Origin of the sequence: Microbacterium sp. MYb72 (genome assembly GCF_002979415.1) — a bacterium.
GTDB classification, from domain to species: domain Bacteria; phylum Actinomycetota; class Actinomycetes; order Actinomycetales; family Microbacteriaceae; genus Microbacterium; species Microbacterium natoriense.
The window spans coordinates 1-43,808 of record NZ_PCOT01000034.1; the positions used below are offsets into that span (position 1 = coordinate 1).

Here is a 43,808-nt window from a genome sequence, read left to right on the forward strand (position 1 = left end):
CCGATTCGTCCGCCGGTGACGCCATGACCTCTCCCACCCCCACCCCGCTCGCACTGTGCGCCGCCGTCCTCGTGGCCGCGTTCGGCGTGCTCGGAGTCCCCTCGGTCGCCCAGGCCGAGGAGGCGCCGAGCGACGCGGTCTCGTGGTCGGTGTCACCGGCGGACGAATCGGGTCCTGACGGCCGCACCTCGGTCGAGCACGAGCTCGACCCCGGCGAGAGCATCGACGACCACATCGTCGTGCGCAACCTCGGCTCGGCCGACGTCGTCTTCCACCTCGCCGCGGCAGACGGCTACTACACGCCCGCCGGCCGGTTCGACATGCTGCCCTCCGACCAGGAGTCCGTGGCCGCCGGCACCTGGATCACGCTCCCCGACGAGGTCTCCGTCCCCGCGGGCGGCGCCGTCGTGGTGCCGTTCACGGTCGCGGTGCCCGACAACGCCGAACCCGGCGACCACGCGGCGGGAGTCGCGGCATCCGTGCTGTCGATCCAGAAGGACGACGCCGGCGGCACCGGGGTCGGCGTCGAGAGCCGCGTCGGCATCAAGGTGATGACCCGTGTCACCGGCGAGATCGCCCCGGCGTTCGCGGTCCGCAACCTCAGCGCGGACTACGAGATGACCTGGAATCCGTTCAGAGCGGGGTCGGCCACCGTGTCGTTCGACGTGGCCAACACCGGCAACACCCGACTGGATGCCGCGGGCGAGCTCAGCATCGCCGGACAGACCATCGCGTTCCCCGCCGAGGGGGAGCGCCGCCAGGAGATCCTTCCCGGCGAGAGCCGTACCTTCACGATCACGGTGCCGGACGTGTGGCCGCTCGTCGCCGTCGGCGGAGACCTGCGGATCACCCCGTCGTCGTCGACGCTCGACGGCGACCCCCTCGCGGTCGACGCCTCGAGCACGTCCGTCACGGTCTGGGCGATGCCGTGGCCGCAGCTCGGCCTCGTGGCCGGTGCGGCCCTGCTGGTCCTCGCGCTCCTCTGGAACCGCATCCGCTCCCGGCGCCGCATGGAGGTGCTCCTCAGCACCGCGCGGGAGCGCGGACGCGAAGAGGCGCTCGACGAGGCCCGCCGAGAGGAGGCCGTGCGGTGATCGCATCGATCCTCGCCGGGGTCGCGGGCGCCGCAGCGGCCGTCGATGCCGAGGGCGACTCCGCAGCCGACGGCGTGCGCGGCGTGCAGATCCACGTCGACATCTCTCCGCTCGACTGCGTCGGCGTCTGCGTCGGCGGTCAGCTCCCCGGCACCGGCGCCGACGTGCCTGTCACGATCCTGCTCGTCGGCGCGCTGCTCGTCGGGATCGGCATCGCCCTCCTCGTCACTCGACTCCTCATCCGCCGTCGCCGTCACGGCGATTGACCTCACAGGGGGCGGCCGACGCCGACCGCTCCGCAGACCATGGCCGACGACGGCCGCACAGAAGGAGATGCAATGACGCAACGCTTCGCCGCCAGGGCCGTCGCAGGCCTGGCGACCCTCGTTCTCGGCATCGGCGGCGCCGTGGTCGCCGCCTCGCCGGCATCCGCGGCCGACACCCTCGTCGCCTACTACCCGCTCAGCGAGACGACGGGAACCGTCGCGGTCGACGCCTCCGGCTCCGGACGGAACGCGACCTACGTCGGCGCGCCGACGCTCGCGGGGGGAGAGGGCGTCCGCCTCGACGGGGTCGACGACCATGTGAAGCTCCCCGACAACCTCCTCGCCGGACTCACCTCGATCACGGTGAGCGCGGAGGTCCTGGTGCGGCAGGCCCAGGCGACCCCCTACTTCATCTACGGCTTCGGCAACACCGACGCCTCCGGGGTCGGCAACGGCTACCTCTACTCCACGGGCAACCCGTACAAGGCCTCCATCGCGAGCGGCAACTGGTCGACGGAGCAGACGGTCGGCGGCTCCGGAGCGAACCTGCAGCGCGACGTCTGGAAGACCCTGACCTACACGCTCGACGACGCCACCGACACCGCCCGCATCTACCTCGACGGGGTGCAGGTGGCGCAGAACACCGCGGTGACGCTGACCCCCGCGGCGATCGGGGGCGGCGTGACGACCGCGAACTACCTCGGTCGATCGGTGTACAACGCCGACAGGACCCTCGCGGGCAGCCTCCGCGACGTGCGCATCTACAGCAGCGCGCTGAGCGCAGGCGATGTCGCCGCTCTCGTCCCCGCCGACGCGATCAGGATGCAGCGGGATGCCGCGGGGCTCTCCCTCGGCGACCTCTCGCAGGTCGCAGCCGACCTGGCTCTTCCGACCACGGGGGCGAACGGGTCGACGATCTCGTGGGCGTCGAGCGACACCGCGCGCATCAGCGCGAGCGGCGTCGTCACCCGCCCCGCGGCCGGCAGCGCGTCGGCGCACGTCGTCCTCACCGCGACGGTGGTCCGCGGGGCCTCCACCACGACGCGCACGTTCGACGCCACGGTGCTCCCCCTGCCCGGCGGCGACGCCCTCGCTCAGGCGGACCTCGACGGCATCACGATCCCGAACGCCGACGACATCCGCGGCAACATCACCCTCCCGTCGACGGGCGCGGTCAACGGCAGCAGCATCGTGTGGTCCGCGTCGCCTCAGGGCGTCATCTCCACGACCGCGCAGGACGGCAGGGCGCCGGGCGTCGTGACGAGGGGGAGCGCCGACGTCACGGTCACCCTCACCGCGACGGTGCCGGGGACGACGGCGCAGCGCTCGCTCGCGGTGACCGTCACCGCGGCCCCCGCAGGGCTCGATCGGGACTACACGGCGGGCTATCTGTGGACGCACTTCGCGACGGAGGGCGGCTACGAGAAGATCTTCTTCGGTCACAGCGACGACGGCCTGCACTGGTCGAAGCTGAACGACGACAAGTCCATCCTCGCGAACCTCGCGGGTGACCTCGGCGTGCGCGATCCGCACCTGGTGCGGGCCCCCGAGGGCGACAAGTACTGGATCATCGGCACCGATCTGCACGCCGAGGGCGGCGGTGCGGGCGGCTCGGGCTGGAACCAGCTCACCGCGAGCCAGAACATCGTCGTCTGGGAGTCGACCGACCTCGTCACCTGGAGCGATCAGCGCATCGTCTTCGCCGGCTTCGACAAGGCCGGGTGCGTCTGGGCGCCCGAGGCGATCTACAACGAGGCCACGGGCGAGTACTACGTGTACTGGTCTGCCCGCGATCAGCGCGACGACGGCACGAACGACTGGGCCCTGCGCGTCTACCTCACCAAGACCCGGGACTTCGTGACCTTCACCGAGCCCGAGATCTGGGCCTCCCTGAACGACCGCGGCGACGGCGCGACAGGACCGAACATCATCGACTCCACGATCGCCAAGGAGGGCGACACCTACTACCGGTTCTCCACCTCGGACTGGAACACCGTGGTCGACACGGCCACGAGCCTCGACGGCCCGTGGACCACCGTGATCGCCTCGGGGCAGGCGGCGTCCCACGGCCTGCGGGCGTCGATGGAGGGGCTCACGGTCTATCAGCTGCCCGACGGGCGCTGGTCGGTCATGGGCGATCAGAACGCGTACTACGGACACGCCGCCGACACGCTCGCGAGCCTGCAGTTCACCCAGCTGAGCAGCGGCGCCGGCGCGAACCAGTACTCCTTCGACCAGAAGTTCCGTCACGGCTCCGTCATCCGCCTCTCACAGGCCGAGGAGGAGAGGCTGCTCGCGGCCTACGGCCCCGATCGTGTCGAGCCGGAGGAGCCGCAGGAGCTGCCCATCGCGGAGTACACCTTCGACGACGGCACCCTGAAGGACTCCGCCGGGACGGCGGACCTCACCGCCTTCGGCACCGCGGCGGTGGCGACGGATGCCGTCAAGGGCAAGGCGCTCCGCCTGGACGGCAGCTCCGGCGGATACGCCGCCTTCCCCACGGGCTTCTTCGACGGCCGCAGCACCATGACGGTGTCGATGGACGTGAAGTCGGAGAAGACCAGCGGCAACTTCTTCACCTTCGCGATGGGGGCGGACACCACCAGGTACCACTTCCTCCGCGTCCGCGGGGGAGACGTCCGCAGCGCCATCACCCAGAGCTCCTGGCAGAACGAGTCGGCCGTCACCGGGACGGTCTCGGCCGGGCAGTGGCACCGGATCGACGTGGTCTTCGACGGAACGACGATGAAGGTGTACTCCGACGGGGTCAAGCTGGGCGAGAACTCGACGCTCGGGGCGACCGTGCAGCAGCTCGGCTCGAACCTCTCCGGCTACCTCGGCAGGTCCTTCTACGGGGCCGACGAGTACTTCAAGGGATGGTTCGACGACGTGCGCATCTACAACCGCGCGCTGAGCGACACCGAGATCCTCGGGAACGCGGGGGTCACGGATCAGCTCATCAACGTGTCCCTCGCCGACCCCGCCGCCCTCAAGGTCGCGCCGCTGGTGGACGGAACCGCGCACACCGCCACCCTTCCTGTGGTCAAGGGGACGGACCTCGCCGCCCTCGCTCCGACGTTCGGCACGGCGGCCGGGGTGACGGTGTCTCCGGCATCCGGCACGGTCGTCGACCTGCGCACGCCGAAGACGTACACGCTCACCGCACCGGGGGGAGCGACCACGACGTGGACGATCACGGCGACCGTCGTGAACAGCCCGGTGCTGCCGGGGCTGTACGCCGACCCGAACATCGCGGTGTTCGGCGACACGTACTTCATCTACGCGACCTCCGACGGCTACGCCGGCTGGGGTGGCAAGGAGTTCTACGTCTGGAGCTCGAAGAACCTGGTCGACTGGACGCGCTCCGACGAGCCGTTCCTCACTCTCGACGGGGCGAACGGCGACGTGCCGTGGGCCACGGGCAACGCGTGGGCTCCGACGATCATCGAGCGGGAGGGGAAGTACTACTTCTACTTCAGCGGCCACAACGCGGCTCTGAACCGCAAGACGATCGGCGTCGCCGTCGCCGACAGCCCGTACGGTCCGTTCGTCGCGCAGCCGCAGGCGATGATCCTCAACAACGAGGCCGTCACCTCGGGGCAGGCCATCGACCCCGCGGCGTTCCACGACCCCGTGACGGGCAAGTGGTACCTCGGATGGGGCAACGGCTCCCCGGTGCTCGCCGAGCTGAACGACGACATGATCTCCATCAGGGCCGGCACCTATCAGCGGATCAGCGGACTGACGGACTTCCGCGAGGGCGTCTTCTTCAACTACCGCAACGGTCTGTACCACCTGACGTACGCGATCGACGACACCGGCTCGGAGAACTACCGCGTCGGCTACGCCACGGCGACGAGCATGACCGGACCGTGGACGTACCGCGGGGTGATCCTGCAGAAGGACCTCTCCCTCGGCATCAAGGGCCCAGGCCACAGCTCGATCATCAACGTGCCGGGGACAGATGACTGGTACATCGCGTATCACCGCTTCGCCATCCCCGGCGGCAACGGCAACAACCGCGAGACCACGATCGACAGGGTGGAGTTCGGAGCCGACGGCCTGATCAAGGCGGTGGTGCCGACTCTGGAGAGCGTCGCTCCGCAGCTGATCGAACCGCAGGCGCCGATGCCGGAGGTGTCGGTGGTGGCGACCACGCGGTGCACCGCAGGCAAGGTGACGCTCGTCGTGCAGGTGAAGAACACGGGGGAGACCCCCGTCGCACTCGAACTCGCCACGGCCTACGGCACACGGGCGGTCGAATCCGTGGCCGTCGACGGGTCGACCTCGCAGACGCTGTCGACCCGTCTCGCCGGCATCCCCGCCGGGACGGTGTCGGTGACCGCGACCGTCGACGGGCGCTCGGTCGTGGCGACCGCCGGGTACGTCGCGCGCAGCTGCGGCTGACACCGGCAGGACCGACGGAGTCTCCGCCCGCGGGGTGACCCGCGGGCGGAAACTCCGTGTTTCTGTGCCCCGCGCAGTAATGTCGTGTTTGTTGCCGGTCACATGGTCAGGGGGAAAGCGTGAGCACAGACGGAGGCGGGCCGCGCAAGCCGAGCATCTACGATGTGGCGGATCGTGCCGGAGTGTCGCACATGACCGTCTCGCGCGTGCTCAACGGGCACCCGAACATCCGCGCGTCCACGCGGGAGAAGGTGATGAACGCGATCGCCGAGATGAGCTACACGCGCAGCTCGATCGCCAGGGCCCTCGCCACCAACCGCACGATGCGCATCGGCGCTCTGATCGACAACCCCGGCTACTTCGGACCCAGCAGCACCCTGCGCGCGATCGAGGTCGCCGCGCGCGAGTACGGCTACGCCGTGAGCTCGTTCTCCGTGGGCGACGGGGAGGACCGCCGTGTCGACGCCGGGGTCATGGAGCTCATCACCCAGGGCGTCGACGCCCTGTGCGTCATCGCCCCCCGCGCCTCGTCCCTCGACCTGCTGCGACGTCAGTCGATCGGCGTGCCGACGCTGGTCGTCAAGGAGGAGCCCGACGAGGAGATGCACACGGCATCCGTCGATCAGCGCGCGGGCGCGACGGCGGCGGTGCGCCACCTGATCGATCTCGGACACCGCTCGATCCTGCACGTCGCCGGTCCGCCGGACTGGTTCGACGCCAAGGCGCGGACCGAGGCCTGGCGCGCGGTGCTCGAGGAGGCCGGTCTTCCCGTGGCCGAGCCGATGATCGGCGACTGGTCGTCGGATTCGGGGTACGCGTTCGGCACGAGCGTCGAGCTCGGCGACGCCACGGCCGTCTTCGTCGCGAACGACCAGATGGCCCTCGGGCTCATGCACGGCCTCGCCGAGCGTGGCATCCGGGTGCCAGACGACGTGAGCGTCGTCGGCTTCGACGACGTGCCGGATGCTCGGCACTACCTGCCCCCGCTCACGACGGTCCGTCAGGACTTCACGCTGCTCGGCAGGCTCGTCATCGGGGAGCTGCTCTCGGCGATCGAGGGTGGCGAGACGGAGGAGCGCGAGCTGATCCAGCCCGAGCTCAAGCTGCGCGCGTCGACCGCCGCTCCGCGGAGCTGAGCCGACTCCTCTCGCGCTCATCGAGGCGCCGGATCGCGGCGCGCCCATTCGGCGATGGCCCGGGGCGTCCCCTGAGGCGACGCGCCTGTTGACGTGGGAGCGGGGTGTCCCTATGCTCACTGTTACCGCTCACTGTTGACGTCAACACATACTCTGAGGACAGACGATGAAGTCGAAGAGAACCATTGCCGCGCTCGGGATCTGCGCCCTCGGCGCCGGCGCGCTCGTGACCGGCGCCCCCGCGGCGCAGGCGGCTGCGATCCCGCTCACCATCACCCCCAACCCCGGTTACGCGTCATCCCCGTTCGAGGGATGGGGGACCAGCCTCGTCTGGTTCGCGAACGCGACGGGTGGCTACCCTGATGACGTCCGGCAGGATCTGCTCGACAAGGTCTTCGGCGAGGACGGGCTCAACCTCAACATCGCCCGGTACAACATCGGCGGAGGCAACGCGACGGACGTGCCGGGGTACCTGCGCCCCGGCGGCGCCGTGGAGGGCTGGTGGAACCCTGATCTCGCGAGCTCGACGTACGCCGACCGCGCGGAGTACCGTGCGGCCTGGGACGGCGACGACCCGGCGAGCTACGACTTCGACGCCGATGGGACCCAGCGCTGGTGGATCGACGCCCTGAAGGACCGCATCACGCACTGGGAGGCGTTCAGCAACTCGCCGCCTTACTTCCTCACCCAGAGCGGCTACGTCTCGGGCGGCATCGGCAACGGCAACGCGGAGCAGCTGTCCGCCGCCGACATGGACGCGTATGCGGACTACCTCGTGACGGTCGTCGAGCGCCTCGAGCAGGAGCACGGCATCGACTTCGCCAGCCTCGATCCGTTCAACGAGCCCAACACGAACTACTGGTCCACCACTCTCGGACCCGACGGCTGGCCCACCTCGGCGAGCAGGCAGGAGGGCGCGCACATCGGACCGGCCGCCCAGGACGCGATGATCAAGGTCCTCGCCGACCGCCTGGCGGAGCCCGGAACCGCCACAGACGTGCCGATCTCGGCGATGGACGAGACGAACCCGTCGATCTTCGCGACCAACTGGAACGCGTGGAGCGACGAGTCCAAGGCCGAGGTCGACCAGTTGAACGTGCACACCTACGGCACCTCAGGGCGGCTCGTGGTGAGGGACATCGCGAAGAGCGCCGACAAGCCGCTGTGGATGAGCGAGGTCGAGGGCGACTGGGACGGCACCGGCTACAACCTCACCAACATCGAGAACGGCCTCGGGATGGCCGGTCGCATCGTCGACGATCTGCGCGAGCTGGAGCCGAGCGCCTGGGTGTTCTGGCAGCCGGTCGAAGACACCTACAACATGCAGAAGGTCGAGAACAAGAACTGGGGATCGGTGTTCGTCGACTTCGACTGCAACGCCGACGGCGACTCCGTGCGGCGCATCGCCGACGGCGAGGCCGACCCGAGCTGCCGCGTCCAGACCAACGCGAAGTTCAACACCGTGCGCAACTTCACGCACTACATCCGTCCGGGGGATGCCCTCATCCCGTCGGGCGACGCGCAGACCACCGCGGCCGTCTCGGCCTCCGGCGACGCCGCGACCCTCGTGCACGTGAACACGGAGTCCTCGGCGCGTGAGCTCACGCTCGACCTCTCGCGCTTCGGCGCCGTGGCGGCAGGGGCGACCGTGACGCCGATCGTGACCACGCAGTCGACGGCCGCGAACCCCACGAGCAATGCGCTCGTGGCGGGAGCGCCCGTCGCGGTCGACGCGGCCACCCGCACCGCGAAGATCACCGTCCCCGCGAAGTCGGTGACGACGCTCCTGATCTCCGGAGTCTCCGGCGTCGCCGATGAGGCCGCCTCGCTGCGCGACGGCCACAGCTACCAGCTGTTCGGCGTGCAGAGCGGCAAGGCGCTCGCCGCGAACGGCACGGCGGCGGTCATCCGCACCCCCGCCACCACCGCGGAGGCCGCGACCGCCCAGACCTGGACCGTGCGGACCCTGTCGGGGGAGGGCACCGATCGGCACCGCTTCGCCCTGCAGTCGGGCGACGGCAGGTTCCTCGCCGAGTCCGGCGGAGGGGTGACCGTGGTCTCCGCCACGCCGGAGCAGGCGGCATCCGATCCCGCCCTGCAGTGGATCTCGTCCACCGCCGACGGCTCGACGTTCTCGCTGCTCAGCGTCTCGGGCGAGCGCGTGCTCGACGTGAACGGGCAGAGCTCCGCCGATGGTGCGAGCGTGGGGCTGTGGACCTCGAACGACGGGGCGAACCAGCGCTGGACGCTCACCGACACCGAACTGGTCGAGGTGCAGAAGGTCACGACGGGTGCGGTGCAGGGCACGGCCCCGGCGCTCCCGCCCACGGTGGCGCTGACCTATCGGGGTGGTGTCGAGCGCACCGCCGCCGTCACGTGGAACACGGCGGGGGCCGACTGGTCGACGCCCGGCACCAGGACGATCGACGGGACGGGCGTCGACCTCTTCGGCGCGGCCTTCGCGGCCACGGCGATCGTCGAGGTCGGGGTCGTGTCGATCACGGATCCGGTGTCCGTCACGACGTACGCGGGTGCACCGCTGTCCTCGGTGCGAGCCGCGGCGCCGGCGACGGCGCCCGCCGTGATCGGAGCCACCGACCAGCGGCTGCCCGTCGACGTCGCCTGGGACTGGAGCGGCGTCGCCGACTCCTCGTTCGCCACTCCCGGCGTCGTCACCGTGCCGGGGTCGGCACGCGCGCCGGGCGGGGGAGTGCTCACGGCGACCCTGTCGGTGATCGTGACCGTTCCGTCGACACGGAACGTCGCCCCGGCGAGCGCGGCATCCGCGACCTTCACCGAGAGCTCCAGCTACGGCGCCGACCGCACGAAGAACGGCCTCACCACGGACAAGGGATGGTCGAACTGGAGGTCGGGCACGAAGAACACGCAGGACACGCTGACCTACGCGCTGACCCGCGCCGAGACGATGCAGAGCGCCAGGATCTTCTTCTACAAGGACGGCTCGTCGAACAGCTGGCCGCAGTCGCTCTCCGTGCAGTACCGCCTCGGCGCCGGCGCCTGGACGACGGTCGGATCCCTCGTCGACGTCCCCGTCCCGGCGGACGGATCCGCTCCTGTGGTCGACGTGCCGCTGGGCTCCGTGCAGGCCGATGCCGTGAGGGTGGTCATGAACGCCCGCGCCGCCACCCACATGATCGTGTCGGAGGTCGAGCTGCAGGCATCCGCCCCCGGCGTCTCCTCGGTGGACACGCTCTCCGCGATCACCCTGGACGGCGTGCCGCTGCAGGGCTTCGCGTCGGCGACGACCGCGTACGAGGTGCCGTGGCCCGCGGGCGAGCAGCGTCCGGTGCTGCGCGCGGTCGCGACCGACCGCGCGGCTGCCGTCGCGGTCAGGCAGGCCGGTGACTCCGGGGTCGCCTCGGTGCTCGTCACGGCGCCCTCCGGCACGTCCAGGACCTACGACATCGCCTTCGTCGACAGGGCCGGCCCGACGCTCGATGCGACGCTGGTCGGCAGCGTGCGCTGCGTGGCGGGCAAGGCGCAGCTCGTCCTCACGGTGACCAACAGCGGAGACGTCGCGACCGACGTGACCGTCGCGACGCCGTACGGCTCGAGGGCGTTCTCGGGGCTCTCCCCGCAGGCGAGCGCGTCCGCAGCGCAGTCGACGAGGCTCGCCGTCGTCCCGGCGGGGAGCGCGCAGATCGTGCTGAGGGCTGATGTCGACGGGGTGCACCATGAGCGCACCCTGCAGACCGCCCTCCCGGCTGGCGGGTGCGGCGCGGCGCGCTGACCCATCGCCGACGGAGGGGCGTCGAGGCCGGGAGACCGTCCTCGGCGCCCCTCTCGTCACGACGGCGTAACGACGGGGAATCCGGACTTGCGCAAAGTTTTGTTACCGCGCACAATTGGGTGAGCACAGCACCACACACGTCGTCCACGGCGGACGCGTTACCCGACGGCGAACCGCCGGAGGCACTCAAGGAGGAGACAACAATGGCTACATCCAAGCGACTGCTCGGAATGATCGGACTCGGCGTCGCCGGCGCTCTCGCGCTCGGCCTGACGGGCTGCAGCGGCGGCGGAGACGACAAGGGCGGATCCGACGCGGGCTCCGGCTCCGGCGACCTCATCACGGTCGGCTTCGTCGCCGTCGGCCCCGAGGGCGGCTGGCGTCAGGCCAACGAGAAGAACATCCAGGACACCTTCACCGAGGATGCCGGCTACGACCTGAAGTACGCGCCGGCCGCGAACCTCGACCAGAAGTCGCAGATCGACAACTTCACGTCGTTCGTCGACGAGGGCGTCGACGTCATCCTGCTCTCGGCCACCGAGGCCACCGGCTGGGAGGACTCGCTCAAGCGCGCACAGGAGGCGGAGATCCCCGTCATCCTCCTCGACCGCGGCATCGAGCCCGACGACACCAGCCTCTACGTCACCCGCATCGCGCCCGACAACGTCGAGGTCGCGAAGGAGGTCGGCACCTGGGCTGCAGCCGAGTTCCCCGACGGTGGCAACTACATCGTCCTCGAGGGCCCGGCCGGCGTCGGCGTCGTGAACGAGCGCAACAAGGGCTTCGAAGAGGGCCTCGGCGACTCCTCGCTGGTCAAGGTCGCGGCGCAGACCGCGAACTGGTCCACCGAAGAGGGCAAGAGCGTCACGGAGACCCTGCTCAAGTCGAACAACAACGACATCCAGTTCATCTTCGCCCAGAACGACGAGATGGGCCTCGGCGCATCCCAGGCGGTCGAAGAGGCCGGTCTGACCGTCGGCACCGACGTCAAGATCGCGACGATCGACGGCACCAAGAACGCCATCCAGGCGCTCGCCGACGGCAAGCTCAGCTACGTCCACGAGTACAACCCGCTCTTCGGCGAGACCGCTCTCGACGTCGTCAAGAAGGCGCTCGACGGCGACAAGGTCGACTCGTACATCGTCGTCCCGAGCAAGGCGTTCGACTCCGCCGAGGCCGCCAAGGCCGCTCTGCCCGACCGCAAGTACTGAACCACCCGCCCGGGCGGCGCGCCGAGCGCCGCCCGGGCACCCTCCGCCGAGAGACACAGAGACCGGAAGTCAGAGCAATGAACGAAGAACTGCCCATCGTCCAGATGCGGGGGATCTCGATCGAGTTCCCCGGCGTGAAGGCGCTCGACGGCGTGGACTTCCGGCTCTTCCAGGGCGAGGTGCACGCGCTGATGGGCGAGAACGGCGCCGGCAAGTCGACCCTCATCAAGGCCCTCACCGGCGTCTACGGCATCGACTCCGGCTCGATCGTCGTCGCCGGCCAGGAGCGCAGCTTCCGCGGGACGAGCGACGCGCAGGCCGCGGGCATCTCGACCGTGTACCAGGAGGTCAACCTGGTCACGAACCTCTCCATCGGCGAGAACGTCATGCTGGGGCACGAGGTGCGCGGCCCCTTCGGCATCAACTGGCGCGCCACCCACCGTGCGGCCACCGAGGCCCTCACCCGTCTCGGCCTGGAGGACCTCGACACCCATCAGCCGCTGTCGAGCCTGTCGATCGCGATGCAGCAGCTCGTCGCGATCAGCCGGGCGATGGCCATCAAGGCCAAGGTGCTCATCCTCGACGAGCCCACCTCGAGCCTCGACGCCGCCGAGGTCGACGGCCTCTTCCGCGTCATGCGGACCCTTCGCGACCAGGGCGTCGCGATCCTCTTCGTCTCGCACTTCCTCGACCAGATCTACGCGATCAGCGACCGTCTCACGGTGCTGCGCAACGGGCAGTACGTCGGTGAGTACCTCACACGCGAGCTCGACCGCCATGCCCTCATCTCGAAGATGATCGGCAAGGACCTCGACGCGCTCTCGGCGCTCGGCGGCAACCGCCGCACCGACGCCCGCACCGCCGACGAGGCCCCCGTCGTGTCCGCCCGCGGACTCGGACGCCGCGGATCCGTGCAGCCCACCGACCTCGACATCCGCCGCGGAGAGGTCGTCGGCTTCGCCGGCCTCCTGGGCTCAGGGCGCACCGAGCTCGCCCGCCTGCTCTACGGCGCCGATCGCGCCGACGAGGGCACGGTCGAGCTGAACGGCGTCGTCGGCGACATCAAGTCCCCGGCCGACGCCCTCGCGAAGCGCATCGCGTTCTCGACCGAGAACCGCCGCGACGAGGGCATCATCGCCGACCTCACGGTGCGCGAGAACATGATCCTCGCCCTCCAGGCGGAGCGCGGCTGGGCGCGGCCGATCCCCAAGAAGGAGCAGGACGAGATCGTCGACAGGTACATCGCCGAGCTCAACGTCCGCCCCGCCGACCCGAACCGCCCGATCAAGAACCTCTCCGGAGGCAACCAGCAGAAGGTCCTCCTCGGCCGCTGGCTCGCCACCGAGCCCGAGCTGCTGATCCTCGACGAGCCCACCCGCGGTATCGACGTCGGAGCCAAGGCCGACATCCAGGAGGCCGTGGCGCAGCTCGCCGAAGAGGGGATGTCGGTGGTGTTCATCTCCTCCGAGCTGGAGGAGGTCGTCCGCCTGTCCGAGCGCATCGTCGTGCTCAAGGACCACCAGAAGATCGGCGAGATCCAGAACGGCCCCGACGTCACCGCCCAGTCGGTCGTCGACGTGATCGCCGCCCACGGCGTGGAGAGCGCCGCGGACAGCCTCGACGAGGCGCCGGGCGGAGAAGCCCAGCCCGTCGACGCAGACGCAGAAGAGGAGACGCGATGAGCGCCGCAGCATCCCGCCCCACCGCCTGGCTGAGGGAGGTGATCCGCAAGCCGTGGTTCTGGGGGATCGTCGCCCTCGTGGCACTGCTCGCGCTCAACGTGCTGAAGGACCCCACGTACCTCGCCATCTCGGTCAACCCGAACAACGGCAACCTCGTCGGCAACCTGATCGACATCCTCAAGGCCGCGGCCCCCGTCATGATGATCGCGCTCGGCATGTCTCTCGTCATCGCCACCGCGGGCATCGACCTCTCCGTCGGATCGCTCATGGCGGTCGGCGGCGCCGTGTCGATGGAGTTCCTGAAGGCGGCGGGAGATTCCACCTCCGTCGGCGTCGCACTGGCCGCGATCGGGCTCACGCTGCTGATCACCGGCGTCCTGGGCGCCGTCAACGGCATCCTCGTCGCCTACGTCGGACTCCAGCCGTTCATCGCCACCCTCGTGCTCATGCTCGCGGGCCGAGGCATCGCGAAGGTCATCACGGGCGGCCAGAACACCGCCGCGTCCAGCGACCCGTACCGCTGGATCGCGAACGGGTATGTCGTCGGCATTCCCGTGGTCTTCCTGTTCGCCGTGCTGATCGTGCTGGTCGTCGCCGCCGTCGTGCGGCGCAGCGCGCTCGGGCTCATGATCGAGGCGATCGGCATCAACCCCAAGGCCAGCCGGATGGCCGGCATCAAGCCGCGCGGCCTCCTGCTGACCACCTACATCCTCAGTGGTCTGCTCGCCGGGGTCGCCGGCATCATGTCCGTCGGCACCGTCATGACGGTCGACATCTCGCGCACCGGGTACCAGCTGGAGCTCGACGCGATCCTCGCGGTCGTGATCGGCGGGGCCTCGCTCGCCGGCGGCAAGTTCTCGCTCAGCGGCGCCTTCGTCGGCGCCCTGCTCATCGCGACGCTCGACAAGACCGTCGTGTTCCTCGGCATCTCCTCGTCGGCCACCCCCGCCTTCAAGGCGATCGTGATCGTCGTGCTGTGCCTGCTGCAGTCCGACCGCGTGCGCGGCTGGTTCACCCGCCGCCCGAAGGCCGTGTTCCCGACCGCGCCGAGAGTCGAAGCCCGCAAAGAGGAGGTGACGGCATGACCGTCCTGACCGAGGCTCCGGCCCGCACGGATGCCGCGACCGGCGTCATGACCCGCATCCGCCGGCTCGTGTCGACCAACCCGTCGACCCTGCCCACCGTCGCCGCCGTCGCCATCCTGATCGCGATGGTCGTCTACGGGGAGATCGCGTACGGCCGCATCGTGCAGGCCAACACGCTGTCGAACCTGCTCATCAACAACACGCACCTCATCGTGCTCGCGGTGGCGCTGACCTTCGTCATCCTCACCGGCGGGATCGACCTGTCGGTGGGGTCGATCATCGCGTTCTCCTCGGTCGCCGGCGTGATGCTGTCGAACGCGGGGTGGCATCCGCTCGCCGTGCTCGTGGTGATGATCGGCTCCGGCTCCCTGTTCGGCCTGGTCTCCGGCATCCTGATCCGGTACTTCAACGTGCAGCCGTTCATCGCGACGCTGGCGATGATGTTCCTGGGTCGCGGTCTCGCGTCACTGCTCAGCACGGTCCCCGAGCGGCTCGGCGAGGACTCCCCGCTGCGCTGGATCGGCACGCAGATCAAGGTCGTCGACGGGCCGAAGGTCAACGACCTCGTCATCACCCCGGCCGTGATCGTGGCTCTGCTCGTCGTCGTCGTCGCGTTCTTCGTCCTGCACCGCACGCGCACCGGCCGCACCGTGTACGCGATCGGCGGCTCCGAGAACTCGGCGGCGCTCATGGGCCTCTCGGTGCCGCGCACCAAGGTGCTCGTGTACGTGATCAGCGGCACGCTCGCCGGCATCGCCGCCGTGCTCTACACGGGGCGTCTCGGCACCGCGCAGAACATCACCGGCATCGGCTGGGAGCTCGACGCGATCGCGGCGGCCGTGATCGGCGGCACCGTGCTCACCGGCGCCTACGGCTACGTGCTCGGCTCGGTGGTCGGGGCGCTCGTGCTGGGCCTCATGAACGTGCTCATCACCCGCGACGGCAAGATCCCGCCCGAGATGACGACGATCATCACCGGCGCGATCCTCCTCGTCTTCGTGCTCCTGCAGCGCGCCGTCACCCGCAAGAAGGAATAGCCGATGACCGTATTCACCCCCGAGGTCGAGGCATCCATCCGCGCCGTCCGCGCGGACGTCGCCCGCCTGCACGCCGAGCTCGTGCGCTACGACCTGATCGTCTGGACCGGCGGCAACGTGTCGGGCAGGGTCCCGGGCGCCGACCTGTTCGTGATCAAGCCGTCCGGCGTCTCCTATGACGACTTGACGCCCGAGAACATGATCCTCTGCGACCTCGACGGCACGGTCGTGCCCGGCACCCCCGGCAGCGACCGGAGCCCCTCCAGCGACACGGCGGCGCACGCCTACGTGTACCGGAACATGCCGGAGATCGGCGGCGTGGTGCACACCCACTCGACGTTCGCTGTCGCCTGGGCCGCGCGCGGCGAGGAGATCCCGTGCGTGATCACGGCGATGGCCGACGAGTTCGGCGGGCCGATCCCGGTCGGCCCCTTCGCGATCATCGGCGACGACTCCATCGGCCGCGGCATCGTGGAGACCCTCCGCGGCCACCGCAGCCGGGCCGTGCTCATGCAGAACCACGGCCCGTTCACGATCGGCGTCGATGCGAAGGATGCCGTGAAGGCCGCCGTCATGGTCGAGGACGTCGCCCGCACGGTGCACCACGCCAGGGAGGCGGGTCCGCTGATCCCGCTGCCGCAGGAGGCCATCGACCGGCTCTACGACCGGTACCAGAACGTGTACGGCCAGAGCGCGGACGCCCGCCGATGAGCGGTCGCGACGACATCGCCCACGGACGCACGAGCCTCGGCATCGAGTTCGGCTCCACCCGCATCAAGGCGTGTCTGATCGGCGCCGACGCCTCCGAGGTGCTCGCCACCGGCTCGTTCTCCTGGGAGAACCGGCTCGAGGACGGACTGTGGACGTACGGGCTCGACGAGGTGTGGGCGGGGCTCCAGGCGGCGTTCGCCGACCTCGTGGCCGATGCCCACGACCGCTACGGAGTGCGACCCGCGACCTTCGGCGCGATCGGCGTCTCGGCGATGATGCACGGCTACCTCGCCTTCGATGAGGACGGCGAGCTGCTGGTGCCGTTCCGCACCTGGCGCAACACGAACACCGGTGCGGCGGCGGCCGAGCTGACCGCGCTGCTCGGGGTCAATATCCCGCTGCGGTGGTCGATCGCGCACCTGCATCAGGCGGTCGTCGACGGCGAGCCCCACGTGCCGGGCATCGGCTTCGTCACGACCCTCGCCGGATACGTGCACTGGCGGCTCACGGGCGCCCGCGTGCTGGGCGTCGGCGACGCCTCGGGCATGTTCCCCATCGACTCGGCGACCGGCGGCTACGACGAGAGGATGCTGCAGGCCTACGACGCGCTCGCGGGCGACCGCCTCCCCTCGTCGCTCGGTGCGCTGCTCCCGGCCGTGCTCCCCGCGGGGGCCCCGGCCGGATCACTCACCGCAGAGGGTGCGCTGCTGCTCGACCCCACGGGCGCGACGCCCTCCGGCATCCCGCTGTGCCCGCCGGAGGGCGATGCGGGCACGGGGATGGTCGCCACGAACTCGGTGTCGCCGCGCACGGGCAACGTCAGCGCAGGTACGAGCATCTTCGCGATGGTCGTCCTCGAGCGCCCGCTCGCCGAGGTGCACCACGAGCTCGACCTCGTCACCACCCCGGTCGGAGACGCCGTCGCGATGGTGCACTGCAACAACGGCGCCAGCGAGCTCGCGGCCTGGGCGGGGCTCTTCATCCGCTTCGCCGCATCCGCCGGCCACCCCGTCGGAGACGATGCGGCGTTCGACGCGCTCTTCCGCGAGGCGCTCGGAGGGGAGGCGGATGCCGGCGGCATCCTCGCCTACAACCATCTGGCGGGTGAGCCGCTGGCGGGGCTCACCGCAGGCCGACCGCTCGTCGTGCGCACCCCGGACAGCGCCTTCACGCTCGCGAACTTCATGCGCGCGCAGCTGTACGGCGTGTTCGGAACCCTGGCGCTGGGCATGCAGGTGCTCGCCGCCGAGGGCGTCGGGCTCGACCGGATGTTCGCGCACGGCGGCATGTTCCGCACCGCGGGCGTCGCGCAGCGGTTCCTCGCCGGCGCGCTCGGCGCCCCGGTCGCCGTGGGCGATCTCGCCTCCGAGGGCGGGGCGTGGGGCATCGCGGTGCTCGCGTCGTACCTCGCTCACGCCGACGACCTCGCCCTCGACGCGTATCTCGACGAGAGCGTGTTCGCCACGGCATCCCTCCGCACCGTCGCTCCCGATCCGGAGGACGTCGCGGGCTTCGCCGCCTACCTCGACCGTTACCGCGCCGGCCTCGCCATCGAGTCCGCCGCCATCACCGCACTCCCTCCCGGTCTTTGAGCGAGCGGAGCGAGACGAAACGCAGCTTCCCGTCGGACCACGTTTCGTCTCGTCGCTTCGCTCCTCGCTCAACGAACGGAAACAGAAAGGCCAGAAATGCCCACGCTCACCACCTCCCTCGACGGCTTCGAGGTCTGGTTCCTCACCGGCAGCCAGCACCTCTACGGCCCCGAGACTCTCGCGCAGGTCGCGGAGCAGTCGCAGGAGATCGCCCGCATCCTCGACGAGGCGGGCGAGGTTCCGGTGAAGATCGTCTGGAAGCCGGTCCTCACCGACGCGGCCTCCATCAAGAGGACCGCCCTCGAGGCGAACGCCGACGACAGGGTGATCGGACTGATCGCGTGGATGCACACGTTCAGCCCCGCGAAGATGTGGATCGCCGGTCTCGACGCGCTGCAGAAGCCGCTCGCGCACCTGCACACCCAGGCCAACGTCGAGCTCCCGTGGGCCGACATCGACTTCGACTTCATGAACCTGAACCAGGCCGCGCACGGCGACCGCGAGTTCGGGTACATCCAGACCAGGCTCGGCGTGCCGCGCAAGACGATCGTCGGCCACGCGAGCGACCCGCGCGTGCGCCGCGAGCTCGGCACGTGGCAGCGCGCCGCCGCCGGTCTCGCCGCCGCGCGTTCGCTGAAGCTGGCGCGCTTCGGCGACAACATGCGCTTCGTCGCGGTCACCGAGGGCGACAAGACCGAGGCCGAGCTGCGTTTCGGCGTGCAGGTCAACACGTGGGGCGTCAACGAGCTGGCGGACGCAGTGGCCGCGGCATCCGCGTCCGACATCGACGCGCTGGTCGCCGAGTACGAGGAGCTGTACGAGGTCGCCCCCGAGCTGCGTCGTGGCGGCGACCGGCACTCCTCCCTGCGCGACGGCGCAGCGATCGAGATCGGCCTGCGCTCGTTCCTGGAGGAGGGCGGCTTCGGCGCCTTCACGACCTCGTTCGAGGACCTGGGTGCGCTGACGCAGCTCCCCGGCCTCGCCGTGCAGCGTCTGATGGCCGAGGGCTACGGCTTCGGCGCGGAGGGCGACTGGAAGACGGCCGTGCTCGTGCGCATCGCGAACGTGATGGGCTCGGGCCTGCCCGGAGGCGCGAGCCTCATGGAGGACTACACCTACGACATGACCCCCGGCGACGAGCTGATCCTCGGCGCGCACATGCTGGAGGTCTCGCCCTCGCTGACCACCGCGAAGCCCACGCTCGAGATCCACCCCCTCGGCATCGGCGGCAAGGACGACCCGGTGCGTCTGGTCTTCACCGCCGACCCCGGACCCGCCGTCGTGGTGGCTCTCAGCGACATGCGCGACCGGTTCCGCCTCACCGCGAACGTCGTCGAGAACGTGCCGCCGCGGGCGTCGCTGCCGAAGCTGCCGGTGGGCCGCGCGGTGTGGAAGCCCGCGCCCGACTTCACGACCTCCGCGGCCGCGTGGCTCACGGCCGGTGCCGCGCACCACACGGTGATGTCGACGGCGGTCGGGATCGAGGCGTTCCGCGACTTCGCCGAGATGGCCGAGGTCGAGCTGCTCGTGATCGACGAGGAGACCACGCTTCCCGAGTTCCAGAAGCAAGTGCGCTGGAACCAGGCGTACTACCGCCTCGCGCAGGGCCTGTGAAGATAGACGCGTGATGAGCATTCCGAGGTCAGGCAGGCAGCTGCGCATCGCGAGCGGCGGATACGAGGCCGTGATCGCGAGCGTCGGCGCATCCCTGCGGACGCTGCAGAAGGACGGGCGCGACCTCGTGGTGCCCTTCGAGGCCGACGAGGTGCGCCCCGGCTACCGTGGCGCGACCCTGGCCCCCTGGCCGAACCGCATCGTCGACGGACGCTACGTCTTCGCCGGCGTCGAGCACCAGCTCCCGCTGACGGAGCCGTCGCGAGGGCAGGCGCTGCACGGGCTGCTGTGCTGGACCGAGTTCGCCGACCGGCTCGTGCTCGACGACCGCATCGTGCTCGCCGCCGTGATCGAACCGCAGTCCGGCTACCCGTTCCGCGTCGAGGTCGAGGTCGAGTACCGCCTCGACGCCGACGGTCTCGCCCAGACGGTCACCGCCCGCAACCTCGGGACGGATGCCGCCCCCTGGGGCACCGGTCCGCACCCGTACCTCGTGGCCGGCCCTGAGCGGAGCGTCGACGAGTGGACCCTGACGTTTCCCGCGTCCGAGGTGCTCACGGTCACGTCCGATCGGCTGAGCCCCGTGGCCGTGGAACCCGTGTCCGCGCACCCCGAGTGGGACTTCCGGGCCCCGCGGCCCATCGGCGACGTGTTCATCGACCACGCGTTCACCGGCCTGACCCGTGCAGACGGCGTGGCCGAGGTGCGTCTGACGGCGCCGGGCGGCACGGGCGTCGCGATGACCTGGGACGAGCGCTGCCCGTGGGTGCAGGTGCACACCGCAGACAACCCCGGCGTCGACAGCATCCATCGCATCGGCCTCGCGGTCGAGCCGATGACGTGCCCGCCCGACGCCTTCACCTCTGGCGTCGATCTCGTCGTGCTCGCGCCGGGCGCGGAGCACGCGGCATCCTGGCGGATCCGCGCGCTGTGACGCACCCGGCGCGAATGCGCCGGTCAGGACAGCGCTGAGACCAGGGCCTCGGCGGCGGATGCCGATGACTGCGGGTTCTGCCCGGTGATCAGGAGCCCGTCGACCACGGTGTGATCGCTCCAAGGCTGCGCCACGTCGACATCGGCTCCGAGCTCCCGCAGCGAGGTCTCCAGCAGGAAGGGCGCGCGATCGGCGAGACCGCCGAGGCGCTCCTCCTCGTCGGAGAACCCCGTGATGCGACGGCCGGCCACGATCGGCCGACCCTCGGCGGTGCGTGCGGGGAGCAGAGCCGCGAGCCCGTGGCACACCGCCGCGAGCGGGCGTCCGCCCGCCACCGTGGCCGTGATCAGCGCGGCGGAGGCGGCATCGGTCGCGAGGTCCTGCATCGGCCCGTGCCCTCCGGGGTAGTAGACGGCGTCGTAGGCCGCGGGCTCGACCTCGGCGAGCACCAGCGGGGACGAGAGGCCGGGGATCGCGGCGAGAGCGTCGACATCGCCTTCTCCGAGGCTCGCCACGTCGGCGACCGGCGTCGCCCCGCCGGGGGTCGCGAACGCGACGGAGTGACCGGCCGCGGTGAGCAGGCGGTAGGGCGTCAGCAGCTCTTCGGCCCAGAAGCCGGTGGGGTGCGCGGTGCCGTCGGCGAGGGTCCAGGTGCGGGCGCCGGTGACGACGAAGAGGATGGTGGACATGGTGTCTCCAATGCGGTCGAAGTGATCGAGGTGCATCAGGGGGAACGGATGCCGATGGTGCGTGATTCCGATACATTCTCGATATGAGCGATCGGAATGTCGATGGTCTGCGCGACCTCCCGCTGTGGCGCACGTTCCTCGCCGCCTACCGGGCCGGTTCGGTCTCCGCCGCGGCGCGCACGCTCGGACTCGCGCAGTCGACGGTGACCGCCCAGCTCCAGGCCCTCGAGAGGAGCACCGGAGAGCCCCTGTTCGAGCGCTTCGCACGCGGCATCCGTCCGACCCCTCGCGCCGACGAGCTCGCCGCGCGGCTCGCGGCCCCGCTCGACGCGCTCGCCGCAGCGGTGGGGCAGGACTCGACCGCCGCGGCGCCCGTGCTGCGGCTCGGCGGGGCGGCTGAGTTCCTCGCCAGAGTGGCGCTCCCCGCGCTCGCGCCCGCCGTCGCCGCGGGGCTCCGTCTCTCCGTCACCGCGGGCCTGGCCGACGACCTCCTCGACGCCGCGCGCACAGGATCCCTCGACCTCGTCGTCTCCGCCGTGCGCCCTCGCGGGAGGTCGGTGGCGGCGTCAGCGCTGTGCGACGAGGAGTTCGTCCTCGTCGCGTCGCCGTCGCGCGGGATCGCTCCCTCCGCCGAGCTGTCGGCCGCCGAGCTCGCAGACATCCCGCTGCTCGCCTACGCGCACGACCTGCCGATCCTGCGGCGGTACTGGCGGCATGTGTTCGGCATCCGACTGGAGCGCGATCCGGCGCTGGTCGTGCCCGATCTGCGGGCGCTCGCAGCCGCCGCCGTCGGGGGAGCGGGCGTGACGGTGCTGCCGAGCTATCTGATCGCCGACGAGCTCGCGGACGGGCGACTGATCGTGCTCCGGCCGACCGACGATCCGCCCATCAACACCCTGTTCCTGGTGCGTCGACCCGGCGCGCTGTCCCCGCACGCGGCCACGGTCGAGGCTGCTCTGCGCGCCGCCGTCTCCGGCTTCTGAGCCTCAGCGGGCGAGCCAGCCCCGCAGCGTCCTCGTCACCCACGGCAGCACCCAGTACGTCATGATCGGCGTGAGCACGACGGTCGTGCACAGCACCCGCAGCCAGATCGGCAGCTCGTTCCACCCCGGCACCGGGCTGAGCGCGTAGGCGAAGGCGACGTTCGCGGGGAAGAACCCGAGCCAGATCGACACGGCCTGCTTCCACCGTGGCGGCGTCCGCACCACCGAGACGGTCGCCGTCGTGCCGTCGGCGCGGGGGATGGTGATGGTGTCGGTGCTCGGGTCGTCGAACCAGCCCTCGATGCCGGTGCGCCGCTTCGCGCGCTCGCTGCGCACGAAGCCCTCCCCGGCCGAGCGCCACCACTCGCGTTCCCCCGAGCGCTCCCACGCGACGAGGGTCTCCTCGTCGGCGAAGCGGTAGAGCATGTGCCAGACGTTCGAGTCCTCGCCGTCGCGCACCCAGCCCGACCCGAGGAACCCCGGATACCTGTGCGCGAGGTTCACACCGGTCTGCGCCCAGGCCGTCGCTTCGGCGACGTGGTCGGGGTCGACCTCGCGGCGGATGGACACGGTGATGGGTTCGCTGGACATGGTGGGTCCTCGGAGGGGTGCGCGGCCCGGATCGCGGGCACGTCGGAAGGGGGATGCGCCAGGGTCGCGGCGCCTCGTCGATTCTATTTCGGATGCCGAGGGGAGGCGTCGCGCGGGCGTCCGCTGCCGGAGAACGCAGAGCGGCAGCCGGTTCCCGCAGAACCCGACGCGGCCGCTGCCTCGCCTGGTGTGATGGATGAAGCACCCGATCTCCCGCGGTTCTCGCGGGGAATCGGGATCCGCGCCCCCAGCGCGGAAAGGCCGGTCCCCTCCGGCCCTGGCGGCGGTCCCCACCCGTCGCCGGTCGGCAGGACCCGGAGCCCCATCCGGGTCCTGTCGGCGTTACTGTGTGACGTGACATCGCACGGCCCCCGGTCTCCTCCGGTCGGCGTCGCCGGCGATCCTCGGCCCGCAGCAACGGGGAAGGAGCACACGGATGCCCGGCACCAGCACGAGCGCAGCCCGCAGCGGCAACACGTCCGTGCGCCGCGTGCACTTCCCGATTCCGAGCATCCGGTCGCTCGAAGGGTGCGAGGTCACCGGGGAGTACCTCCGCCGCGTGGACACCAGGGTGATCGGGGTCGACGACGGCGCCCCGCTGAGGGCGCGGGTCGCCCGGGTCGGCGACATCCGGTTCTGGCACGTCGCCTCCCCGGAGATCGAGATGCAGTGGCCGTCTCCCGCCCCGACGACCCGGCTCCTCTTCGTGATGTGCATCTCAGGGCGGATGACGGTCGAGCCCGTGTTCCCTGCGGGGCGGAGCAGCACGCGCGTCGTCGTGATCCCCGCCACCACGGCGGAGTCGCGGATCCGCTTCTCGGCCCCGCGCAACGAGTTCTTCGCGATGTCGGTGCCCGACCCGGGGATGCTGACGACGGCGGGCGCGCGGCCGGCGGCTCCCGCGATCAGCCTGGATGCGCTGCGCCCGTTCATCGGCTTCATCGACGGGGTCACCGCGGTCGACGACGCCGAGCACCTCGACGCGTCGCCGCTGCACGCGGCGGCACGGAGCGTCGCGCGGAGCATGATCGAGCTGGTCGGCGGCAGCCTGACCGATCGACGCTGCATCGTGACGAGGGCGACGGACATCATGCTCGCGGAGTCGGACGATCCGAGGCTGACGACGGCATCCCTCGCCGACCGGCTGGACGTGTCGCCGCGCACCCTGCAGGCGGCGTTCGCCAAGGAGGAGCTCACCGTCAGGGGGATGCTGCGCGACATCCGCGCGCGCTCCGCCAGGGCGCTGCGTCGTGCGCAGCCCGATGCGAGGTCCTCCACGCTGGTGCGGGCCACCGGCTTCGGCTCGGAGTCCGCGATGTTCCGCGCGCTCAGAGAGCTGGAGAGCAGGGATGCCGCGGCCACGGTCGCGGACATCGCCTGAGACCGGCCTGCCGCATGCACCGTCAGTTGTGACGGTTTCGCGGGGAACCGAGTGATGAGGGGCGTCTGACTCCGTCTTGCTCTGTGAGGGCCGGACAGTCGTCCGTGTCCTCACGCGCCCGAGTGAGGCGAGGCTGCCGCACTCGGGTCGCGCGTTCTGGAACGGCGTATGGGGATGCCCGACTGGAGGGAGAGCGCGCAGAGGTGTCGGAGAGCGCACGGGGCGCGCTCTCCGACACCGAGATCCAGGTCGAACGGAGGGACGCACGATGGGAGCGGGAATCGACGAACACGGCAGCGTGATCAGGATCGGCGTGGTCGACGATCACCGGTCGATCCTGGTGGGCATCGCGGTGATGCTGAACGCGAGGGAGGGCGTCCACGTCGTGGCCGTCGGACGCACGGTCGCCGAGCTGCTGAGCGTGTCGCAGCGTATCGACGTCGTGCTGCTCGATCTGCTCCTGTCTGACGGCTCCTCGTCCGCACGGAACATCGCGGCTCTCGCCGCGACGGGAGCGCGAGTGCTCGCCTTCACGGATCGTTCGTCTGCGGGGGTGCATCGCGATGCGATGCGCGCGGGCGCGGTCGGGACGATCAGGAAGACGGACGATGTGACGCAGATCGTCTCCCGACTGCGTGCGGCGGTGCGAGGACGGTCCAAGGTGGCATCCGACGTCCGTCCCACCGGTGGAGTGAGCGTCGCTCTCTCCGCTCGGGAGACCGAGGTGCTCGCGCTGTACGCCGCAGGGGCGACGGCGGAGAGCGCGGCGAACCAGCTCTTCGTGACGAGGGAGACGGTGCTCGACCACATCCGCCGCATCCGCGCGAAGTACGCGAACGCCGGCAGACCCGCCGTGACCAAGGTCGACCTGTTCCGTCGTGCCGTGGAGGACGGCATCCTCGAGCCCGGGGACTGAGCGGCCGTGCGCCGGGGGCGTCGCGAGGAGGGGATGGTCTGTCTGTCCCCCATAACAGGGGGATTCACGCCCGACCGCGTGATCCCGCGACCGGAATACCGTCTGCTTGATTGAGGCGTCTCCTGTGCGCCGAACATCGTGCGGGCGCCCCAGACGCCCGGAAGAGGGGAACACACCAGTGCGAGCAGAACACCTGATGCGACGAGCAGAGGACGCGACCCGACGTCGGCGCGCGATCCGCGCTCTGATCGCGATGATCGCCGTCATCGCCGTGGGGATGGGGTTGCAGACGCCTGTCGCCGCGATGGCGGATGCCACGTCGCGCCCGTCGATCTCGATCACGCCGCTCACGCCGTCCAGCCAGCCGTCTGGCACGGCGTTCGGGTACCGCGTCTCGTACACCTGCAGCAACGTGAACGCATCGCCATGCGCCGACAATCCGACCGTGACGATCCCGCTCGGAGCGGCGGCGAACCCGACATGGACGGTCGCGGTCGGCGCGAACCCCCTCATCACGTCATGGACGGTCACCGGGGGCAACCTCGTCATCACCCTGGCAGACCTCACCGAGGGTGTCGCCGGCACCATCGGCATCACGATCACGCCCCCGAACCACACGACGCCGAACGGCACGAGCTGGACACTCGTGCCGACGATGACGTTCACCGACGGCACCCCGACGGTGTCGGCTCCCGGCGTGACCTCGACGGCCACGGCGACCCCGTCACTCGACGTCTCGAAGACCGTCGAGCAGACCTTCTACAAGCCCGGCGACACCGTGAAGTACACGCTGTGGTGGTACTGCCCCCGCAGCGGTTTCGGTGCGCCCGGTGATGAGAACCTCGCGAGCCTGCGACTGGTCGACACGCTGCCCGCGGGCCTGACGTACCTGTCCAGCTCCCCGTCCGCAACGGTCGCGGGCCAGACGCTCACCTTCGATCTCACCGCGGCGCAGCTGGGCTCCAGCTGCGCGGCCGGAGCCGGAACGGCCGTCTCCGTGACCGTGAATGCGCGGGTCAACGCCAATGTCGCCGACAACACCGTGCTGCGCAACGTCGTCAACGGCACCGGGACGTCGATCAGCGGCGCCCCGGTCACGTCGTCGGACGAGGTCTCCGTCACCGTCGTGTCGACGCTCCCCGGCGCGACCGTCACCAAGCGAGGCTACGGCCCTCTCCTCAACACGGTGGGCGACAACGGCACCTACGACCTCAACCTGAACGGCTACACCTCGGCGACGTATCCCGGGCCGTGGCTCGGTCGCGGCGACGCGAACGTCTCCACCGCCACGATCTACAACAGCGCTGCGCCCTCTTTTCGCATCGAGGCGCTCTACGCGCTCGACGTGCTGATGCCCGGCCCCGGCCTGCAATCCGAGGTCGTCGACCCGGTGCCGTGCACGACGAACGTGAGCGGATCCTCGTACTCCAGCAACGCTCCGGGCACCGTGTGCACGGATCCCGCCTTCCATCCGACCATGGTCACGATCTGGGCACGTACGACGGAGAATCCGCAGAACGTCGGCATCCCCTCCGCTTTCGCTCCGCAGGCGCGCCTCACCGACGGCTCGATCGTCACCCTGACAGCCGGACCCATCCCGTCAGGAGCGGTGACGCTCGCGAGCGGACCCGACTACCGCAGCTACTTCGTGCCCGCCTCGGCGATCGGCCGCGTGGCGGAGATCATCCTGCCGCGCACGACCGGCATGACCAACACACGCATGAACGTGGTGATCGGCGGCTATGCCGACTCGCGTCGAGTCGCGGGCGACATCCTCCGCAACCAGGCGGCGATCAGCTCCTACGCCGTGGGCGCGACGACGCCCTACGCGACGGGGACCTCGTCCGTCGGCCGGATCTTCATCCTGGACGGGCCGCAGATCGGCGTGACCAAATACTGGTACGCCGCAGGGCCGGAATTCCGAGTGAACAGCGAAGTCATGCTGAAGGGGCCGACGACCGGCGATCTGACCTTCGTCGATCGCTTCCCCGCCGGCGTCTCGTTCACCGGTCCCGCTGTTCTCGACGCATATCGCTATGGCGCCGGAGCCTGGAGCAACAACATCCCGACGACCACGACCGTCACCGCCGACCCCGTCACCGGCGAGACCGTCGTCACGGTGGTGGTCAAGGCGTCGACGGTGAACGGACTCCTGCCGGCCTCGAAGGGTGAGCGCATCCGCTTCGAGCTCCACCTCCCGTCGAAGGTGCAGTTCCCGGGCAACTACGTGAACAGGGCGACCGTCAACCTCTCCGATCCGCAGGTGAACAACTCGATCTGCACACAGGGCACGAAGGTGGCGGGCACGACGGGGGCTGGACACCAGTGCGCCTCGTCGACGTCCTTCACCGTCAATCCCGACCCGACGTCGGATGCGGTGCGTGTGACGAAGTCGGTGCGCGGAAGCCTCGATACCGCGTTCAAGAGCTTCCCGGCGATCGGGTACGTCGCATCGGCGGGGGGAAACGCGACGTTCCGGCTCGGCTGGACGAACAAGAGCCAGCAGAACGTCGGCAACGTCGTGATGTACGACCTGCTTCCGCGGGTGGGCGACACCGGCACGGTCGCGGGAACGGTGAACCAGCAGCGGGGGAGCACGTTCCGGCCGATCCTCACCGGGTTCTCGGCGCTGCCGGCCGGGGTCACGGCGTTCTACTCGACGTCGACGAACCCGTGCCGTCCCGAGGTGCTGCCGAACGCGCAGAACGCGGGCTGCGTCGACGACTGGGCCGCCGTGCCTGCGTCGCCGTCGGCCGCGCTCCTGCAGACCGTGCGCGCGCTGCGTTTCGTGTCGACCGCGACCTACGCGTTCGATCAGGGCCTCTCGATCGATCTGACGATGACGACGCCGCCGCTGAACAGCGTCGGCGACGTGGCCTGGAACACGGTCGCCACGGCGCAGACGAACCTGGCGAGCGGACAGCCGATCCCGCCCGTCGAGTCGGCCAAGGTCGGGATCGCGCGACAGGACTTCAGCCACATCACGATCGACAAGGTCGTGGACAAGACGGTGGCGAACGTGGGCGATCTGCTCACCTACACCGTCAGCGCGGTCAACGACGGTGGTCGTGACCTCTCCGACATCACCCTGCGGGACACGCTCCCGGCCGGTGTGACGTTCGTCTCGGCGAGCGGGGGAGGTGTGCACGCCGGGGGCGAGGTCACCTGGAACCTCGCGAGCATGCCCCTCGGGCAGCAGTTCACGTACACCGTCACGGTGCGCGTGGACCAGGAGGGCGTGGCGCTCGTGAACCGCTTCGGAGTCGACGGGACGACCCCGGTGACACCGCTGCATCCGTGTGCGGAGCCGAACGACGACGATGAGTCCTGCGCGACGACGACGGTGCCCGCGGTGGCCCTCACGTACGCGAAGACGTCCGACCCGGCACCGGGGACGATGGTCAAGGCGGGAGACACGGTGTCGTACACCGTGACCGTGTCGAACGCCACGGGCTCGCCGTCCACGAGCGGCATCGCGACGGATGACATGTCGGAGGTGCTCGACAAGGCGACCCTGGCGTCGCCGCCGGTCCTGACGTGTGCGCCGGTCGGCGCCTCGTGCGGGCAGGTCGCGTACACCGCCGGCGATACGGAGCTCGTCTGGAGGTCGACGGCGGGGGCGCCGCTCGCAGCGCACACGACGGCGACGATCACGTACACGGTGACGCTCGACGACGACGCGAGCGGAACGCTGCGCAACCTCCTCGTCGAGCCCGGCATCGCCGTCGAGCATCCGATCCTCAGCGTCGACAAGACGGTCGACAAGGGCGCCGGGTCGCTCGTGAACCCCGGCGATGACGTGAAGTACACGCTGTCGATCACGAACAGCGGCGCCGTCGGGAGCGGTCCGTTCTCCGTGTTCGATGACCTGAGCGACGTCGTGGGCAACGCGACGCTCGACGAGGCGTCCATCGCGGTCGACCCCGCCGTCGGAGCGGCGGCCTACGATGCCGGCACGCACCATCTCACCTGGACGGGTGCGCTCGCCGCGGGGCAGACGGTGCAGGTCTCCTACACCGTCACCGTGAACGACGATGCGTTCGGAGAGCTGCGCAACGTCTTCCTCGACAAGACCGTGGTGAACCCGATCTCGGGAACGCTGCAGTGGACCAAGATCGACGAGTCGCCTCAGCAGCGCCTCCTGGCGGGCTCGGAGTGGACGCTCCAGGCGCTCGATGAGAACGGCGCGCCGACCGGCATGGTGCTGACGGTCGAGGACTGCACGGAGCTGCCGTGCTCCGGGCCCGAGAAGGACCCGGCCGGCGGAGCCCTCCGCGTGCCGAACCTCACCCCCGGCGACCACCAGCTCGTCGAGACCAAGGCTCCGGCCGGCTACGTGCTCGACACGACCGTGCGCACCGTCACCGTGCTCGGCACCGTGCAGGTGACCGTGCTCGACGGGATCGTCAACCAGCAGCAGGGAGTGCCGGTCCTGCCGTTCACCGGCGGTCTGGGCACAGACCACCTGCTGCTGATCGGGGGCGCGCTGCTTCTGCTCACCTCCGGACTCGTCGTCTGGCAGATCCGCCGCAGGCGCAGGGCATGACCGCGCCGCGTCTCACCGACCCACCCGCTCCGCACCAGCGGAGAACCACTCATCCCGCCCACCCAGGGGCGGACTCGAAAGGACATCACATGACCGCACTCACGCACCCGCGGGGGCGCCGGATCCTCGCCATCGGCGCAGCGCTGACGCTCGGCGCGCTCGGCATCCTCGCCACGGGCTCGGCCGCGAGCGCCGCCGAGATCGACCCCGACCAGACCGGCTCGATCACCATCCACAAGTTCGCGAACCCCGGCAACGGCGCCGCGAACCCTGACGGCACCGGCACGCTGCCCGATACGGAGCCGATCGCCGACGTCGTGTTCGAGGTGTGCGCGATCGACGGCATCGACCTCGTCGACGGCACGAACACGGGATGGGATGCGCTCAACGCGATCACCCAGGCCGAGAAGCTCGCCGCCGGCGCCCAGGGCACCGCGACGCTCGGCGCCTACGCGCTGAGCGGCTGCGAGGAGGTCACTACCAGCGCAGACGGCACCGTGTCCACCGGCGCGCTGCCCGTCGGTCCGTACTTCGTGCGCGAGATCGACGCCCCCGCCGGGGTGATCGCGCCCGCGATCCCCTTCATCGTCACGGTGCCCACCCCCGCGGTGAACACCGGCATCGCCGGAGCACCGCTCGACGGCGAGTGGGTGTACGACGTCAACGTCTACCCGAAGAACACGCTCGCCGAGAGCCCGCGCAAGAACGTCGTCCGCCAGGACGACAACGGCGCCGCTCTCGGGGCGCCGGTCACGTACCAGGTGACGACGAAGATCCCCGCGCTCGCGGCCGGCGAGACGTACGACGTGTTCGCCATCACCGACACGCTCGACCCCGCCCTCACCCCGAACACCGACCTCTCGACCCTGTCGGTGGCCGTCGGCGGAGGAGCCGCGTTCGTGCAGGGCGCCGACTACACGGCGACCTGGGCGGGGCAGACGCTCACCGTCTCCTTCACCGCCGCCGGGCTCGCGAAGCTCGAGGCCGGGCAGAACGTCGTGCTCACCTTCGACGCGGCAGCGAACGCGGTCGGCGAGATCCAGAACCAGGCCTTCGTGAACCTGAACGGCTTCCAGCTCACCCCCGGTGTCCCGAACGGACCCGGCGGGTCGCCGACCGACATCGTGGAGACGCGATGGGGCAGCCTCACCGTCAAGAAGGTGAACGCCGCCGACGCGCAGCAGGGCCTCGCCGGCGCCCGGTTCGAGATCTACATGGGCACCACGGATGCCGCAGGCTGCATCGCCGACATCGACGACCTCAGCGCCGTGACCGCACCCGGCACGACCTCGCCGCTCGTCGTCTCCTCCGGCGCGGACGGCTCCGTCGTCTTCCCCGGACTCTGGGTCGGCGACACGGAGAAGACCGTCGCCGCCGACGGCACCGTCAGCGACGTCGCGGCCCCCGGCCACGACTACATGCAGCGCTGCTACGTGCTGAAGGAGATCGCGGCCCCGGCGGGCTTCATCCTCCCGGCCGGTGCGGCAGCGCTGACCGAGGTCGTCGTCGCTGCGGGCGACAACGGCACCGTCGCGCTGATCGACATCCCGAACACCCAGCAGGGAGTGCCGACCCTGCCGTTCACCGGAGCCGACGGACAGCTCGCCCTCATGATCGCGGGAGCCGCCCTCGCGGTCATCGCCGTCGGCGGAGTGCTCGTCTCGCGGCGGCGCAAGGCGGCTGAGGAAGCCTGATCGCGGAGACGTGATCGCAGAGACCCCGGGGCGGGGCTGGAGTGTCACCGCCCCGGGCCCGCGCGCCCGCTGATGCAGGGGTGCATGGCAGCGGGCGCATGAGGCGGCGGGGACGCGGGGCGTCCCCGCCGCCGACGCGCTCACGAGAGAATGCGGACGAGAGAGGAGAAGGACACGTGAACGATGACGTCACCGCAGCGACGGCGCAGACGCGAGCGCGTCCTCCCCGGAGCGACGCGCGGCGCCGGCCTCGCTGGCGCCCGTCGGTCCTGCTGCTCGTCACGCTGGCCGCAGCGGTCACGGGAGCGACCGTGTTCGCCTACGCGCCGGCCGCGCAGTGGCTCGCCGACTACAACCAGGCGCTGATCGTCGACGGCTACCCGCAGAGCGTCGCCGCCGCTGTGCCAGGGCCCGCAGACCAGCGCGCGGAGGCCCACCGGTACAACGAGGCCCTCTCCGCCGGTGCGATCCTCGCCGCCGATGCGAACGTCCCCACCAGTTCCGCGCGCACCGGGCAGGAGTTCGACTACGCGAGCATGCTGCGCACGGACTCGGGCGTCATGTCGCGCATCCAGATCCCGTCGATCGGCGTGGATCTCCCGATCTATCACGGCACGGACGAGGCCACGCTGCGGAAGGGTGCCGGTCACCTCGAGGGGACGTCCCTGCCCGTCGGCGGCGCGAGCACGCACGCCGTGATCACCGCGCATCGGGGGTTGCCCGAGGCGGCGATGTTCACCGACCTCGATCGGGTGAAGAAGGGCGACCTGTTCACCCTGACGACCTTCGGCGAAGTGCTGACCTATCGTGTGATCGATGCGCGGGTCGTCGATCCCGCCGACACCGAGACCCTCCGCCAGGAGGAAGGGCGCGACCTCGTCACGCTCGTCACCTGCACCCCGCTGGGCATCAACTCGCACCGCATCCTCGTCACGGGCGAGCGCGAGACGCCGAATCCGCCGCAGTCGGTCGTCGCCGCAGGAGGGCTCGCGGAGGGCGCAGGATTCCCGTGGTGGGCGGTGGCGTACCTCGCCGCCCTCGTGGTGATCGGGGTGTACGGCTGGTGGGCTGGTCGCTCGACCGCCGCGCGGTCTCGGCTGGCGGGTCGCGACGCGCCAGCCGACGCTCCGATGGAGTGACCGGAATACTGCACGAGCGCTATGCTCAGCTGTGGGGAGAGCCCACCCGAGGGAGATTTCTTCATGCCCATTCTCGTCGGAATCGTCGAGGATCACCCTGCCACGGTGCTCGGCACCGTGGCGATACTCCGGAAGCACGCTGACATCGTCGTCGCCGCGACGGGATCGCGCGCTCTGGACCTCCTCTCCAAGGCGTCGAAGCTCGACGTCGTCATGCTCGATCTGGCGCTCTCAGACGGCTCTTCTCCGACGGAGAACATCCGCACCCTGGCGCCGCTCGGAGCGCAGATCATCGCCTACACCTCCGGTGAGCAGTCGCGTCTCGTCCGCGAGGCCGCGCGCGCCGGCGCCTCCGGGATGATCCGCAAGTCCGAGCGCATGGAGGTGATCGTCGAGTCGGTGCGTCGCGCAGCCCGGGGCGAGGTCATCGCGTCCCCCGACTGGGCGGCGGCGCTCGACGCGGACCGCGAGTTCGTGTCGGCGAGGCTGAGCCCGCGGGAGTCGGAGGTGCTCTCCCTCTATGCGTCGGGGGAGACCGCCGACCGCGTGGCGCAGTCCCTGTTCCTGTCGCGGGAGACGGTGCTCGATCACATCCGTCGGATCCGCGCGAAGTACGCGGCCGTCGACCGCGCCGCTCCCACGAAGGTCGACCTGTTCCGTCGCGCCATCGAGGACGGGCTCGTCGCGCCGGATCAATGACCGCGCTGCGCGACGAGCTGACGCTCGTCGACCGACGCCTGGGCCGGATCATCGCGTGGTGCGGCATCCTGAGCACCGTCGCCGCATGGTCTCGCATCCTCCCGCAGATGCCCGAGTTCGCCCCCTGGTGGACGCTCCTCGCCGCCGTGCCCGTGCTCGTGATCGTGATCCTCGCGGTCGCGGGAGCCACGCTCTCGGCGACCGCGTGCCGTGTGCTCTGGGCGACGACGATCCTCTCGGTCACGGCCGCCCAGGCGACGGTCTTCCTCGGCTACCGTGGCGATGACCCCGACGGACTGCGTCCGTGGATCGGTGTTCTCGGCCCGATCGCCGTGTGCCTGATGCCGCTGCTCGTGCGCTCCGCCGTCGCCGCCGTCGCGCTCGCGGCGGTGATCCCCTTCGCGATGGCGCTGTCGGGGCTCGTGTTCCTCGGAGCCGTGCCCGCGACGGCGCTCGCGATGACCCCGATCCACGTCGGCAACATCGCCGTGCTCGCGGCGGTGATGGGCGCGCGGGCGCGACTGCTCCGCCTGGAGCGCGCCGAGGAGTCGACCCGGCGTCTCGAGTCGCGGCGCGACAGGGCGCAGGAGCGGCTGAGGAGCCAGCGCGCGGTGGCCAGGATCGTCCACGACGAGGTGCTGTCGGTGCTGACCGCGGCGATGCGTCTTCCCGGGCCGGCGCTCCCCGAGGTGCGGCAGGCGGCGTCGGCGGGGCTGGAGGCGCTCCGCACCGCCATGCGCATGCACCCCGGGACCCAGATCGACGTCGAGCGGGAGCTGGAGGCCGAGGACGCCGGACAGGCTCTGGCCCGAGTGGCGCACGGCATCGCCGCCGACGCGGATCTGAGCATCGCGATGAGGGCGGGCACGGTCCCCGCCGCGGTGCTGGAGCGCTCGTCGCTCGCGCTGGGGGAGGCGCTCCGCAACAGCGTCCTCCACGCGCGGAACGGGGGCCCGGCCGTCTCGGTCGACGTCGGGGGAGACGAACTCACGCTCGTGGTCTCCGACCGAGGACCGGGCTTCGATCCGGACGACGTGGCTCCCGAGCGGATGGGGCTGCGCAACAGCATCCTCGAACGCATGCGCGACCTCCCCGGCGGCACGGCGGACGTGACCTCGGGCGCGGGCGGCACACGCGTCGAGCTGGGATGGCGGCGCGCTGCGGCGAGGGTGATCGACTCCGGACTGTCCACTCGGATCGCACGGGTCGCGGTCGCCACGCTGTGGGTGACGGGGATCGTGCAGAGCCTGTTGATCGATCTCTTTCCCGTTCCGAACCCCGCCGTCGGCATCGGATGTTATCTGGTGGCCCTTCTCGGCGCCCTGATGGTCACGGCGCAGCATCCCGGCAGGCTGCGCGGCGCGGAGGCGGCGGCGGTCATCGGATGCGCGGTCGTCGTCGCGCTGTGCGTGCTCGCCTACGCCGACATCTTCGACGCTCCCGCCGGTGAGGTATGGCTGCTGACCTTCGCCTCCTACCTCGTCGCTCTCGTGGCGGCGCGCGGCAATCCGGCCGCAGGCTGCGTCGGCGCCGTCCTGCTCGTCGGGCTCGTCGTCGCGTGGGGATCCGCGACCGGACAGCCCGCCATCGGGGTCGTGGCCATGGCGACGCCGACCGTGGTCTCCCTGCTGGTCGGTGTCACGTGGTTCATCGGCGTCAGCAGGATCTCCGTGCGCGAGTACGGCGTCCGCGCCGCCGCTGTCGAGGCCGCATCGGCGACCGTCTTCGCCGCAGCCGAGCGGTGGTCGTCACGGCGGGAGCTGTCCGGCATCCGCAGGACCGCCCAGCCCCTGCTCACCGCGCTCGCCTCGGGCGCCGACATCGACGACGCGCTCATCGGGGAGCTCGCCGCGGCTGAGGGGAGCATCCGCGACCGCATCCGCGCTCCCGGCCTGCACCACCCGGCACTGGTCGCGGCGGTGGATGGCGCACGCCGGAGAGGCGTGCATGTGCTGCTGCTCGGCGAGGAGACGGCGATGAGGCACCGCCTTCCCGGTGAGCTCGCCACGTCGATCGCGCGACTGGTCGCGGAGGAGGGGGCGGTCGCGGTCACCGTCAGGGAGGTGCATCGCGACGGCGGTTCCGTGGTGACGGTGGTGCGTGAGCGGGGGGACGGCAGCGTGCAGCGAGAGGAGTTCTCGCGTGCCGGCGCATGACGCGTCCCCCACTTACGGGGGAAAGACGTCTCGTTCCTTGTGAGCGGAGGGAGTACCGGCAACCCTAGAGAGGCGGTTCGTCCGCCACGAGGTGACTCTCCTCCCCAGGGTCCCTCTCTAGCTGCGGGGGCGACGTCACCCCCGCAGCTGTCTTGCAGCGTGAAACGGGGTGTCGGCGCATCTACTGGGGACTCGCGCCGAGGAAAGTGGTGTGAATTTGTGGGGACCGGAGTGAACTCGATCGTTCGGGTGGGGATCGTGGACGATCATCGGGTCATGCAGCTCGGAACGACGGCGATCATCAACGGGCATCCGGGCCTGCACGTGGTCGCGGTGGGGACGACCGTGGCCGAGCTGCTGGCGCTCCAGCAGCGCATGGACGTCATCCTGCTCGACCTCACGCTGTCAGACGGGTCGACGCCGTCGCAGAACATGGCGGCGCTGTCGCGCACGGGAGCGCGGATCCTGGCCTTCGTCGCCGAGGAGCCGCCGCCGATGCTGAGACAGGCGGCGCGTGCGGGCGCCGTCGGGCTGATCAGGAAGTCGGCCGACGCCCCGCAGATCATCGCCACGATCCGCGCGGCCGCCCGCGGGCAGGTCGTCGCAGGGGCCGAGTGGTTGGCGGAGATGAGCCGCGCGGTGCCCGAGGTGGCCGACGCCGGTCTCTCCGTGCGAGAGGCCGAGGTGCTCGCGCTCTACGCGGCGGGCAACACGGCCGAGAGCGTCGCCCAGGGGCTCTACGTCTCGCGCGCCACCGTGCTCGACCATATCCGCCGGATCCGTGCGAAGTACGCCGCGGCAGGGCGTCCCGCGCCGACGAAGGTCGACCTCTTCCGCCGCGCGGTGGAAGACGGGCTCGTCCAGTCCGAGTCCTGACCCGCGCCGTGGCGGCCATCGCGGGGAGAGAATGGAGCCATGAGCACGCGCAGCGAAGCCGTCCTGATCGATGTCGTCCGCACTCCCGTCGGCCGGGGCAAGCCAGGGGGAGCGCTCTCGGGCGTGCACCCGGTCGACCTCGCCGCCGGCGTCCTCTCCGCGCTCCTGGAGCGCACCGGGCTGGAGTCCGCGCAGATCGACGATGTGCTGCTCGGCTGCGTGAGCCAGGTCGGAGATCAGTCGTCGAACATCGCGCGTCAGGCTCTCCTCGCCGCCGGATTCGATGAGTCGGTGCCAGGGGCCACCATCGATCGGCAGTGCGGATCCAGTCAGCAGGCGGTGCACTTCGCGGCGCAGGGCGTGATGGCGGGAGCCTACGACGCCGTGATCGTCGGCGGGGTCGAGTCGATGAGCCGAGTGCCGCTCGGCGCCGCGCTCGCCGGAGGATCGCCGATGTCGCCGCGGTTGCGCGCACGCTACCCGGAGGGTCTGGTCAACCAGGGCGTGAGCGCCGAGCTCATCGCACAGCGCTGGGGCCTCGACCGCGACGCGCTCGACGCCTATGCCGCGGAGTCGCATCGGCGTGCGGCATCCGCCTGGTCGGAGGGCTTCTTCGACAGGACGATCGTCGCGGTCGACGAGGCGCCGGATGCGGTGACCGATGAGACCGTCCGGCCGGGGACGACGGCCGAGGGGCTGGCCGGCCTGAATCCGGCGTTCCGCACGGACGCGCTCGCCGCGCGCTTCCCCGAGCTCGGGTGGCGGATCACACCGGGCAACTCGTCCCCCCTGACCGACGGCGCCTCCGCCGCGCTGATCATGAGCGCCGACCGCGCCGCCGCGCTCGGGCTGACGCCGCGCGCACGGTTCCATGCGCTCGCCGCTGTGGGCGACGACCCGCTCCTCATGCTCACCGGGCCCATCCCGGCCACCCGTCGCATCCTCGAACGGTCGGGCCTCGGCATCGACGACCTCGACGCCTACGAGGTCAACGAAGCATTCGCGTCGGTGCCGCTCGCCTGGGCCGCCGAGGTCGGGGCGGATGCCGCCAGGCTCAACCCGCGCGGCGGGGCGATCGCGCTCGGGCACGCGCTCGGCTCGTCCGGCACGAGGCTGCTCGGCACCCTCGTCGATCATCTCGACGCCGTCGGCGGGCGCTACGGATTGCAGACGATGTGCGAGGGCGGCGGCATGGCCAACGCCACGATCATCGAGAGGCTGTAGCCGCGGCGGACCCGTTCCGGAGCGCGCCGCAGAACGGAGAAGACCCCCGCCGACCCGATTCGGCGGGGGTCTTTCGCGGTGTGGGCACCGCGACGGGAGCAGACGCTCACCGTTGGCGCGGAAGCTGTGACTACCCGATCCGGTCTGAGTCTCTGTCCGCGCATCTGCAGTTGTAGCCGGTGGAGGTGACCGGGCGGTGAACGAGGGGAGAACTCGCGGATCGGGGGAGGGGCGTCTCCTGAAAGCGCTTGCGCTATCGGCTTCTTCTGCCGGACGAGTCTGGAATATTACGCGACAGAAGTACTGGAAGCGCTTGCAGTTTCTCCCAGCGGACTGATAGCTTCGCACGCACAGCATCCGGGCACGCCGTCGTGCCCTCTCCATCCCCAGGGAGCATCCGTGTCGAAGACGACCACCGCACGCCGTACCGCACTCCTCGCCGTCACCGCGCTCATCACCGCGGGACTCGCGGCCGTGGCCGCACCCGCGGCATCCGCCGCAGAGCGCACCGCGGCGCTCGTGGGCGACCTGCAGTCCGAGCTCGGCTGCGCCGCCGACTGGGCGCCCGACTGCGCCGCGACCGAGCTCGCCCCCACGGGTGCGCCGGGCATCTACAGCGCCGAGTTCGAGGTGCCCGCCGGCAGCTACGAGTACAAGGTCGCTCTCGACGACGGGTGGGACGAGGCGTACGGACTCGACGGCGGAGGGGACAACATCCCGCTGACGGTCGCGGGCCCGGCGACCCTCCGGTTCACCTACGACGACACCCGCCACCGCGTCGGCGTCGAGGTCGAAGACCTTCGCGGCGGCTACACGAGCGACGACGATGCGCTCATCGCGGCACCGGTGCGGCAGCCCGGCGCGGGGGAGCAGTTCTACTTCGTGATGACAGACCGCTTCGCGAACGGCGATCCGTCGAACGACAGGGGCGGTCTGGACGGCGAGCGGCTCACGACCGGATTCGACCCCACCGACAAGGGCTTCTACCAGGGCGGCGACATCGCCGGCATCCGGAACGAGCTCGACTACATCGAGGGACTGGGGACCACCGCGATCTGGCTCACCCCCAGCTTCGCGAACAAGCCCGTGCAGGGCGAGGGGGCGAACGCGAGCGCCGGCTATCACGGCTACTGGGTCACCGACTTCACCCGCATCGACCCGCATCTCGGCACGAACGAGGAGCTGCAGGCGCTGATCGCCGAGGCGCACGACCGCGGCATCAAGGTCTACTTCGACATCATCACCAACCACACCGCCGACGTCATCGACTACACGCAGCAGAAGTACGACTACATCGACCAGGCGACGAGCCCGTACCGGGACGCCGACGGAAAGACGTTCGACCCCGGCGACTATGCCGGCACCGGCGACTTCCCCGCCCTGGACCCCGCCACGAGCTTCCCGTACACGCCCGTGGTCGCGGATGCCGAGAAGGAGGTGAAGGTCCCGTCCTGGCTCAACGACCCCTCGCTGTACCACAACCGCGGAGACTCGACCTGGTCCGGGGAGTCCGTGACCTACGGGGACTTCAGCGGCCTCGACGACCTCATGACCGAGCATCCGACCGTCGTCAACGGCTTCGTGCAGGTCTACGACAAGTGGATCGACCTCGGCATCGACGGATTCCGCATCGACACCGTCAAGCACGTGAACTTCGAGTTCTGGCAGCAGTTCACGACGGACGTGCTCGACTACGCCCATGCGAAGGGCAAGAAGGACTTCTTCATGTTCGGCGAGGTCTACGACGCCGATCCGGTGAAGCTCGCCCCCTACGTGCGCGACACCGACATGAACTCGATCCTCGACTTCACATTCCAGTCCTCGGCCGTCAGCTACGCCTCGGGCAACTCCGCGAAGGGGCTGCAGTCGCTGTTCGCGGGGGATGACCGCTACACGACCTCCGACTCCTCGGCCACGGCGCTGCCGACCTTCCTCGGCAATCACGACATGGGCCGGGTGGGGAGCTTCCTGCGGAACACGGACTCCGCGGTGCAGCGCGACGAGCTCGCGCACGAGCTGATGTTCCTCACCCGCGGGCAGCCCGTCGTCTACTACGGCGACGAGCAGGGCTTCGCCGGCACCGGCGGCGACAAGGACGCACGCCAGTCGCTCTTCGCCACGCAGGTGGCGGAGTACGCGAACCAGAACCTCATCACGGGAGAGCAGGTCGGCTCCACGGACCGCTACAGCACCGACGGTGAGCTGTACCGCAGCATCGCGGCGCTGTCCGATCTCCGCGAAGCCCACCCCGCGCTCGTCGACGGCGCGCAGATCGAGCGGTACACGGCATCCGGTGCGGGCGTGTACGCGTTCTCCCGGGTGGATGCCGACGACAGGGTCGAGTACCTCGTCGCCGTGAACAACGCCTCCTCGGCGCAGACCGTCGACCTGAAGACGCTCACCGCCGACGCCGGCTACAGCGCCGTCTACGGCGACGGCGCGGCGCTGACGGCGGATGCCGGTGCGGCGACGAGCATCACGGTGCCCGCACTGTCTGCGGTGGTGTGGAAGGCGGATCGCAAGGTCACCGCCCCCGCCGAGGCCGCGCCGGTCACCCTGAGCGTTCCCGCCGCGGGCGCCGGGCTCGCCGGGCAGTCCGCCGTGCAGGCGACCATCGCCGACCAGTGGGCGCAGACGAGCTTCGCGTACCGCGTCGTCGGCTCCGACGAGTGGCACGCGCTCGGCACGGCGGAGGACACCGATCCCCGCGTCTTCCACGACATCCGGGGCCTGGCGAAGGGAACGCTGGTCGAGTACCGGGCGGTGACGACGGATGCCGCAGGCCACCACTCCGCGGCATCCACCTACGCCTCGGTCGGCAACGCCGTGACGCTCGAGCAGGCCGAGGAGCCGGAGTCCCCGATCGACATGGTGACCGTCCCCGGCAGCCTCAACTCCGAGATGGGATGCGCGGGCGACTGGGATCCGGCGTGCGAGAAGGCCGCGCTCACGCTCCGTGCAGACGGGGTGTGGGCCGGCACGTTCGACCTCCCCGCCGGCGACTACGAGTACAAGGCGGCGATCAACGGCAGCTGGGCGATCAACTACGGCGCCAACGGCGCACCCGACGGCTCGAACATCGCCGTGCACCACGCGGGCGGACCGATCACGTTCTACTTCGATCCGCGCACGAACATCGTGCAGTCCACGTCGGAGGGCCCCATCGTCACGCTCCCCGGCTCGCAGCAGTCGGAGCTCGGCTGTGCGGCCGACTGGTCGCCCGACTGCCTCGCGACCCTCATGGCCGACGGCGACCGCGACGGCGTCTACGAGTTCGCGACGGACGAGCTGCCGACCGGCGCCTATGAGCTGAAGGTCGCGCACGGCCTGAGCTGGTCGGAGAACTACGGAGCGGACGGAGCGCCTGGAGGGGCGAACATCTCGTTCAGCGCCACCGAGGGCAAGGTCACGACCTTCCGCTACACGCTCGCCACGCACATCCTCGAGGTCGTGAGCGTCGACCCGCCGCTCCCCGGCACGGGCGAACTGCGTGCGCACTGGATCGACGCCACGACCATCGCGTGGCCCGCGACGCTCGGGAAGACCGACAGGGCCGCGTACCAGCTGTACTCGGCATCCGACGCCGCGCTCGCCGTGGCCGACGGCGACGTCTCGGGCGCGGATCCGATCGCCCTGACCGTGATCGACGGGGGACTCACCGACGCTCAGCTCGCGCGCTTCCCCGCTCTCCAGGGCTACCTCGCGCTGAGGGTGAAGGATGCGGATGCCGCGGCGCTCGTGCGCACGCAGCTCGCCGTCGCCCAGCGCGATACGGCAGGCGCCCTCACCGCGTTCACGGGCGTGCAGATCCCCGGGGTGCTCGACGACCTCTACGCCGCAGCACTCGACGAGGTCGACCTCGGTGTCACCTTCAGCGGCAAGAAGCCGACCTTCCGGCTGTGGGCGCCGACGGCGCAGAGCGCGGCCCTCCTGACCTGGAACGCCGGGGCGAGCGGCGATCCCGTGCGTCACGACGCGGCATGGGACGCGGCATCCGGCACCTGGACCGTGAAGGGCGGCAAGGACCTCAAGGGCGATGAATTCCTGTGGGAGGTGAAGGTCTACGCGCCGACCACGGGGAAGATCGAGACCAACCTGGTCACCGATCCGTACTCGACGGCCCTCACGCTGAACTCGGAGCGCTCCGTCGCGATCGACCTCGACGACAAGGCGTGGCAGCCCAAGATCTGGCAGAAGACGAAGTCCCCCGTCGTGGAGAAGTCGGTCGATCGCGCGATCTACGAGCTGCACATCCGCGACTTCTCGATCAGCGACGAGACCGTGCCTGCGGAAGAACGGGGCACTTACCTCGCCTTCGACGAGAAGAGCGCGGGCACCGATCAGCTCCGCCAGCTCGCGGATGCCGGCATCAACACCGTGCACCTGCTGCCGTCGTTCGATCTCGCCACGATCGAGGAGGACCGTGCGGCCCAGGCGGTGCCGGACTGCGACCTCGCATCGTTCGGCCCCGCGTCCGATCAGCAGCAGGCGTGTGTGCAGGCCGCGGCCGATGCGGACGGCTTCAACTGGGGCTACGACCCGTACCACTTCTCGACGCCCGAGGGCTCGTACGCGGTCGACGCGAACGGCGGGGCGCGCGTGGGCGAGTTCCGCACCATGGTCGGCTCGCTGCACGACATGGGGCTGCAGGTCGTGCTCGACCAGGTGTTCAACCACACCGCGGCATCCGGTCAGGCGGGCACGTCGGTGCTCGATCAGGTCGTGCCCGGCTACTACCAGCGGCTGAACGCGGCGGGCGCGGTCGAGACCTCGACCTGCTGCCAGAACGTCGCGACCGAGCACCTCGCCGCGCAGAAGCTCATGGTCGACTCGATCGTGACGTGGGCGCGCGACTACAGGGTCGACGGCTTCCGGTTCGACCTGATGGGGCACCACTCCACGACGAACATGCAGGCGATCCGCGACGCGCTCGACGCGCTGACGCTCAAGAAGGACGGCGTCGACGGCACGGCGATCTATCTGTACGGCGAGGGCTGGAACTTCGGAGAGGTCGCGAACAACGCACTGTTCGAGCAGGCGACGCAGGGCCAGCTCGGCGGCACAGGCATCGGCACGTTCAACGACAGGCTGCGGGATGCCGTGCACGGCGGCAGCCCGGTCGACGGCTCCTCGACGTTCCGACAGGGCTTCGGCACCGGTCTCGGCACGGACCCGAACGGGAACCCGATCAACGGCACGACCGAGCAGGCGCTCACCGACCTCGGCCATGAGACGGATCTCGTCAAACTGGGGCTCGCGGGCAACCTGCGCGACTTCACGTTCGTGACGAGCGACGGGAAGGTCACCGCCGGTTCAGGCATCGACTACCGCGGCTCGGCCGCAGGCTATGCCCAGGAGCCGGACGAGGTCATCAACTACGTCGACGCCCACGACAACGAGACGCTGTACGACCTGTCGGTGTTCAAGCTGCCGGTGGGCACGTCGATGGCCGACCGGGTGCGCATGAACACGCTCGAACTGGCGACCGTGACGCTCTCGCAGTCGCCGTCGTTCTGGCACGCGGGCACCGAGCTGCTGCGCTCGAAGTCGCTCGACCGCAACAGCTACAACTCGGGCGACTGGTTCAACCGCATCGACTGGACCGGCCAGGAGTCGACCTTCGGCTCCGGCCTGCCGACCGCGGCGGACAACCAGGAGAAGTGGCCGATCATGGCGCCGCTGCTGGAGAACCCGGCGCTCAAGCCCGGAGCCTCCGACATGGCGTCGGCCGAGGCATCCGCCCTCGATCTGCTGCGCGTGCGTGACGAGGTCGACCTGCTGCGGCTCGGCTCGGCGGATCTCATCGAGCAGAAGGTGACGTTCCCGAACAGCGGAGCGGAGGCCGCGCCCGGTGTGATCCTCATGCAGATCGACGATCTGGTCGGGGCCGACGTCGACCCCGAGCTCGACGGAGCCCTGGTGGTGTTCAACGCGTCGCCCGCACCCGTCACGCAGACGGTGGCGGGGCTCGCCGGTCGCTCGTTCGCTCTGACGCCCGCGCAGGCGAACGGAGCGGATGCGGTGGTCAAGAGCACGACGTGGGATGCCGCGAGCGGCACGGTCACGGTGCCCGCGCGGTCGGTCGCCGTGCTTGTCGACGACCAGGTGCAGCCGATCGACACGTCCGTGCGGCTGAGCTCGTCTGACGTCGTCGTGAAGGCGGGCCGGAACGCGATCGTGAAGGTCACGGTCGCCGCCGACGACCGCAGCGCCGCCGTCGGCACCGTCACGGTGCGCGACAACGGCAAGGTCGTCGCGACGGTCGAGCTGACCGCCGCCGATCGGGGCAAGGTCACGGTGACCGTGCCCCAGGTGACCCGCGGCATCCACCTGATCACGGCGCGGTTCGAGGGAACAGAGCCGTACACGGACTCACGTTCCTGGCTCCCGCTCC

26 protein-coding genes are annotated in these 43,808 nt (G+C 70.4%); 24 read left to right on the forward strand and 2 right to left on the reverse strand.

The annotated features are described in order from the left end of the window. The 13 genes from CQ047_RS15905 to CQ047_RS15965 all read left to right on the forward strand — a co-directional run. The coding region (locus CQ047_RS15905) for a hypothetical protein (protein WP_105676800.1) at positions 1–1,094 on the forward strand (1,094 nt) is incomplete at its 5' end. Beyond that, on the forward strand, positions 1,091–1,360 hold the full coding sequence (locus CQ047_RS15910; protein ID WP_105676801.1) for a hypothetical protein: 270 nt from the start codon (positions 1,091–1,093) through the stop codon (positions 1,358–1,360). The genes CQ047_RS15905 and CQ047_RS15910, both read left to right, overlap by 4 nt. A 72-nt stretch (positions 1,361–1,432) precedes the next feature. Next, entirely contained in the window at positions 1,433–5,767 is a 4,335-nt protein-coding gene (locus tag CQ047_RS15915) for a family 43 glycosylhydrolase (protein ID WP_181155971.1), read from the forward strand. Positions 5,768–5,886: 119 nt separating this feature from the next. Further along, entirely contained in the window at positions 5,887–6,903 is a 1,017-nt protein-coding gene (locus CQ047_RS15920) for a LacI family DNA-binding transcriptional regulator (protein ID WP_223585792.1), read from the forward strand. Between the two features lie 166 nt (positions 6,904–7,069). Continuing rightward, the gene (locus CQ047_RS15925) at positions 7,070–10,654 is read left to right on the forward strand and encodes a glycoside hydrolase (RefSeq protein ID WP_105676805.1); all 3,585 of its coding nucleotides are present in this window, start codon (positions 7,070–7,072) and stop codon (positions 10,652–10,654) included. Between the two features lie 203 nt (positions 10,655–10,857). Beyond that, a complete protein-coding gene (locus tag CQ047_RS15930) occupies positions 10,858–11,865 on the forward strand; it encodes an ABC transporter substrate-binding protein (RefSeq protein WP_105676806.1) in 1,008 nt (335 codons plus the stop codon). Positions 11,866–11,942: 77 nt separating this feature from the next. After that, entirely contained in the window at positions 11,943–13,547 is a 1,605-nt protein-coding gene (locus CQ047_RS15935) for a sugar ABC transporter ATP-binding protein (protein ID WP_105676808.1), read from the forward strand. After that, positions 13,544–14,632: an ABC transporter permease gene (locus CQ047_RS15940; protein ID WP_105676809.1), complete on the forward strand. Its 1,089-nt coding sequence runs from the start codon at positions 13,544–13,546 to the stop codon at positions 14,630–14,632. The genes CQ047_RS15935 and CQ047_RS15940 overlap by 4 nt, the downstream gene beginning before the upstream one ends. A 47-nt stretch (positions 14,633–14,679) precedes the next feature. Continuing rightward, complete coding sequence (locus tag CQ047_RS15945) at positions 14,680–15,669, forward strand: ABC transporter permease (protein WP_374197885.1); 990 nt, start codon at positions 14,680–14,682, stop codon at positions 15,667–15,669. Between the two features lie 3 nt (positions 15,670–15,672). Continuing rightward, positions 15,673–16,380, forward strand: a complete 708-nt coding sequence (locus CQ047_RS15950) for an L-ribulose-5-phosphate 4-epimerase (RefSeq protein WP_105676813.1) — start codon at positions 15,673–15,675, stop codon at positions 16,378–16,380. Next, positions 16,377–17,972, forward strand: coding sequence for a xylulokinase (locus CQ047_RS15955; RefSeq protein WP_105676815.1), 1,596 nt, complete (start codon positions 16,377–16,379; stop codon positions 17,970–17,972). The genes CQ047_RS15950 and CQ047_RS15955 overlap by 4 nt, the downstream gene beginning before the upstream one ends. 96 nt (positions 17,973–18,068) lie before the next feature. After that, positions 18,069–19,586 (forward strand): L-arabinose isomerase, encoded by a 1,518-nt coding sequence (gene araA, locus CQ047_RS15960; RefSeq protein WP_105676817.1) that lies wholly within the window; start codon positions 18,069–18,071, stop codon positions 19,584–19,586. Between the two features lie 13 nt (positions 19,587–19,599). Further along, a complete protein-coding gene (locus tag CQ047_RS15965; RefSeq protein WP_105676819.1) occupies positions 19,600–20,520 on the forward strand; it encodes an aldose 1-epimerase family protein in 921 nt (306 codons plus the stop codon). A 23-nt stretch (positions 20,521–20,543) separates the two neighbouring features. Here CQ047_RS15965 and CQ047_RS15970 read toward each other — a convergent pair whose 3' ends face one another. After that, positions 20,544–21,209, reverse strand: a complete 666-nt coding sequence (locus CQ047_RS15970; protein ID WP_105676838.1) for a type 1 glutamine amidotransferase domain-containing protein — start codon at positions 21,207–21,209, stop codon at positions 20,544–20,546. Between the two features lie 83 nt (positions 21,210–21,292). Between CQ047_RS15970 and CQ047_RS15975 the strand changes: the two genes are divergently transcribed. Next, entirely contained in the window at positions 21,293–22,192 is a 900-nt protein-coding gene (locus CQ047_RS15975) for a LysR family transcriptional regulator (protein WP_105676820.1), read from the forward strand. 3 nt (positions 22,193–22,195) lie between these two features. On the opposite strand, the gene CQ047_RS15980 is transcribed toward CQ047_RS15975, so the two are convergent. Continuing rightward, positions 22,196–22,783: an antibiotic biosynthesis monooxygenase gene (locus CQ047_RS15980; RefSeq protein ID WP_105676822.1), complete on the reverse strand. Its 588-nt coding sequence runs from the start codon at positions 22,781–22,783 to the stop codon at positions 22,196–22,198. A gap of 436 nt (positions 22,784–23,219) precedes the next feature. Here CQ047_RS15980 and CQ047_RS15985 point away from each other — a divergent pair, with 436 nt between their 5' ends. The 10 genes from CQ047_RS15985 to pulA form a co-directional block, all read left to right on the forward strand. Further along, entirely contained in the window at positions 23,220–24,164 is a 945-nt protein-coding gene (locus CQ047_RS15985) for a helix-turn-helix domain-containing protein (protein ID WP_105676824.1), read from the forward strand. Positions 24,165–24,432: 268 nt separating this feature from the next. After that, positions 24,433–25,080: a response regulator gene (locus CQ047_RS15990; protein ID WP_105676825.1), complete on the forward strand. Its 648-nt coding sequence runs from the start codon at positions 24,433–24,435 to the stop codon at positions 25,078–25,080. A 196-nt stretch (positions 25,081–25,276) separates the two neighbouring features. Then, on the forward strand, positions 25,277–29,626 hold the full coding sequence (locus tag CQ047_RS15995) for an isopeptide-forming domain-containing fimbrial protein (protein ID WP_105676826.1): 4,350 nt from the start codon (positions 25,277–25,279) through the stop codon (positions 29,624–29,626). An 89-nt stretch (positions 29,627–29,715) separates the two neighbouring features. Next, the gene (locus CQ047_RS16000; protein WP_181155972.1) at positions 29,716–31,320 is read left to right on the forward strand and encodes a SpaH/EbpB family LPXTG-anchored major pilin; all 1,605 of its coding nucleotides are present in this window, start codon (positions 29,716–29,718) and stop codon (positions 31,318–31,320) included. A gap of 176 nt (positions 31,321–31,496) precedes the next feature. Beyond that, on the forward strand, positions 31,497–32,459 hold the full coding sequence (locus CQ047_RS16005) for a class C sortase (RefSeq protein WP_308116169.1): 963 nt from the start codon (positions 31,497–31,499) through the stop codon (positions 32,457–32,459). 63 nt (positions 32,460–32,522) lie between these two features. Next, complete coding sequence (locus CQ047_RS16010; RefSeq protein ID WP_105676830.1) at positions 32,523–33,158, forward strand: response regulator; 636 nt, start codon at positions 32,523–32,525, stop codon at positions 33,156–33,158. Continuing rightward, the gene (locus CQ047_RS16015) at positions 33,155–35,314 is read left to right on the forward strand and encodes an ATP-binding protein (RefSeq protein WP_105676832.1); all 2,160 of its coding nucleotides are present in this window, start codon (positions 33,155–33,157) and stop codon (positions 35,312–35,314) included. Before CQ047_RS16010 ends, CQ047_RS16015 begins: the two co-directional genes overlap by 4 nt. A gap of 258 nt (positions 35,315–35,572) precedes the next feature. Then, positions 35,573–36,190 carry a DNA-binding response regulator gene (locus tag CQ047_RS16020; protein ID WP_223587443.1) on the forward strand — a complete coding sequence of 206 codons (618 nt, stop codon included), beginning with the start codon at positions 35,573–35,575 and terminating at the stop codon, positions 36,188–36,190. 39 nt (positions 36,191–36,229) lie between these two features. Then, entirely contained in the window at positions 36,230–37,414 is a 1,185-nt protein-coding gene (locus CQ047_RS16025; RefSeq protein ID WP_105676834.1) for a thiolase family protein, read from the forward strand. Positions 37,415–37,813: 399 nt separating this feature from the next. Beyond that, a partial coding sequence (pulA, locus tag CQ047_RS16030; RefSeq protein ID WP_105676835.1) for a pullulanase-type alpha-1,6-glucosidase occupies positions 37,814–43,808 on the forward strand: 5,995 nt, incomplete at its 3' end.

Bases quoted from the DNA above. Each gene is read 5' to 3' on its own strand.
- CQ047_RS15915 (WP_181155971.1), top strand. From the start codon at position 1,433: ATGACGCAACGCTTCGCCGCCAGGGCCGTCGCAGGCCTGGCGACCCTC.
- CQ047_RS15925 (WP_105676805.1), top strand. From the start codon at position 7,070: ATGAAGTCGAAGAGAACCATTGCCGCGCTCGGGATCTGCGCCCTCGGC.
- CQ047_RS15930 (WP_105676806.1), top strand. From the start codon at position 10,858: ATGGCTACATCCAAGCGACTGCTCGGAATGATCGGACTCGGCGTCGCC.
- CQ047_RS15935 (WP_105676808.1), top strand. From the start codon at position 11,943: ATGAACGAAGAACTGCCCATCGTCCAGATGCGGGGGATCTCGATCGAG.
- CQ047_RS15940 (WP_105676809.1), top strand. From the start codon at position 13,544: ATGAGCGCCGCAGCATCCCGCCCCACCGCCTGGCTGAGGGAGGTGATC.
- CQ047_RS15945 (WP_374197885.1), top strand. From the start codon at position 14,680: ATGACCCGCATCCGCCGGCTCGTGTCGACCAACCCGTCGACCCTGCCC.
- CQ047_RS15950 (WP_105676813.1), top strand. From the start codon at position 15,673: ATGACCGTATTCACCCCCGAGGTCGAGGCATCCATCCGCGCCGTCCGC.
- CQ047_RS15955 (WP_105676815.1), top strand. From the start codon at position 16,377: ATGAGCGGTCGCGACGACATCGCCCACGGACGCACGAGCCTCGGCATC.
- araA (WP_105676817.1), top strand. From the start codon at position 18,069: ATGCCCACGCTCACCACCTCCCTCGACGGCTTCGAGGTCTGGTTCCTC.
- CQ047_RS15965 (WP_105676819.1), top strand. From the start codon at position 19,600: ATGAGCATTCCGAGGTCAGGCAGGCAGCTGCGCATCGCGAGCGGCGGA.
- CQ047_RS15970 (WP_105676838.1), bottom strand. From the start codon at position 21,209: ATGTCCACCATCCTCTTCGTCGTCACCGGCGCCCGCACCTGGACCCTC.
- CQ047_RS15975 (WP_105676820.1), top strand. From the start codon at position 21,293: ATGAGCGATCGGAATGTCGATGGTCTGCGCGACCTCCCGCTGTGGCGC.
- CQ047_RS15980 (WP_105676822.1), bottom strand. From the start codon at position 22,783: ATGTCCAGCGAACCCATCACCGTGTCCATCCGCCGCGAGGTCGACCCC.
- CQ047_RS15985 (WP_105676824.1), top strand. From the start codon at position 23,220: ATGCCCGGCACCAGCACGAGCGCAGCCCGCAGCGGCAACACGTCCGTG.
- CQ047_RS15990 (WP_105676825.1), top strand. From the start codon at position 24,433: ATGGGAGCGGGAATCGACGAACACGGCAGCGTGATCAGGATCGGCGTG.
- CQ047_RS15995 (WP_105676826.1), top strand. From the start codon at position 25,277: ATGCGACGAGCAGAGGACGCGACCCGACGTCGGCGCGCGATCCGCGCT.
- CQ047_RS16000 (WP_181155972.1), top strand. From the start codon at position 29,716: ATGACCGCACTCACGCACCCGCGGGGGCGCCGGATCCTCGCCATCGGC.
- CQ047_RS16010 (WP_105676830.1), top strand. From the start codon at position 32,523: ATGCCCATTCTCGTCGGAATCGTCGAGGATCACCCTGCCACGGTGCTC.
- CQ047_RS16015 (WP_105676832.1), top strand. From the start codon at position 33,155: ATGACCGCGCTGCGCGACGAGCTGACGCTCGTCGACCGACGCCTGGGC.
- CQ047_RS16025 (WP_105676834.1), top strand. From the start codon at position 36,230: ATGAGCACGCGCAGCGAAGCCGTCCTGATCGATGTCGTCCGCACTCCC.